The organism is Stenotrophomonas sp. CASM110 (assembly GCF_049384345.1).
Lineage (GTDB): Bacteria > Pseudomonadota > Gammaproteobacteria > Xanthomonadales > Xanthomonadaceae > Stenotrophomonas > Stenotrophomonas muris.
Genome location: NZ_JBMRGI010000013.1, coordinates 1 through 57,671, shown reverse-complemented (window position 1 = coordinate 57,671; position 57,671 = coordinate 1). Strand labels below are relative to the sequence as shown.

General features: G+C 63.9%; 51 protein-coding genes and 1 pseudogene (1 of these 52 running past the window's edge). 20 read left to right on the top strand and 32 right to left on the bottom strand.

Annotation, left to right across the window (positions count from 1 at the left end):
• The 6 genes from VG561_RS12930 to VG561_RS12905 form a co-directional block, all read right to left on the bottom strand.
• Positions 1–1,011 carry the 5' portion of a M20 aminoacylase family protein gene (locus tag VG561_RS12930; protein ID WP_423179652.1) on the bottom strand. The gene continues 210 nt to the left of window position 1, outside the view, so the window shows 1,011 of its 1,221 coding nt (coding positions 1–1,011); its start codon is at positions 1,009–1,011; its stop codon lies beyond the left edge, outside the window.
• Positions 1,012–1,015: 4 nt separating this feature from the next.
• On the bottom strand, positions 1,016–2,359 hold the full coding sequence (locus tag VG561_RS12925; RefSeq protein WP_423179651.1) for an LLM class flavin-dependent oxidoreductase: 1,344 nt from the start codon (positions 2,357–2,359) through the stop codon (positions 1,016–1,018).
• Between the two features lie 18 nt (positions 2,360–2,377).
• Positions 2,378–3,355, bottom strand: a complete 978-nt coding sequence (locus VG561_RS12920) for an MsnO8 family LLM class oxidoreductase (RefSeq protein ID WP_164232885.1) — start codon at positions 3,353–3,355, stop codon at positions 2,378–2,380.
• 14 nt (positions 3,356–3,369) lie between these two features.
• Complete coding sequence (locus tag VG561_RS12915; RefSeq protein ID WP_032960011.1) at positions 3,370–3,732, bottom strand: DUF3088 family protein; 363 nt, start codon at positions 3,730–3,732, stop codon at positions 3,370–3,372.
• Positions 3,733–3,888: 156 nt separating this feature from the next.
• Positions 3,889–4,470, bottom strand: a complete 582-nt coding sequence (gene msuE / locus VG561_RS12910) for an FMN reductase (protein ID WP_053494461.1) — start codon at positions 4,468–4,470, stop codon at positions 3,889–3,891.
• A gap of 117 nt (positions 4,471–4,587) precedes the next feature.
• On the bottom strand, positions 4,588–7,164 hold the full coding sequence (locus tag VG561_RS12905; protein ID WP_423179650.1) for a TonB-dependent receptor plug domain-containing protein: 2,577 nt from the start codon (positions 7,162–7,164) through the stop codon (positions 4,588–4,590).
• A 330-nt stretch (positions 7,165–7,494) separates the two neighbouring features.
• On the opposite strand from VG561_RS12905, the gene ftrA reads away from it, so the two are divergent.
• From ftrA to VG561_RS12890, 3 genes are all read left to right on the top strand, one after another.
• Positions 7,495–8,496 (top strand): transcriptional regulator FtrA, encoded by a 1,002-nt coding sequence (gene ftrA, locus VG561_RS12900; RefSeq protein WP_014646895.1) that lies wholly within the window; start codon positions 7,495–7,497, stop codon positions 8,494–8,496.
• Between the two features lie 94 nt (positions 8,497–8,590).
• Positions 8,591–9,025 carry a BLUF domain-containing protein gene (locus VG561_RS12895; protein ID WP_423179649.1) on the top strand — a complete coding sequence of 145 codons (435 nt, stop codon included), beginning with the start codon at positions 8,591–8,593 and terminating at the stop codon, positions 9,023–9,025.
• A gap of 107 nt (positions 9,026–9,132) precedes the next feature.
• Complete coding sequence (locus tag VG561_RS12890) at positions 9,133–9,600, top strand: chemotaxis protein CheW (RefSeq protein WP_049406464.1); 468 nt, start codon at positions 9,133–9,135, stop codon at positions 9,598–9,600.
• 11 nt (positions 9,601–9,611) lie between these two features.
• Here the strand turns inward: VG561_RS12890 and VG561_RS12885 are convergent, their stop codons facing one another.
• The 3 genes from VG561_RS12885 to VG561_RS12875 all read right to left on the bottom strand — a co-directional run bounded on the left by VG561_RS12885 (position 9,612) and on the right by VG561_RS12875 (position 11,859).
• On the bottom strand, positions 9,612–10,112 hold the full coding sequence (locus VG561_RS12885) for a hypothetical protein (RefSeq protein WP_180835540.1): 501 nt from the start codon (positions 10,110–10,112) through the stop codon (positions 9,612–9,614).
• Between the two features lie 92 nt (positions 10,113–10,204).
• Positions 10,205–10,792 carry a TetR/AcrR family transcriptional regulator gene (locus VG561_RS12880; RefSeq protein WP_049440761.1) on the bottom strand — a complete coding sequence of 196 codons (588 nt, stop codon included), beginning with the start codon at positions 10,790–10,792 and terminating at the stop codon, positions 10,205–10,207.
• A 122-nt stretch (positions 10,793–10,914) separates the two neighbouring features.
• Positions 10,915–11,859, bottom strand: coding sequence for an AraC family transcriptional regulator N-terminal domain-containing protein (locus VG561_RS12875; protein ID WP_164077632.1), 945 nt, complete (start codon positions 11,857–11,859; stop codon positions 10,915–10,917).
• A 102-nt stretch (positions 11,860–11,961) separates the two neighbouring features.
• Between VG561_RS12875 and VG561_RS12870 the strand changes: the two genes are divergently transcribed.
• Positions 11,962–12,801, top strand: coding sequence for an oxidoreductase (locus VG561_RS12870; protein WP_046430252.1), 840 nt, complete (start codon positions 11,962–11,964; stop codon positions 12,799–12,801).
• Positions 12,802–12,848: 47 nt separating this feature from the next.
• On the opposite strand, the gene VG561_RS12865 is transcribed toward VG561_RS12870, so the two are convergent.
• The 3 genes from VG561_RS12865 to VG561_RS12855 form a co-directional block, all read right to left on the bottom strand.
• Positions 12,849–14,618 (bottom strand): oleate hydratase, encoded by a 1,770-nt coding sequence (locus VG561_RS12865; RefSeq protein WP_423179648.1) that lies wholly within the window; start codon positions 14,616–14,618, stop codon positions 12,849–12,851.
• Positions 14,619–14,758: 140 nt separating this feature from the next.
• Positions 14,759–15,283: a GNAT family N-acetyltransferase gene (locus VG561_RS12860; RefSeq protein WP_014646887.1), complete on the bottom strand. Its 525-nt coding sequence runs from the start codon at positions 15,281–15,283 to the stop codon at positions 14,759–14,761.
• A gap of 200 nt (positions 15,284–15,483) precedes the next feature.
• Positions 15,484–16,578, bottom strand: a complete 1,095-nt coding sequence (locus tag VG561_RS12855) for an FAD-dependent oxidoreductase (protein ID WP_423179647.1) — start codon at positions 16,576–16,578, stop codon at positions 15,484–15,486.
• A gap of 80 nt (positions 16,579–16,658) precedes the next feature.
• Here VG561_RS12855 and VG561_RS12850 point away from each other — a divergent pair, with 80 nt between their 5' ends.
• From VG561_RS12850 to VG561_RS12830, 5 genes are all read left to right on the top strand, one after another.
• Complete coding sequence (locus VG561_RS12850; protein WP_014646885.1) at positions 16,659–17,114, top strand: MarR family winged helix-turn-helix transcriptional regulator; 456 nt, start codon at positions 16,659–16,661, stop codon at positions 17,112–17,114.
• A gap of 183 nt (positions 17,115–17,297) precedes the next feature.
• Positions 17,298–17,753 carry an SRPBCC family protein gene (locus VG561_RS12845; RefSeq protein ID WP_197561650.1) on the top strand — a complete coding sequence of 152 codons (456 nt, stop codon included), beginning with the start codon at positions 17,298–17,300 and terminating at the stop codon, positions 17,751–17,753.
• Between the two features lie 10 nt (positions 17,754–17,763).
• Positions 17,764–18,096, top strand: a complete 333-nt coding sequence (locus VG561_RS12840) for an ArsR/SmtB family transcription factor (protein WP_014646883.1) — start codon at positions 17,764–17,766, stop codon at positions 18,094–18,096.
• A gap of 2 nt (positions 18,097–18,098) precedes the next feature.
• Positions 18,099–18,557, top strand: coding sequence for an SRPBCC family protein (locus VG561_RS12835; protein WP_423179646.1), 459 nt, complete (start codon positions 18,099–18,101; stop codon positions 18,555–18,557).
• 50 nt (positions 18,558–18,607) lie between these two features.
• Complete coding sequence (locus VG561_RS12830; protein WP_164077637.1) at positions 18,608–19,624, top strand: DUF6896 domain-containing protein; 1,017 nt, start codon at positions 18,608–18,610, stop codon at positions 19,622–19,624.
• Between the two features lie 17 nt (positions 19,625–19,641).
• Here VG561_RS12830 and VG561_RS12825 read toward each other — a convergent pair whose 3' ends face one another.
• Positions 19,642–20,937, bottom strand: a complete 1,296-nt coding sequence (locus VG561_RS12825) for an alpha/beta hydrolase family protein (protein ID WP_423179645.1) — start codon at positions 20,935–20,937, stop codon at positions 19,642–19,644.
• Positions 20,938–21,082: 145 nt separating this feature from the next.
• On the opposite strand from VG561_RS12825, the gene VG561_RS12820 reads away from it, so the two are divergent.
• A complete protein-coding gene (locus VG561_RS12820) occupies positions 21,083–21,460 on the top strand; it encodes a DUF4180 domain-containing protein (protein ID WP_423179644.1) in 378 nt (125 codons plus the stop codon).
• 97 nt (positions 21,461–21,557) lie between these two features.
• Complete coding sequence (locus tag VG561_RS12815; protein ID WP_423179643.1) at positions 21,558–22,322, top strand: hypothetical protein; 765 nt, start codon at positions 21,558–21,560, stop codon at positions 22,320–22,322.
• Here VG561_RS12815 and VG561_RS12810 read toward each other — a convergent pair.
• The 5 genes from VG561_RS12810 to VG561_RS12790 all read right to left on the bottom strand — a co-directional run bounded on the left by VG561_RS12810 (position 22,319) and on the right by VG561_RS12790 (position 26,687).
• The gene (locus tag VG561_RS12810) at positions 22,319–23,101 is read right to left on the bottom strand and encodes a 3-hydroxybutyrate dehydrogenase (RefSeq protein ID WP_423179642.1); all 783 of its coding nucleotides are present in this window, start codon (positions 23,099–23,101) and stop codon (positions 22,319–22,321) included. The genes VG561_RS12815 and VG561_RS12810 overlap by 4 nt on opposite strands.
• Positions 23,102–23,602: 501 nt before the next feature.
• Positions 23,603–24,148, bottom strand: a complete 546-nt coding sequence (locus VG561_RS12805; RefSeq protein ID WP_041863344.1) for a hypothetical protein — start codon at positions 24,146–24,148, stop codon at positions 23,603–23,605.
• Positions 24,149–24,458: 310 nt separating this feature from the next.
• On the bottom strand, positions 24,459–24,938 hold the full coding sequence (locus VG561_RS12800) for a hypothetical protein (protein WP_423179641.1): 480 nt from the start codon (positions 24,936–24,938) through the stop codon (positions 24,459–24,461).
• 79 nt (positions 24,939–25,017) lie between these two features.
• The gene (locus VG561_RS12795; RefSeq protein ID WP_423179640.1) at positions 25,018–25,749 is read right to left on the bottom strand and encodes a hypothetical protein; all 732 of its coding nucleotides are present in this window, start codon (positions 25,747–25,749) and stop codon (positions 25,018–25,020) included.
• Between the two features lie 98 nt (positions 25,750–25,847).
• The gene (locus tag VG561_RS12790; RefSeq protein ID WP_423179639.1) at positions 25,848–26,687 is read right to left on the bottom strand and encodes a type 1 glutamine amidotransferase domain-containing protein; all 840 of its coding nucleotides are present in this window, start codon (positions 26,685–26,687) and stop codon (positions 25,848–25,850) included.
• 98 nt (positions 26,688–26,785) lie between these two features.
• On the opposite strand from VG561_RS12790, the gene VG561_RS12785 reads away from it, so the two are divergent.
• The 5 genes from VG561_RS12785 (at position 26,786) to VG561_RS12765 (ending at position 34,403) form a co-directional block, all read left to right on the top strand.
• Positions 26,786–27,703, top strand: a complete 918-nt coding sequence (locus VG561_RS12785; RefSeq protein ID WP_423179638.1) for a LysR family transcriptional regulator — start codon at positions 26,786–26,788, stop codon at positions 27,701–27,703.
• A 549-nt stretch (positions 27,704–28,252) separates the two neighbouring features.
• Positions 28,253–28,609, top strand: coding sequence for a hypothetical protein (locus tag VG561_RS12780; RefSeq protein WP_423179637.1), 357 nt, complete (start codon positions 28,253–28,255; stop codon positions 28,607–28,609).
• 717 nt (positions 28,610–29,326) lie between these two features.
• Complete coding sequence (locus tag VG561_RS12775) at positions 29,327–30,403, top strand: DNA-methyltransferase (RefSeq protein ID WP_423179636.1); 1,077 nt, start codon at positions 29,327–29,329, stop codon at positions 30,401–30,403.
• Between the two features lie 24 nt (positions 30,404–30,427).
• Complete coding sequence (locus VG561_RS12770) at positions 30,428–32,446, top strand: McrB family protein (protein WP_423179635.1); 2,019 nt, start codon at positions 30,428–30,430, stop codon at positions 32,444–32,446.
• Position 32,447: 1 nt separating this feature from the next.
• A complete protein-coding gene (locus VG561_RS12765; RefSeq protein WP_423179634.1) occupies positions 32,448–34,403 on the top strand; it encodes a DUF2357 domain-containing protein in 1,956 nt (651 codons plus the stop codon).
• 82 nt (positions 34,404–34,485) lie between these two features.
• Here the strand turns inward: VG561_RS12765 and VG561_RS12760 are convergent.
• A pseudogene (locus VG561_RS12760) lies at positions 34,486–35,064 on the bottom strand (hypothetical protein); the annotation flags it as partial.
• A 408-nt stretch (positions 35,065–35,472) separates the two neighbouring features.
• On the opposite strand from VG561_RS12760, the gene avs5 reads away from it, so the two are divergent.
• Entirely contained in the window at positions 35,473–37,803 is a 2,331-nt protein-coding gene (gene avs5 / locus VG561_RS12755; RefSeq protein ID WP_423179633.1) for an AVAST type 5 anti-phage protein Avs5, read from the top strand.
• Positions 37,804–37,916: 113 nt separating this feature from the next.
• Here the strand turns inward: avs5 and guaA are convergent, their stop codons facing one another.
• The 13 genes from guaA to ndk all read right to left on the bottom strand — a co-directional run bounded on the left by guaA (position 37,917) and on the right by ndk (position 52,895).
• On the bottom strand, positions 37,917–39,482 hold the full coding sequence (guaA, locus tag VG561_RS12750) for a glutamine-hydrolyzing GMP synthase (RefSeq protein WP_134808781.1): 1,566 nt from the start codon (positions 39,480–39,482) through the stop codon (positions 37,917–37,919).
• Entirely contained in the window at positions 39,479–39,958 is a 480-nt protein-coding gene (locus VG561_RS12745) for a hypothetical protein (RefSeq protein ID WP_423179670.1), read from the bottom strand. Before VG561_RS12745 ends, guaA begins: the two co-directional genes overlap by 4 nt.
• A 107-nt stretch (positions 39,959–40,065) precedes the next feature.
• Positions 40,066–41,523: an IMP dehydrogenase gene (gene guaB, locus VG561_RS12740; RefSeq protein WP_032958143.1), complete on the bottom strand. Its 1,458-nt coding sequence runs from the start codon at positions 41,521–41,523 to the stop codon at positions 40,066–40,068.
• 292 nt (positions 41,524–41,815) lie between these two features.
• A complete protein-coding gene (folD, locus tag VG561_RS12735; protein WP_005416247.1) occupies positions 41,816–42,694 on the bottom strand; it encodes a bifunctional methylenetetrahydrofolate dehydrogenase/methenyltetrahydrofolate cyclohydrolase FolD in 879 nt (292 codons plus the stop codon).
• 177 nt (positions 42,695–42,871) lie between these two features.
• Positions 42,872–44,704 carry a monovalent cation:proton antiporter-2 (CPA2) family protein gene (locus tag VG561_RS12730; RefSeq protein WP_069117135.1) on the bottom strand — a complete coding sequence of 611 codons (1,833 nt, stop codon included), beginning with the start codon at positions 44,702–44,704 and terminating at the stop codon, positions 42,872–42,874.
• Positions 44,705–44,919: 215 nt separating this feature from the next.
• Positions 44,920–46,062 (bottom strand): molybdopterin-synthase adenylyltransferase MoeB, encoded by a 1,143-nt coding sequence (gene moeB / locus VG561_RS12725; protein ID WP_423179632.1) that lies wholly within the window; start codon positions 46,060–46,062, stop codon positions 44,920–44,922.
• A gap of 202 nt (positions 46,063–46,264) precedes the next feature.
• Positions 46,265–47,662 (bottom strand): ribosome biogenesis GTPase Der, encoded by a 1,398-nt coding sequence (gene der, locus VG561_RS12720; RefSeq protein WP_014646861.1) that lies wholly within the window; start codon positions 47,660–47,662, stop codon positions 46,265–46,267.
• A gap of 17 nt (positions 47,663–47,679) precedes the next feature.
• A complete protein-coding gene (bamB, locus tag VG561_RS12715; RefSeq protein ID WP_046430197.1) occupies positions 47,680–48,888 on the bottom strand; it encodes an outer membrane protein assembly factor BamB in 1,209 nt (402 codons plus the stop codon).
• Positions 48,888–49,526: a YfgM family protein gene (locus VG561_RS12710; protein ID WP_032960761.1), complete on the bottom strand. Its 639-nt coding sequence runs from the start codon at positions 49,524–49,526 to the stop codon at positions 48,888–48,890. The genes bamB and VG561_RS12710 overlap by 1 nt, the downstream gene beginning before the upstream one ends.
• 64 nt (positions 49,527–49,590) lie before the next feature.
• A complete protein-coding gene (locus VG561_RS12705; protein ID WP_423179631.1) occupies positions 49,591–50,463 on the bottom strand; it encodes a helix-turn-helix domain-containing protein in 873 nt (290 codons plus the stop codon).
• 18 nt (positions 50,464–50,481) lie between these two features.
• A complete protein-coding gene (gene pilW, locus VG561_RS12700; RefSeq protein WP_041863329.1) occupies positions 50,482–51,267 on the bottom strand; it encodes a type IV pilus biogenesis/stability protein PilW in 786 nt (261 codons plus the stop codon).
• Positions 51,254–52,459, bottom strand: a complete 1,206-nt coding sequence (gene rlmN, locus VG561_RS12695; RefSeq protein WP_005409296.1) for a 23S rRNA (adenine(2503)-C(2))-methyltransferase RlmN — start codon at positions 52,457–52,459, stop codon at positions 51,254–51,256. The genes pilW and rlmN overlap by 14 nt, the downstream gene beginning before the upstream one ends.
• Positions 52,460–52,469: 10 nt before the next feature.
• A complete protein-coding gene (gene ndk / locus VG561_RS12690) occupies positions 52,470–52,895 on the bottom strand; it encodes a nucleoside-diphosphate kinase (RefSeq protein WP_005409295.1) in 426 nt (141 codons plus the stop codon).
• Between the two features lie 360 nt (positions 52,896–53,255).
• Between ndk and VG561_RS12685 the strand changes: the two genes are divergently transcribed.
• From VG561_RS12685 to VG561_RS12675, 3 genes are all read left to right on the top strand, one after another.
• A complete protein-coding gene (locus VG561_RS12685) occupies positions 53,256–53,909 on the top strand; it encodes a TetR/AcrR family transcriptional regulator (RefSeq protein ID WP_014646856.1) in 654 nt (217 codons plus the stop codon).
• Positions 53,910–53,948: 39 nt separating this feature from the next.
• Entirely contained in the window at positions 53,949–56,321 is a 2,373-nt protein-coding gene (locus tag VG561_RS12680) for a 3-hydroxyacyl-CoA dehydrogenase/enoyl-CoA hydratase family protein (RefSeq protein ID WP_133934445.1), read from the top strand.
• A 74-nt stretch (positions 56,322–56,395) separates the two neighbouring features.
• Positions 56,396–57,604: an acetyl-CoA C-acyltransferase gene (locus tag VG561_RS12675; RefSeq protein ID WP_019661304.1), complete on the top strand. Its 1,209-nt coding sequence runs from the start codon at positions 56,396–56,398 to the stop codon at positions 57,602–57,604.
• The last annotated feature ends 67 nt before the right edge of the window (positions 57,605–57,671 follow it).

Here is a 57,671-nt window from a genome sequence, read left to right as displayed (position 1 = left end):
TTCGTGGCCGAAGCCCTGCACGGCCACGTCGCGGATGTAGGCGGTCTGCTGCGGGTGGTTGATCACGCTGGGGAAGCCACGCGGGAACTCGATTTCGGCGCGTGCCCCGAAAGCGGCAGCGGTCTGCTCGGCAATCCCGGTCACCCGGCGGCGCAGCGTGTCGCGCACCTCGGGCAGGTAGGCGCGCACGGTCAGCTTCAGCTCGACCACGTCCGGAATCACATTGGCGGCCTGCCCACCGTGGATCGAACCGACGGTGACCACGCCCATCTGCCGCGGGTCGACATTGCGCGACACCACACTCTGCAATGAAGTGATGATGTGCGCGGCGACCAGGATCGGGTCCACGCTGCCCTGCGGCTCGGCACCGTGGCCGCCCTTGCCGATCACCTTCAGCCGCGCCCAGTCGACCGACGCCATCGCCGGGCCGTCGACGAAGCCGAAGTGGCCGACCGGTACGCCGGGCCAGTTGTGCAGCCCATAGATCGCATCCACCGGGAAGCGCTCGAACAGGCCGTCGGCAATCATCTTCGATGCACCCGAGCCGGTTTCCTCGGCTGGCTGGAACACCAGCTGCAAGGTGCCGTCGATAGTGCCGTGATGGGCCAGGTAATGCGCGGCGGACAACAGGATGGCGGTGTGACCATCATGGCCGCAGGCATGCATCAGGCCGTCGGTCTGGCTGGCGTAGGCCAGCCCCGAGTCTTCGTGGATCGGCAAGGCATCGATGTCCGCACGCAGCCCCAGCCGACGGCCGCCCTGCCCACGCTGCAACGTGCCGACCACGCCGGTGCCGCCAAGACCGGTGGTCACCTCATAGCCCCACTGCTGCAGCAACTCGGCCACACGGGCGCTGGTGCGGTGCTCCTCGAAGGCCAGCTCCGGGTGGCGGTGCAGGTCATGGCGGATCGCGATGGTGGCCTCGGCGCGTGCCGCGATCTCGGGCAATACGCCCGTCGTTTGGGAATCCCGCCGGGCATGGCCCGGTGCTACCGCAGTGTCTCCGCGCATTGCCCTACCCCGCCTTCCGCGCCGGCTCGGCATCGGTCGAATGACGGCTGGCCTTGTACGGCAGGCCCAGATGTTCGCGCAGGGTCTGCCCCTCCAGCTCGCGCTGGTGGTAGCCGCGCGCCTGCAGGATCGGCAGCACCTGGGTCACGAAATCGTCCAGGCCTTCGCGCTGTGCCGCAAAACCGAGGATGAAGCCGTCGCTGGCACCGGCATCGAACCAGCGGATCAGCTCATCGGCCACGCGCTCCGGCGTACCGATGAAGTTCGGTCGTGGGCTCACGGCTTCCAATGCCACCTGGCGCAGGCTCAGCCCCTTCTCCCGCGCATCCTGCTTGATGCGGTCGGTGGCGGAACGGAACGAGTTGCTGCCGATCTCACCCAGGTCCGGGAAGGGAGCATCCGGATCGTACTGGCTGAAATCGTGGTGGTCGAAGAAGCGTCCCAGGTAGGCCAGTGCATCCTCCAGCGTGGCCAGTGCGGCGATTGCCTGGTACTTGGCTTCGGCCTCTTCGACAGTACGGCCGACGATGGGGCCGATGCCCGGGAAGATCTTCACGTCGTTTCCGCTGCGGCCATGCGCGATCGCCGAGTTCTTCACCTTCTGGGTGAACGCGCGGGTTTCTTCCAGCGATGGCGAATGGGTGAACACCGCATCGGCGTACTTGCCGGCCAGCGCGATGCCATCGTCGGACGAACCGGCCTGGAAGATCACCGGCTGGCCCTGTGGCGAACGCTGGATGTTGAGCGGGCCTTCCACCTGGAAGAAGCGGCCCTTGTGGTCGAGGCGGCGGAACTTTTCCGGCGCGAAGAACGTACCGCTGTCGCGCTCGCGCACGAAGGCATCGTCATCCCAGGAATCCCACAGCCCCTGCACCACCTCCAGGTACTCGTCGGCGATCTGGTAGCGCAGTGCATGCTCGGGATGTGGGCGGCCATAATTGCGACCCGAGCCCTCCAACGGCGACGTCACCACGTTCCAGCCGGCGCGGCCGCCGCTGAGCAGATCCAGCGAGGCGAACTGGCGGGCGACGGTGAACGGATCGCTGTAGGACGTCGACAGCGTACCGGCCAGGCCGATCTTCTTCGTGGCCGTGGCCAGCGCCGACAGCAGCGAGATCGGCTCGAAGCGGTTGAGGAAATGCGGGATCGACTTCTCGTTGATGTACAGGCCGTCGGCCACGAAGCCGAAGGCGATGCCGTTGTCTTCGGCGGTGCGCGCGATGTCGATGTAGAACTGCAGGTTGACGCTGGCATCGGCCGGGTTGGACGGGTGCTTCCAGGCATGCATGTGGCTGCCGGGGCCCTGCAGCATGATGCCGAACGGAATGTGGCGCGGGGTCGTGCTCATGGGAAACGCTCCTGCAGGTCAGGCCACCGCCGCGCGCGGCGCGGGCGACAGCAGTTCAAGGGATGTCAGGCGTGCGTCGAGGTCGGCCACCGGCGCATCGAGGATGAACTCGCCCACGCCGAAGCGCCGGTGCAGCGCGTCCAGTTCGCCGCGCACGTGCTGCGCATCGCCGGACAGCACGCTGGGGCGCGTTTCCTCAATGCGGAAGTCGGCCACCCCCACCTGGCGCGCGTACTCGGCAGCTGCCTCGGCGCTGGGCAGGTTCACCGCCTGCCCGGGACCGAGGTGCAGCTTGTAGACGCGCAGCGCACCGATGTGACGCGCTGCGGCTTCCGCAGTCGGTGCGGCGAAGGCCACCGTGGCCAGCAGCGGTGGCTGCGAGGCGACGCTGCGATAGGCGTCGAACGCGGCCTCGATGTGCTTCGGGTCACCATCGAAGTGCGCGGCGTAGACGAAGCGCCAGCCCAGTTCGGCCGCCTGCTTTGCGCTCTGTGGACTTGCGCCGAGCAGGAAACGCTCCGGCGCCTGCTGCGGAACCGGCCGCGCCAGCGCCTCGCTTTCGGCGCCGGCCAGATAACCCTCCAGGTCGCGCAGTTGCTGGTCGAAATCAGCGAACGGCGGACGCCCGGCTGCCAGCGCGGCAGTCGAGGCCGGCAGGCCGCCGGGGGCCTTGCCCACGCCCAGATCCACGCGCCCCGGCGCCAGCGCCGCCAGCAGGTTGAAGTTCTCCGCCACCTTGTACGGCGCGTAGTGGCGCAGCATCACCCCGCCACTGCCGATGCGGATGCGCCGGGTCTGCGCCAGCACCCAGGCCGCCAGCACTTCCGGTGCAGGGCTGGCCAACGTCGGTGCGGCATGGTGCTCGGCAAACCAGTAGCGGTGATAGCCCAGCTGTTCGGCGCGCTGCGCCAGCTGCAGGCTGTTGCGCAGCGCCTGCTCCGGCGAAGCGCCCTCGGCTACCGGGCTCTTGTCCAGCACGCTGATCTGATAGCTCACGGTCGCGTCCTCGCTCAGGGGTGGGCCACGGGAATGCCGAGCAATCCGTTCAGTGCGGCCAGGATCGGTTCGGCACCGGAGATGTACTGCCGGTCCTGGTGCGCGCCACTGGCCAGGTCGCTGCGTACGCCCTGCGGCAGCACCAGCTTGGGCAACGACTGGTCCTGCTCGCCGATCTCGGCGATCACCTCGCGGCGCGGCCGCGCGAAGCCGATGCGACGTACGTCCAGCTGCGCATCAAGGCCGTCGATGCTCGACAGTGCACCTTCCAGCAACAGGCTGTGCCGGCAGAAGAAGCGCTGGCCGGGAATCTGTCCGTCCTCGAACTCACGGTCGAGCAGGAACAGGATGGGTTTGCTTGCTGCGTCGAGCGTCACTGGGGGGTCCTCATCTGGGCCGGCAATGCGATGCCGCGTCGATATCGATGCTAGAGATGCCGGCGGCTGCGGCAGCGACGCCTGGCGACAATCGGCGGTCAGATCCGGCCATGCAGATGCGGCGTGGCCATAAGCAAAGCGCCGCCGGTTATGGCGTCAGGCGATGCGTCGCAGCGGCGCCGCTACCGCCAGCGCCTGCGTCGCCAGGTGGCCGGCCGCACGTTCGGCTGCCAGCGCGATGCGTGCCTGCAAGGCAGCACTGTTGATGTGCTCGCCGTCGAAGTCGGCAGGCGTGGCATACACCCCGATCGGCAGCGTGTGCGCCTGCAGGAAACTGAACAACGGCCGCAACTGGTGGTCGATCACCAGCGCATGGCGCTCGCTGCCACCGGTCGCTGCCAGCAGCACCGGCGTATCCACCAGCGCCTCCAGCCCGACGAAGTCGACCAGGTGCTTGAACAACCCGGGATACGAGCCGCGATAGACCGGCGCGGCCACCACCAGCAGCTCTGCGGCCTCGATGCTCTGCAGCGCCTGCTCCACCTCCGGCCCCGCCTCATCGCGGGACAACGACTGGCCCAGCGAGCGCGCGATCGGCGCCAGCTCCACCAGCTCCACGCTGGCATGCACGCGTTGCTGCAGCGACGCCAGCAGATGCCGCACCAGCAGCAACGTGCGCGATGCCGCCGAACTGGTCGGCGACCCCACCAATGCAACCACCTTCAATGCAGAAGACATGAACTGCTCCTCGATAATGCCGAACTACCTCCGGCCGTCCTTCGTCTTTTGTAGAGCCGAGCCATGCTCGGCTGCTTCCCGCCTTTGTAGAGCCGAGCCATGCTCGGCTGCCCCAGATCAGAACCGGTAACTGATCCGCCCATACCAATACGCCCCGACGTTGCCCAACACGTCGCCGTTGTCCCAGGTCGTCTCGATGCTGGCCACATCGGTAGCACTGCGCGCGTACTCCGGCACCTTGCGCGTGCGCTTGTCGAACACATTGTTGATCCCCAGCGCCGCGCTCCAGCCCGCCCCCAGCTCCACGCCGCCGGACAGGTTGGTCACCAGCACCGGCGGCTGCTTGTACTCCACGCCGTTGTTCAGGCGCTTGATCGGGCCGTAGTAGGTGAAATCGACGTTCGAGCGCCAGCGCCCGTTCTGCCAGCCCAGCCCGGCTACCTGGGTGTAGCTGGGCGTGCGGAAGCGCAGCGCGTATTCGCTGCTCTTGGTCAGCAGGTTGATGTTCGGCAGCCCCTGCAGCGCCGCCGGAATGTCGCTCACCTTCTGGATGGTGGTACGGCCGACGTTGGCCGCGTAGCTCCAGCGCAGCTTGCCCCACGCAGTGTCCTGGTTGGCTTCCAGGGTCAGCTCGACACCGCGCGTGCGGGTATTGCCCACATTGGTGAAGTAGCTGGCGTAGAACGCATCACCCGGCAGGATGCTGATGCCGGCGGAACCCAGCAGCGCATCGATGGTGTTCTTCTGCGCCGCGCTCAGCACCGTACCGCTGTTGTCGGTGATGCGCGCCGGATCCTGCGCGTTGTAGCCGATCTGGCTGGACTGGCCCAGCTGGCCACGGATGTCGATCTGGTACGCATCCACGGCCAGATGGAATGCAGGGCTCGGGTCCCAGGTCACGCCCAGGCTGTAGTTGGTGGCTTTCTCGGGCTTCAGCGGCGTGGCACCCAGCGCAACCGCCGCCGGCGAAGACACCTGTGCCACCAGCGTGGTCCCGCACGGGCAGCTGCCCGTGGCCTGGTAGAACTGTGCGCCCAGGCTGGGCGCATGGAAGCCGTTGCTGACCGTCGCGCGTACACCCAACGCGTCGGTGAAGTCGAAGCGCGTGGTCAGGCGGCCAGTGGAGACACTGCCGAAGTCGGAATGGTCTTCCCAGCGCGCGGCCGCATCCAGATACCAGCGCGAGGTGATGTTGCTGGCCGCGCCCACATAGACCGCCTTGCTGTTGCGCGTCGCCTTCACCGCATCGGCGGTGGAGTAGCCCACGAACGCCGCGGCACCGAAGCCGGTGTACGACTCCCACTGCCCGGCCGCGCGTTCGTACTGTTCGTGCTGGTACTCGGCGCCTGCGCTCACTTCCAGCGGCGACGCAAAGGCGGCCACCTCGAAGCCACGGCGCAGGTCGAGGTTGGCGATCCCCTGCTGGTAGTCCAGCTTGCCGTCATAGAAGTCAGTGGGCGAACCGGGATACGGCAGCGAGTAGTTCACCGAATTGCGGGTATAGGTGCGCACCGTGCTGCGGTTGCCGGTCAGGCTGGCGTCGTAATCCCAGCCCGCGATCTGCCCCTTCACGCCCGCAGTGCCGGTGTACTGCTTTTCCTTGGTCTCCAGCACCGGCAGGAAGCCATCGGGAAACACGCTCAGCACGCCGGGTGCCTTGTAGGTGGTGAAGATGGTCGCCGGCAGGCGGAAGTTCTGGATCGCCTGCGCGGTGCGGTCACTGGCCGTGGCGTTGGCGTAGAACTGCGCGCTCTCGCCCAGGCCATGGCCGGCATTCACTGCGAAAGCCTTCAACGCGTACGACGGCGAACTGAGGATGGTGTTGGCCTCGGCATCGCGGTTGGCCTCGGCCGGGTTCGGCGATGCACCCGTCGGCAAGCGATTGTTCGGGCGCAGTGCGACCCGGTTGCCGTTGGCATCTACTGCCGGATAGCTCAGGTAGCCATCGATGTAGCGACGGGTGCGGATCGCGTGGTGCTGCCGCGTGTTCTCGCCGGACAGGTTGACGAAGCCATCCTGGCCCCACGGCAGCCCGACATTGGCGCGCACGCTGGTACGCGAACCATCACCATCGATGCTCTGCCCGCTCTCCACCGACACATCGCCACCGTGCGCCTGCGATTTCAGGATCACGTTGACCACGCCGGTGATCGCGTCCGAGCCATAGATGGCCGACGCACCATCGCGCAGCACCTCCACGTGGTCGATGGCCGAGACCGGAATCAACGCCAGGTCTGCCCAGGCGTGGCCCGGAAAGCCACCACCGTTTGCGCCACTCACGTAAGCGCTGGCATTGCGGCGCTTGCCGTTCACCAGCACCAGCGTGTAGCCCGGTGACAGGTTGCGCAGCTGGTAGCCACGGATCAGGCTCTCCTGGTCGCTCTGGTAGCCGCCGATCTGGCTCAGCGACGGCAGGCTGCGCTGCAGCGCTTCCAGCAGGTTGCCCTGCCCGGTGGCGGCGAGGTCCTCTGCAGAGATCACATCGATGGGCGTGGAACTGTTCTTCACCGTGCGCGTGCTGGTGCGTGAGCCGGTGACCACCACCGCATCCAGCGTGGACGCGGCCACGTTGGCCGTCGCGGCGGTGGCAGCAGGATCTGCGTCTGCTTCAGCCGCATGGCTGGGCGAGGCGGCAAGGATGGCTGTGATCAGAACAGCGAGAGTGCTCAGGACAGGGGCGTGGGCGGCAGGCATGGGGGCTCGTGGGGGTGGGCCGGAAACACGCTTCCATTCAAGGGCCTGTTCACCTGGTGCGACAGGCGCGATCGCGTCACCCAGCCGTAACATCCGGCCACCCACATGACCGCTGGTAATGACGTTAGGCGGCGCACACGCACGGGGTCCCCCACGGAGTCGGATCCCTTTCCATAGGAAAGGGCTCTGACCCCACGCACGCCTCCCCACCACGGGGTCAGAGCCCTTCCTGCGGAAGGGATCCGACCCCGGTTCCCATATGCCCGCCCGGCATCACCTCATGCCCGCGCATCACGCAACGCCACGCACCGCCACCCGTAGCATCAGGCCATGCCCAGCCCACCCGCCGATCCCACCGCGCCGCTCGTTGCCATCGTCGCCTGCCACGGCCAGGGGCTGTTCGAATTCGGCTGCGCGGTCGGCCTGTTCGCGCCGGTGCGGCCGGAACTCGGCGTGGCCTGGTACCGCACCCAGCTGTGCGCGGGCGAACCCGGTGCGCTGCGCATGCTCGGCAATGCGCAGGTGCAGCTTCCCTACGATCTCAGCGCGGTTGATGACGCCGACATCATCGTCATCCCCGGTTGGCGCGAACCCAGCGAGCGCCCACCGCAGGCACTGCTCGATGCACTGATCCGTGCCCACGCACGTGGCGCGCGCATCGCCTCGATCTGCTCCGGTGCCTTCGTGCTGGCCTGGGCCGGGCTGCTCGATGGCCGCCAGGCCACCACCCACTGGCGCCTCACTGAAGCGCTGGCACGCGAGTTCCCACGCATCGATGTGCGGGAAGATGCGCTGTACGTGGATACCGGCAGCATCATCACTTCGGCCGGCTCGGCCACCGGCATGGACATGATGCTGCACATGGTGCGCAAGGATTACGGCGCGCGCGTGGCCAACCTGGTGGCCGAACGGCTGGTCCTGGCACCATGGCGTGATGCCGGGCGCAGCCAGCGCGTCAGCCGCGCCATTCCCCACGGCGAGCCCACCCGCTTGGCAAAGCTGATGGAATGGATGCGCCGCAACCTGCGCGAGCCCCACTCACTGGGCAGCCTCGCCGAGCAGGCTGCGCTCAGCCAACGCACGCTGCAGCGGCAGTTCCTGGACGCCACCGGCCTGTCACCCATCGACTGGCTGATCCGCGAACGCGTGGCTTTCGCGCGCGAGCTGCTGGAAACCACCGACCGGCCGCTGCAGTGGATTGCAGAACAGGCCGGCTTTGGTTCGCAGGAATCGTTCCGTCGGCACTTCCGCGGTCAGGTTGACGCGAGCCCTACCGAGTACCGCAGCCAGCATCGCGGCGGTCTCGGTGCCGACCGGTTGGTGGGCTGTTGATCCAGTGCGCGGAGCCAATCGCGGCGTGAGCAAAGCCTCACGACGGTCCGGGCTTGCGTGCGTATAGTGACGTGCGTCACAAGAAGCCCCTTCCATGCTCCATGCATTTGCTTACTCCAGCCGCATGTCGGCTGAGCTGTCCAATCAAGCCCTCCACCAGATCGTCTCGCAATCTGCCACGTTCAATCGCCGGGTGGACGTTACCGGTGCGCTGATCGTCGACGGGCAGCGGTTTTTCCAGTACATCGAAGGCCCGCCCGACGCCCTGGAAGCAGTCAAGCGCCGCATCCATGACAGCCGCTCGCATGCTGCCGTCGTGCCGGTACTGGACATGGCCATCAGCGCGCGTGCCGTTCCGTACTGGGCAATGACCCACATCGAGACCGGGCAGATCGTGGTATCCGGCCTGGTGAATGCGCGCTGGGACGAGTTCGGCCACGCCATCCCGGGCATGGATCAGCTCGTCGGCCTGCTGCGTCCGCATTTTCCACGCGTCGGCACCGTCGGCGCGACACGCGCAGCCGCCTGATAGACACTGAACCGTCGCCTTGCACGCGCACGCCGACGCGGCCGCGCGTTGCGTTCAGGCGTCATCATCCAGATCCCCCTTCCCATCGTCTTCGCCACGCCCATCGCATGCCCGTACCCGCTCACCCTGCAACGGAAACACGCGCATCGCCTGCCGACCTGTTCGAGATCGTCGTCGTGCGTGCAGGCACCGTCCTGTTCGCCATCGACATCCAGGCAGCGGTCGAAATCCGCGGTCCGGAGGCATTCGGCCCTGCAGACCGCAACGGCAGGCCGACCCTGGAGGTCCGTGGGCAGCCATTACCCGTCGTCGACCTGCGCCGCATGAGCGGCCAACCGGCATTCGAGGGTGGCAGCCCGGCCATGCTGCTGATCAACGCCGGCACCGCAACCCTGGCGCTGGCCGTGGACGAAGTGCTGGAGATCGAGACGCCGGACGCGAGCGCGAACACCCCCGAGCCTGCAGCGGGCCAATCGTTCTGCTTCTGCAGCCGGCACATTCAACTCGATCCGGCGCGCTCGGCTGCACTGATCGAACCGGCGGCACTGCTGGGCGCACTTGCCGCGCAGGGGTGACCGGCGGCGTCTCAGGATCGTCCTGCAAAGGTACGGTTTCGCAGCCTCCAGCACTGCGCGGCAAAGCCGATCACGAACACCACCAGGCAGGCCAGCAGCGTGTGCAGCACCACCGGGGCCATCGGTGCCGCCGCAATCGGATGCGCTGCCGGCAAGCGGGTCAGCGTTTCGTTGACGCCGGGCACCAACGAGAGCAGGAAGCTGAACGACAGTGCGAAGGTCGACAGGTAACGCGCGGCGCGCCCCAGCCAGCGCAGCCGCGCGGCCAGCACGCCGCCGAATGCCACCAGCAGCACGATCACCCCGAATGCGTGGCCGGGGTTGATCCCGCCCGTGCTCGACACGGTGAAGGAAGTGGCCACCGACAGCACCAGCCCCACCAGGTACAGCTTGCCCGCGCGCGTGGCGGGATCGATTGCGCGATGGCGAATGAATGCATACAGGCCACTCAACACCGGGATCAGGCTGACAGCGGTATGGATCACGCCAAGTGTGGACAGAGGGTGGGACATGGGACATCTCCAGGGACAGAATGAACCTACTAGTAGGTAGGCATAGGACTCAAAAAGAAGGCCCGCGTCGCCGCAGGCCCACCACACATTTCTCAGGACGCCGCGCTCACCCGCGCGATCGCCAACCGCGCCAGTGCCGCGAAGGTCGCCGCATCACCGAAACCGCGCGCGGCCAGCATCGCGCCGTGCACCGATGACATGAACGCCTTGGCCTCATCGGCCGCCGAGCCCTGCAACTGCAGTTGGCCCATCGAAACGCCCTTCTCCAGCGTCACTGCCAGCCAACCGCTCAGGTCCTCGAAATGGCCGCGCACTTCCTCAGCGATCTCTGCCGGAATCATCGGCGCTTCGGCGGCCAGCATCGCGCAGATGCAGAACGAGGACGTACCCCCTGCAATGCAGCTGGACCAGTAATCCACATAGGCGTTGAGCTCCTGCAGCGGGTCGGCCAACTGCCGGTCCAGCAGCGCCAGGCCTTCGCGCGCCTCGGCCCGGTACAGCTCGACCACCGTGCGCACCAGATCCGCCTTGCTGGGGAAGTGGTGATGGATGCTGGCCTTGCTGATGTTCACCCGCGCCGACACGTCGGCGTAGCTGAAGCCGTTGTAGCCACCGGCTTCCAGCAGCGCACGGGCATGCGCCAGGATTTCCTGTGCCTTGGGCGAGAGCGACTCTTTCATGGCAATAAACCTACTAGTAGGTAGACCGCCTGTCAACCCCTCTCTGCTGCACCCGCCAGGCATCATTCCCGGCAGAGCCGGCCGCTGGCCGGCTTGCTGGCAACGTGACCTTCGATTGCCGCTCAATGCGAAGACACGTATACCGCATCGGCTGGCGGAGGTGGCAGCGCGAAACTGCGCCGCATCCGCGCGACCTCGGCCGCCGGCGGCAACGCGAACAGACGCTTGAACTCACGGTTGAACTGCGACGGGCTGGCATACCCCACCGCCAGCGATGCCGCTTCGGCAGTCATCCCCTGCCGCAGCATCAGCAACCGTGCCTGGTGCAGGCGGGTCGACTTCACGTACTGCATCGGCGACGTGCCGGTAATCGCGCGGAAGTGGTCGTGGAAGGTCGCCACACTCATGCCCGCTTCGGTGGCCAGTTGCCCCACGTCCAGGGCGGTGGCATATCCGGCATGGATCGTCCGCAGCACTCTGCCGATGCTGCCGAAGCGCCCGCGCATGGCCAGCGCCTCGCGCATTGCGCCGCCCTGTGCACCCGTCAGCACGCGGAAGTACACCTCACGCACCAACGCAGGGCCGAGCACGGCAGCCTCCAACGGTTCAGCCAGTGCCTCCAGCAGGCGCAGCACCGTGGCCTGCATCGGCGCCTGCATCGGGCTGGACATCATGCCCTGCGCCGGTGTCTCCGGGGTGCCCTCCTGTTCACCCAGTTCGATCAGCAGATCCGCCGCCAGCTGCAGATCCAGATGCAGGTAGATCGCCAGCAGCGGCGCCTGGGCCGACGCATCGGTTTCCATCGTGAACGGCACCGGCACCGACACTGCCAGATAGTGCTGCGCGTCGTACTGGTAGACCTGCCCGCCCAGATAGCCACGCTTCACCCCCTGGCAGACGATCACGATGCCGGGGTCGTACAACACCGGCGTGCGCGCCAGTGGCCGGTCCGATCGCAGCAACCGCACCCCCGGCAGGCGCGTGAGCGTGTAGCCCTCCTCCACCGCCAGCGTCTTCAGCAGGCCGACCATGCGCGCCTGCACCCGCCGTTGCAGGGAATCGACCACAGGCACTCCAGAGGAATAGGCAAGAATGGCCGAATCCTAGGCCTGTGACCCCGGTCGTTCAAGAACTAACGTGCAAGCCCTGCCCACCACGAACGCCCCCTCATGCCCCCTTCCCGCTTTCTCCTCATCACCGGTGTCAGCAGTGGATTCGGCCGCGCCCTTGCCCAGCAGGCCCTGCTGGCCGGCCACCGCGTGGTCGGCACCGTGCGCAACGAAACCGACCGCCAGGTACTCGAAGCGCTCGCTCCCGGCCGCGCATTCGGTCGCCTGCTGGACGTAACCGATACCGCCGCCATCAATGCGCTCGTCGCCGATATCGAAACCAACATCGGAAGCATCGACGTGCTGGTCAACAACGCTGGCTACGGCCACGAAGGCATCCTCGAGGAATCCACGCTCGCCGAGCTGCGGCAGCAATTCGAGGTGAACGTGTTCGCTCCGGCCGCGCTGATCAAGGCCGTGCTGCCGCACATGCGCGCCCGGCGCCGCGGCCATATCCTCAACATCACCTCCATGGGCGGTTTCATCACGATGCCGGGCATCGCGTGGTACTGCGGCAGCAAGTTCGCGCTGGAGGGCATCAGTGAAGTGCTTGGCAAGGAAGTCGCGCCGTTTGGTATCCACGTCACGGCCGTCGCGCCGGGTTCCTTCCGCACCGACTGGGCAGGCCGCTCGATGGTGCGGGCACCGCGCAGCATTGACGACTACGACGCATTGTTCGATCCCATCCGCAGCGCGCGTGAGGCGAAGAGTGGCCACCAGCCCGGTGATCCAGTGAAGGCTGCGCAGGCCATGCTGCAGGTCATCGACAGCGACGCTCCTCCCCGCCACTTGCTGCTGGGCAGTGATGCACTGCAGCTGGTGAGGGCAAAGCTGGCATCGATGGCCGGTAGCATCGACGCGTGGGAACAGCTGAGCCGTTCGACCGACGGCGTAGCGTGAGATCTTGAGGCCGCCGATGCCCTCACCGGCGGCCTCCCCCTGCCCGCTCAGTCTTCCTGCACCAGCTTGAACTCGCGCAGCAGACCACCGATCTGGGTCTTGTCCAGCTTGTTCATCAGCAGATTGCGCAGGAACGCAGGCCCGGGAACATCCAGTTCCTTGCCATCGCGCAGGCGACCGGTGGCGGCCAGCAGCGAGCGCACGTCATACGTGGAATTGAACACCTCCGGCACGCCGCGCTCGATCCCCAGCAGGGTGTACACCGCTTCCATCGGCGTGCGCACCGAATATTCGGTGGTGAAGATGCAGTCGCGCTGCTTCGATTCGGCAAACTGGCCGATGAAGGCGAAGTTCACCGCGCCGTCCGGCACCACGTCCGGGCGGTCACCGGCCTGGCGTGGCATGAAGAACGCCGTGATGTACGGCATCATCACCGGCACCGTCTTCGCACCGGTCGCGGCCAGCGCATCAATCTCTTCCACCGGCACGCCCAGGTGGTACAGCCACTCGCGGGTGATCTCCTCGCCGGTGCACTCCTGCATCGGCTTTTTCACGTAGTCGCCCGGCGTATCCACAAACAGCGAGTACACCCAGACCACGATCTGGTCCTTGGGCTGGTTCTTGAAATGCGGCTGGCGGTTCACCGTCCAGCTCATCAGCCAGCGCGAGTCGCGCACGCTGACGATGCCGCCGGTCACTACCTTGCCACTGAACGGGTCGCGCTTGGCGATCTTCTGGATGTAAGCCGGAATGCGCGCATCCAGCGTCGTCACTGTCGCCGATTCCCACTTGGTCTGCGGGATATGCGCGCCGAACACATCCGGGCGGCCAAAGGCCTCGTCCTTCGCGGCGATGCGGCGCCACAGGTCCCAGGCCGGCGCCGGTCCTTCGTTCAAACGCGCCGCGGTATGGTGATCGCCATTATCCGAGTTTTCGGTCAGCGAACCGATCGTCATGAAAACAAGATCATCGGCGCCCAGATCCACGCCATCGGCTACACCATCACGCATCCAGTGGATACGCGTGGCCTGCTTGCGGCCCGGCTGCAGATCGAAGTCGACGTCGGTCACCTCGGTGCCGTACTGGAACACCACGCCCTGCTCCTGCAACCACTTCACCAGCGGCAGCACCAGCGATTCATACTGGTTGTACCGGGTGAACTTCAATGCCGAGAAATCCGGCAGGCCGCCGATGTGGTGGATGAAGCGATGCAGGTACAGCTTCATCTCCAGCGCCGAATGCCATTCCTCGAACGCGAACATGGTGCGCCAGTACAGCCAGAAGTTGCTGTCCAGGAAGTCGCGGCCCAGCACCTCGTCGATCCGCTTGTTCTCCATCTCCTTCCGGGTGGCCAGGAACAGCGCGATGATGTCCTTCTGGGCCTGCTCGGTCAGCGTGAACAGGCCATCGGTGTGCGCATCTTCGCCGCGATTGATGGTGGCGCGCTGCAGCGAATAGTTCGGGTCGTCCTTGTTCAACCAGTAGAACTCGTCCAGCACGCTGGCATCTTCGATTTCCAGCGACGGAATCGAGCGGAACAGATCCCACAGGCACTCGAAGTGGTCTTCCATCTCGCGGCCGCCGCGGATCACGAAGCCCTTCTCTGGCACCTTCAGGCCATCCAGCGCGCCGCCGGGAATCTGCTGCTGCTCGAGAATGGTGATGCGCTCACCGGCCATGCGGCCGTCGCGCACCAGGAACGCGGCGCCGGCCAGCGAGGCCAGGCCCGAGCCCACAAACCAGGCGCGCTTGCCATCCACACCGGCCGGCTTGCGCGGGCGCGCGAAAGCTTCGTAGTTGCCACTGCTGTAATACATGCGTTGCACCTTCCTGGAGGGGTCATCAGGAACCGGCAGCGGAATGACACAGCCATCCGATGCAGGTCATGACCCTACTCTAGCGCCGAACCGGTGTATCGTTTCCTGCACGCAGGCTGCGACGGAATGACGCAGCCGTGTCAGAGCGTCCTTCCCAGCAGCATGCCTGGCCAGCCGTCCACGTTGAACGGCGCGATGCGCGTATACCCGCAGGATTCATAGAAGCGCACCAGGTCGCCGCTGCCTCCGGCGTAGCAGTCGACACGCAGATGGTCGACACCGGCAGCGCGCGCCTGCTCGTCGGCAAACGCCATCAGGCGGCGGCCGATGCCACGCACGCGCACATCACGCGAGGCCACCAGAACCCGCACATACAGCTCCGGCCCGGTGGGGGCCGGCACATAGGGCATCGACTCGCCCAGTGCCAGGAACGCCCGCACGTCGCCCTGCTCGTTCTGCGCCACCCATGCGCCTGGCAGCGCGCACGCCTCGGTGACCTGGGCAATCCGGCGCGGCATCGTCGACCACGGTTCGCTGCCCCATTGCTGCACATTGCCGATCGACACGAACCACTCGATCACCTCGTCAAAGAGCCCCAACACTGCGGGTGCATCGGCCGCGCTGGCGCGGCGGATGTTCAAGGCGTCCTTTCCGGTTTCAGTCATGCGTTCCGCTCCTGTCATACCACGCTCCCCAACCCTGGAAAACAGGGGGAGCATCGGCCGGTTCAACCAGTCTAGCGCGTGCCCCAGCGTGGCCACCTGTACCGGACCAAAGCAGTCGGAAGTCCATGTGACTTCCAGCGCGCCGCCAGGAATCTGCTGCTGTTCCCAGTGTCGCAGGTGCGTACAGACTCGATGCTTCATCAACCGCGTGGAGCATCCCCTCCGGTAGTGAACCAGCGCTGGAACCCCTCGATCGCATCCGGCATCAGGGCGCGGGCGCGTTCACGCACCAGCACTTCGGCGTCGCGCATCGCGCTGATCGCATCCGGCCGCGCGCACAACGCCATCGCCACATCCGACGCGTCCAGCATCGCCAGGTTCACGCCCACGCCCACCGGCGGCATCAGATGCGCCGCATCGCCGATCAAGGTCACGCCATCGCGCGGGGCCCAGCAAAAATCCGCTGGCAGGCTGTAGATCGGCCGCCGCACGAAGTCCGTGCAGGCCTCCAGCAGGCGCCGAAGGTTCGTGGCCCACCCGGTATAGCAGCCTGTCACCAGCGTCCGTATGCCGTGCTGCGCGATCTGTGCATCAAGCCATTCGGAAGAGCGCTTCAGCGCCGCATACACGCAGAGCCGATCGCGGCTGTTGCGTTGCACGAACAAGGCCTCCTCGCCGCCAAAGCAGAACAGGCTGCCCTGCCCGACCATCGCTGCGATGTCCGCAGCAGGCTGTGCGATCCAACCTTCGAAGAAGGTAATGCCGGTGGGCACCGGCTGGCACGTACTCAAGGCCGCGCGCACTTTCGACCACGCACCATCGGCACCGATCACGATGTCCGCCTCGCGCTGCACGCCGTTGGCGAATCGCAGGCCGTGGCCGTTCGCCTGTGCAGATACCAGCGCGGTCAGGCTGTGGCCCCACTGCACCGTGTCCGCCGGCAGCGCGTCCAGCAGCAGCTGGCGCAGGTCGCCGCGGTCGATCTCCGGCTTGTCCTTGCTCCCTTCCGGCCCGAACCCGCCGGTGGTGATCTCCCCGGACCACGGGTCGCCCATCCGCGCCTCCTGCCCCTCATGCCGCGCCACCGCACGGAAGGCCTCCAGCAGGCCCGCGCGCTGCAGCGCCACCTGCCCGGAATCGTCGTGCAGATCCAGCGTGCCGCCCTGTGTGCGCTGCTGCCCGGATGCTTCGCCCTCGTACACGCTCACGCGGTGACCGCCCCGATGCAGGATGAGCGCAGCGGTGAGGCCAGCGGGGCCTGCGCCGATGACGGCAATACGGGGAGGGTGCTGCATGGCGCGATCCAGGTTAGTTGATACGTCAACCGTATGCCGCAAGGGTTGACATGTCAACCATTGCCCGGCAACGTTCGTCCATGACCTCCCCCAGCATCACACCCGACGAATGGGCCACCTGGCGCGGCTTCCGGCGCATGGCAGAAATCACCTCCGGCCGCATCGTCCAGGACATCACCCGCAGCACCGGGCTCTCAAGGGCCGACTTCATCGTGCTGATGGAGCTGAACCAGTCCAAGGATCGCTGCCGCCGCCAGCGCGAACTGCTGGACTACCTGGAATGGGACAAGACGCGCCTCTCGCACCAGCTGACCCGCATGGCGGGCCGTGGCCTGATCGAACGCGATACCGACAGCGAAAACGTCGTAGTGATCCGCATGACCACAGAAGGTCACGCGCAGCTGCGCGCGGCACGGCCGGTACACGCTGCCGGTGTCCGCCGGTATTTTCTCGACCATCTCTCCGCGGATGATCGTGCCGCACTGCAGCGGATCACCGACAAACTGCATGCCGCCCTTCAGGACGCGGAGAACTGAGCCATCGCCCCGGTAGTGCCGGCCGCTGGCCGGCAACTGCACGCACCCAACGCCACCGGGATGCCGGCCAGCGGCCGGCACTACCACGCCCGGGCGTTCGTGGCGGGGTTTGACATGCAGGCATTTACCTGCATATAGTCAACTCAAGGGCGGCGCTTGCCAGCCCATCGCGAGGAACCTGCAATGGTGGATATCGCACACAGGGTCGGCATCAAGGCCCCCGCAAGCCAGGTGTATCAGGCGCTGGCCACCCCCGAAGGCGTGGCCGCCTGGTGGGCCGAAGACGCGCACGGCGACCGCGAAGCCGGTGGCACGGTCAAGGTCCGTTTCACCAACAACGGCCAGGAAATCGGCGCCATGGAGATGAAGCTTGAGCAGCTTGTTCCAGGCGAGCTCGTGCTGTGGCGGTTCCACGCCGGCCCCGCCGAATGGATCGGCACCCACGCGCGCTTCGCGCTGAAGCAGGAAGGCGACTACTGCATCGTGCTGTTCACCCACGAAGGCTGGAAGGAACGTGTCGAGTTCACCTCCCACTGCAGCACCAAGTGGGCGGTGTTCCTGATGAGCCTGAAGGCACTGCTGGAAACCGGCAAGGGCCAGCCCAACCCACACGACGTCAGGATCGACAACTGGAATTGAAGACCTCCCCATGGCGGTAGACCACCTGCGCGACGCAGACAAGGTGTTCAAGGCACTGGCCGATCCCACGCGCCGGACGCTGCTGGATCTGCTCTGCAAGGACAACGGGCAGACGCTGGGCCAGCTGTGCGAACACCTGGACATGGCCCGGCAATCGGTCACCCAGCACCTGGGCCTGCTGGAAGACGCCAACCTGATCAGTACCGTGCGCCGTGGCCGCGAGAAGCTGCACTTCATCAACCCGGTGCCCCTGCATGAAGTCTACGAACGCTGGGTACGCAAGTTCGAGCAGCAGCGCCTGAGCCTGCTGCATGACCTGAAACGCGAACTGGAAGGAGAATGACGATGTCTGCAGAGTCAACCCGCTTCATCCACGTGATCTATATCGCCTCCACCCCACAGAAGGTGTTCGAGGCCATCACCCGCCCCGAGATCGCCAGTCGCTATTGGGGTCACGAGAACGTCTCGGACTGGAAACCGGGCTCGCGCTGGCAGCACGTGCGTGCAAATGAAACGCGCTCGGTCGAGCTGGTCGGCGAAGTGGTGGAAAGCACCCCGCCCTCGCGGCTGGTCATCACCTGGGCCGCCGCCTCGCAGGCCGACAATCCCGCTGCCTACAGCCGCGTCACCTTCGACATCGTGCCCTACCAGGACATGGTGCGGCTGACGGTTACCCATGAGGAACTGGAACCCGGCAGCGGCATCGATACCGGCATCCGCCAGGGCTGGCCGATCGTGCTGTCGAGCCTGAAGTCGCTGCTGGAAACCGGCAAGGGGCTGGATGTGTTTGCGAAGCCGAGATGAGCAGAATAGATTCACCAGAATCAGACATCGCCAATCATTGACGACAGACCATGGAACTAGCCTTCGCGAATCTCATTCGCGACTATCAGAAGCAAGTATCGTACGCAGTAAAGATTCTGAGAGAATCTGGCATTGAAATGCCATATAGCAGCCACGAGTGGACCCTTCGGACCGATCCCCGAGAGGGAAAGCTCGTCGGAGGTGTGAGCTACCAAAGGCATGGCCGCGGAATCTGGCTGGATCTACCTGACGGACAAGTTGATTTTGACTTTGGAGATCAAGGAGAGACCACTGGATTTGACAGATGGCGTCTTGAATGCTTCTTGGACAGCAGGCGCGATGCCTACCCGACCTCGACTCGCCCCGAGCTCGGAGTATGGCTGAAAGATGGGATCATCAAAGGTGAACTAATTCAAGCCCCCTATGGCCTGTATTACGTTGCAGACATTGCAATCAGCAAGAACCAGGATGTAAATCGAATCCTGACGGATGGCTGTGGCCTGCCCCACCAGTCTCAGGACAGGATACTAACACTGTACTCTGAATGCTTTCTCTCGGCCGACGTGATGCTCGGACACTACAATTCAACCGTCCGTTACGCAGAGAAGCATAAGGGACTGAGCCGATTGAAGAGAATAGGACTCCGCGTCTACCTGCTGTCATGGCTGGGATATCTGCACTCAACAATGGAAGGCATTCAGTCGATCGGGGTAAGACTACTACTTCAGAGAAGGCGCCATCACTCTTTTCAGGAAGCGATTCCGCTGCTAGACGAACTGAACAGCCTATTCAAGAAGCACGCTAATTCCCTAAGAATTCTGCGAAACAATGTCTTCCATCTACTCACTGATGCCAAGGCTCTAGAAGCGTTTTTCTCGCAGGATGGTCAAAGATTGAGATGGGCAACGGAGCTACATCGTCAACTTGCAGAGTTCTTCTCAAATTACAGAATAACGGCCGAGGTGTACTACTTGGAAACCGGAAGAATGGCAGAGAGTGTAGTGAGGAGCGTGGCTCGGGAGCGAAAACGACGTAGATCAACTACCATGCCTACTTCAGAAAAATAGGTCGCAATCGAGGCTCCCTATTTTTTCATTTCGCTCAATCTGCGCGACCGCCCATAACTGCCATGCACATCCTGCTTGATCCAATCGGCCAGCAGGCGCAGGTAGCCGTCGGTGATCCGTGTCGACACCCGGTTGCCCTCGGCATCGGTGCGGAACTCGACCATGCCGTGGTCGGTATCCGGGAACAGGTAGGTGTCGATCGGTTGCCCCGACGCGCGCAGGCGCGACAGGATCGAACGCGTGGCGGCAATCGGCGCGGCCCGGTCCTGCTCGGCCAGCACCCACAGCAACGGCAGCTTCAGGCGACGCAGCGCGGCCTCGGCGTCGTAGTCCCAGATCAGCTCCAGGTTGTCGAAGCGCGCTCGGCCGATCCGGCGCAGGTCGGCGTCACTCATGCGCAGCATGTCGCCGCTGTATTCGCCGCTGATGTTCTTTGCCCACGGTGCGGCACCGATCTGCGTACGCACCTTCGCCAGCGCCTCGAACCCTTCATTGAAATGCGTGCGCATCAACTGCGCGGTCGCGTCTGAAAGCTGGCCGACCTGCTTCATCGCCGTTGCATCCAGCTGCATGCGGCGTGCCTCGTCGAACAGCTGCTCGCGGTCCTCCTCGATCGGCGACACCACCAGCCCGAAACCGATCGCCACGAAATCCGCCTGCGAGCGCGTCGCCGCAAGCGGTGCGATCCACCCGCCCTGGCTGCCACCGAAGTAGCCGGCCCGGCCGAAACGCCCCGCTGCCAGCTCACGTGCCTTAGCAAGCGCCGCCGCCGCATCGTCGGCCAGCAGTTCGAAGTTCTGCGTGTACTCCCCTTCCGAATCGCCGGTCCCACGCTTCTGGTAAGCGAAGGCCGAAATCCCCTGCGCCACCAGCATGCGCTGGTAGATGGCCGCCACCGCCATCGTGCGTTCCGAGCCGTGTACCAGCACCACCAACGGCCGTTTGGGGTCGGCCGGACCGACTGGTTCGATCAGCTGCCCGACCAGTTTTGTTCCGGCACTGCTGAAGGTCGTCTCGGTATCGCGGGTCGGCAGTCGTTGCCAGCGCTGCGTGGCTCCCGCAAGTGACCTGAAGCTGACCACATTGCCGCTGCAGCTCACCGGCGCGTTGGCATCACCGGTGGCGCCACGTCGCCCGTCCAGCATCAGATAGCGCTGGCCTGTGGCCGGCGCCGCAGCGGGTGCGCCCAGCACCACCAGGTTGCCCTGCCCGTCACCGTAGGCACTGACCGTGCACAGCTCGGCGGCTGCAACCGGCAGGCCAGAACACACCAGCACCGCCACCAACAACGAACGTCCTTTCCACCCTGCCATGCCCTTTCCCGGTATCGTGAACCCGCCTCGTGCGGGCGCCCGGCGCAGCCTAGCGCGTTCGTTCGCCAGATTCATGCTGCATCTGCTTACTGTTGGCCTCTCCCATGGCCATACTGGGCGGACGATACGAACTTCAGAGCGCACGATGCACACACATGTAGAACAGATCGGCAGCACCCGCGTCCTGCGCAGCGCCGATACAGGCCCGCTGCTGGATGGCAACGCCTTGCGCGACCTGGTCGGCGATGCCCTTGGGCACCAGGCCAAGTGGATCGCCGTTCCGGTGCAGCGCCTTTCGGCAGACTTCTTCGAGCTGCGCTCCGGCATGGCCGGGCAATGGCTGCAGATGCTGGTGAACTACCGCCTGCACTTCGCCGTCCTGGGCGATGTCAGCGGCTACCGCGCACGGAGCGAATCGATGGACGCGTGGATCACCGAATGCAACCGCGGCCGCGACGGCTGCTTCGTGGCCGACTGGGGCGCCCTGCTGGCGCGCCTTTCGGCCCCCGCCAGCGCCGGCTGAACGCCGCCCCCACGCTCACCCTCGCCAAACCTGGTTCCGACTGCACTCCGACGCCGCCCGCCACAGCATCACCCGCGGGCTCCCCAGGCGACGTTCGATGCGCGCTTCAGACGCAGATTCCCTGCACAGCAAAGTGGCGGCGGTCACCCTCGGTTTCTGGGTGATGAAGATCGCCGCCACCACCCTCGGCGAGACTGCGGGCGATCTGCTGTCGATGACGCTCAACCTGGGCTACGTGGCCAGCTCGGCCATCCTGCTGGCGATCTTCGCCGGCCTGCTGGGCCTGCAACTGTCGGCGCGGCGCTTCCATCCGGTGCTGTTCTGGTCGGTGGTGCTGGCGACCAGCACTGCCGGCACCACCCTGTCCGACCTGATCGACCGCACGCTCGGCCTGGGCTACGCCACCGGCGCCAGTCTGCTGACCGGCTGCCTGGCGCTGGTGCTGCTGGCTTGGCGGGTGTCGGAAAAGTCGATCTCGGTCAGCAACATCGCATCGCGCCGCGCCGAAGGCTTCTACTGGACCGCCGTGCTGTTCTCCAACACGCTCGGCACCGCGTTGGGTGATTTCCTCGCCGACGATTCCGGGCTGGGCTTCACCGGCGGCGCACTGCTGATCGGCAGCCTCATCGCGCTTACCGCACTGGCCAGCCGCATCAAGGGCATCAACCGGGTCATCCTGTTCTGGAGCGCCTTCGTGCTCACCCGCCCGTTCGGCGCCACATTCGGCGACCTGCTCACCAAGCCGCTGGAAAAGGGCGGGCTGGGCTTCGGCACGGTCGGCTCGTCGCTGGTGCTGTTCACCATTCTGGTAACGCTGGTGGCGCTGCCGATGCTGCAGCGTAAGGCACAGCCAGCCAGCTAGCGCGCCGTCCAGCCCCCATCCACGGGCAGTGCCGTGCCGGTGATCTGCGCTGCTGCGTCCGAGGCCAGGAACACCACCATCTCGCCCAGCTGCTCGGGCGTCACGAACTGCAACGAGGGCTGCTTCTCGGCCAGCAGCGCGCGGGCGGCGGTCTCCTGATCTGTGCCCTCGCGGTCGGCCAGCGCAGTGATCTGCTGCTCGACCAGCGCCGTTCGCACCCAGCCCGGGCAGATGGCATTGGCGGTGATGCCGCTGCCCGCATTCTCCAGCGCGGTCACCTTGGTGAACCCCACCACGCCATGCTTGGCCGCCACATATGCGGACTTGTTCACCGAGCCGACCAGGCCGTGAACCGACGCGATGTTGATGATGCGGCCGGCGCCCTGCTGCTTCATGTGCGGCAAGGCCGCCGCCGTTGCATGGAACACCGCCGAGAGATTCAGCGCCAGAATCGCATCCCACTTTTCGACCGGGAATTCCTCGATCGACGCGGTGTGCTGGATGCCCGCGTTGTTTACCAGGATGTCGATGCGCCCCATCGTCGCAACGGCGCGATCGATCATCCCGCGCACCGCCTCGCCCTTGGACAGGTCGGCACCGTCATGCACCACCCGTACGCCGAACTCGGCTTCCAGGCGGGCACGGGCGCGTTCGATGGCCGCCGCATCGCCGAAGCCATTCAGCACGATATCGGCACCTTGCCGCGCCAGGGCGGTGGCAATGCCAAGACCGATACCGCTGGTGGAGCCGGTGACCACCGCGACCTTTCCACTGAGCATGGGCGAGCTTCCATTGGGCGTAGGTGGTCAGTGTAGCTTTGCCGGCGCCCCGCTTCAGCGACGCTACATTGGTCAATTAACGGCTAGAACGCGTTGGGTAGCCGCCGAGGGAAGTGTCCAGCGTTCTTTCAAAACGGACGGTACACCTCAGAGGGGGCGCAGCCGTGGCCTGCTGGCGATACTGTCCGACTCCCACAAGGGCAATGCATCCATGCTTTGCCCAGCGGATCGAACACGTCCGAAAATAGCTTCTGCGGCCGTTCTACTCCCCCCACCGCCAACCGGGCGGGGCGCCTTTCATCCAGCAGATAAGGACAAGCACCAACACCACGGCCCACGTGTAGAGCTGAAACGCGATGGGCTCGCGAAATGGAGAGAACAGAAACGGACCCGCCAGTAGCAAGCCGAATGCGACTGCGTACACAAGCCAGCCTTGCCACGCGCACGGCATCCCCCAGCCCCATCCGTACTTCTTCCTGGTAAACCAGTACTTCCTGCTGATCATTGCAGTGTTCCTCGATGGCCGCCGGTCTCACTCACCTGATCCAAGCATGCTTTGAGCTGTTCGTAAAGACGCCGGTCCAGAATCAAGTCAATATCCCCTCTGGCTGTGACGAGAACAGAGCTACGATCCGTGCGCAGCACGAAGACGTTGCGACCGTTCTGCATGCCGAACTTGCCAAGTTCAACGCCCCCGGTGCTGGTCCCAAGTTGCCGGTGAGGCAGCGTGATCCTTGAAGCATCGGAAGCGTCCTGCCACGCGACACTGGAAAGCGGGAGCTGCAGTCGGACAAACGCTGCTGACCCAATCAGCTGGCCATCTGTAATGGCGATGTACGCTGTCCGCGCTTGATATACGAGGCCAAAGGCAACTACGACAACAACGGCCAGCGCCGAGCCGAGCGCAATATTCCTGGCTGGCACCCCGCCAGAGCGGGGTGCCAGCCATACTGCGATCAGAACCACGGCTGCTGCCACGCATATGCCGAGAGGAAGCGCATAGGCATGAATCAGGGAGACGTCCAGCGTGGATCGGCACATCATCATGAACTACTCCGCAGAGATTGACCGCATGCCGTAAACGTAAGTCGTCTCGACAATTATCTCAAATGCGTCTTCGTCACAGGTACCAAGGCCCACGCTTTGCGTCGCGCGCAGGAACGAGCGGACCTCGTTCCATGTTACGGGCTTTGCGTGTTCATCGCAGATCATGCTTGCACTGCCACGCATGAGAATGCTTCGGTATCAGATACCGCGCAACAAACGCCCATTTCTCATCGATTACATCGGTTACACAGGGGCTGCGCGCTGTGATGCCATTGCAGTAACACTGTTCATACCGAACTTCAAACACGCTCTAGAAGAGGATGCCCACCCGATCAACGGTCGCCAGTGGATTGGCCTTCCGCACCGCCTCCAGGAACAGCAGGAAATCGCGATTGAACAGCGTCAGGTTGTTGGTGAACGTCACGCACTTTCTGCCCGATGCTTTGCTGAAGCACACCCGCCAGAAATAGCGCCCGTAGATCTTGTCGGACGTTCGTGTGACTGAGGTGATCTGCGAGAGCGGAACCGCCGTAGGCACCGGCCCACGTCGCAGGTAAAAGGACGCCGCATCAAAGAAGTAGTGCTCCCGATCCTCTTTTCCATCCACCATCACCAAGGTCATGGACCTGCCGGAAATCCGGCGCGGGGCATGCAAATGCAGCCCCGATTTCACGGACGAGCGAGCAGTTGCTGACATCCGCCGAAGGGTGAACCAGAGGATCACCAGCGGAAGGGCTGCGAGGACAATGAAACCTACAGTCTTCAAAACAGTTTCCAGCGTGCTAGGCACACAGATCTCCAGGATGAACTTTCAGGCGATACCCAAGTAGATCCACGCCACGCGTGGATGACTCTCCCTCAACGCCTTTTCACTTCCAATGATCCGGCCCCAGGAACGGCAGGCTCAACACAAACACCGGAACGGCCACTGGAATCAGCGCCGCGCCGAGCACCTTGCCCGCCGCCGAACCCACACCCGGCTTGTCCTCCCTCTCCGGCAGGATCCGTTGCGCGCGCGCATTGATCGGCTGTGCCAGCTTCCCCTTCTCCGCCAGTGCCGCAGCATCCGGCAACTGCACCTGCTCGCCATCGCCCTCGAACAGTGCGCTGTAATAGCTGCCGCCCTTCCTTGAAAGATTGCAGGCCCGGTCAAACGCCAGCGCGTAGCGGGTCCGGTCCATCGGCAGGTAGTAGCGCGCCCGCTCCTCCACGGCCTTGGCCTCGCGCGGGGGGACCTCAATCCGCTCCAGCTTGAACTGCGCGGCCTGCTCCGCCGTTACCTGCTCAGGCCGCAGCAGCAGCGCATAGCTGCCGTGCACCTTGGACTTGTTGGCCGGGTCGCGCCAGTCTTCATGGAAGTACATCTGCGCGCAGGCCACCGCCTCGCGCAGCGGGCTGTCCATCAGCGCCCGGTACTCGCGGAACGGCGCGGCATTGAAGCGCATCGGCTCGTCATAGCGCGGCAGCAGGTACAGCTGGCCGTCGTCGGCCACGAACGCACTGGTGATCTCGCGGCTTGAGGCGTGCTCCTCCGGGCCACTGGCACAGCCAGGCAGCAGGCCAAGGCACAGGGCGGAGAGAATGAAGAAGGACGTTCGCATGTTGTGTTCTAGAGCTTCCGTGGAAAACCGGCCCCGCCCGGAAGGACGAGGCCAGCCGACCATGTTGCCACGGCACCGCATGCGATGCAGAACCCGCCCTACTTCAACCGCTCCACCAACCGCTGCCCCACCTCCAGCGCAGAAGCCGGGTTCTGCCCGGTAATCAGCTCGCGGTCCACCACCACATGCCCGGTCCACGGCGTGGCATTGCTGCTGAACGTCGCCCCCGCCCGCTGCAACGCCGTCTGCGGGTAGAACTTCATCTCACCGCCGCCCAGCAGCGGCTTGGCCTGCTCTTCTTCCTGGTTGCTGATCACCGTCATCTGGTAGCCGCTGTAGATCCACTTCGGCGTGACCGGCGTCGCACCCGCCTCCAGCTTTGCCACGAACCCCGCCGCATCCGGCAGCGTGGACAGCAGCGCGATCGGCCCATGGCAGACCAGCGCGGTGGTCTTGTTGCGCTGGTGGAAGTCGGCCAGCAGCCGGCCCAGCGTCGGGCTCTTCAGCAGGTCCTGCATGGGCGCGTGGCCACCAGGGATATAGACCGCGTCGAAACGCGCGTAGCCCTGCTGCTCCACGCGCGCCAGGCTGACCACCGGCGAGGCCGTCGGCGAGGTCAGCGCCAGCTTCTCCAGCAGCTCCTTGTGCACCGTCAGCTGCGCGGCATCGTTGCCGAAGTACGCCGCCATCACCGAGGACGCATCCACCGTCGGCGCCCGCCCCTGCGGCGTGGCGAAGGTCACCTCGTGGCCCGCGTCCAGCAGCAGCTTGACCGGCTGCATCAGCTCGTTGAGATAGAAGCCGGTGGACAGCACCTTGCCGTCCTTCAGATCCAGGTGGTTTTCGTCGGACAGCACCACCAGCACGTTGGCGGCATGCGCGCCGGTGGCGGCCAGGGTCAGGGCCAGCGCTGCGGCCAGTCGGGTCTTCAGGTTCATGGGGTAGCTCCTATCGGGGGAATGGCGGCCACTTTATTCATCGCCCCAGCGGCGATAAATTGGCCCCATCGCAAAACATCTGTTCGCCGGAGAGCCAAATGAGCCGCAAGTTCGACTACCTGGGCGATGTGGAGGTGTTCCTGGCGGTGGTCGAGCACGGCTCGTTCACGGCCGGCGCGGTGGCGCTGTCCACCACGCCCTCGGTGCTGAGCCGCGCGGTCACCCGCCTGGAAGCGCGGCTGGGCCGGCAGCTGCTGCAGCGGACCACCCGCCGCGTGGGCCTGACCGACGCCGGGCGGCTCTATCTGGAACAGGTGCGCACCGCCTTCGGCCTGCTGGACGACGCCGAGCGCGACGTACTGGCGCAGGACGGTGCGCTGGCCGGCCGCGTGCGCCTGAGCGTGCCCACCACCTATGGCCACTACCGGCTGCCGCCCGTGCTGGCGCGCTTTGCGCAGCAGTACCCGCAGGTGCAGGTGGAACTGAACATCACCAACCGCAACGTGGACCTGGTGGCTGAGGGCTTCGATCTGGCCATCCGCCTGGGCCAGCTGCCGGACAGCGGGCTGGTAGCGCGAAAGCTGGAGGACGCACCGCTGCTGCTGGTGGCCGCGCCGGACTATCTGCAGCGCCGTGGCACGCCGCAGACGCTGGACGACCTGCAGCAGCACCTGTGCCTGCCCTTCGTGATGCCGCGCACCGGGCGGCTGGCGCCGTGGATCTTCCGCGACGGCGGGCGCGACGTGGACTGGCTGCCGCGTTCGTCCATCGAGACTTCCGACGATGTGCTGGGCGTGGTGTCGCTGGCCGAACAGGGCATCGGCATCTGCCAGAGCTATGCGTTCATCGTGCGTGAGCGGCTGCGGCGTGGGCAGCTGGTGGAAGTGCTGCCGCAGCTGCGAGGGCGGTCGAGGCCGTTCTCGGTGATCTATGCGCCGCACAGGCGGCAGTCGGCGGCGGCGCGGGCGATGATTGAGTTGCTGGTGGGGAATGCGGGTGAGGATCGCGCTGGTTGAAGCCGCAAGGCTCGCTGGCGGTGTCGGGTTTGAACCGATTTTCGTGGTGTGCGGTCTGTCGGGTGCCACTGCCTGCCGAAGCAGACTAAGAACTGTTGCAAAGAAGACCGTCGCGCTATTCGCTTGTGGCGTGGGCGATTGCGCCAGTTTGATTCGCCATCAGCAGAGCAGCTGCGCGAATGCGTCCGGCGGTGTCGCGTGCCGCACGAATGGTGCGTGCGACAATAGTTCTTCGCTCTCGGATTCCGCGATTCCTTCGCGAATTTCTATTGGCATTCGAAGCGACTGCGTAAACACCATGGCGTGCCACCGACAACGGGTGGCTCCGGGTCTGCAAACCCGCGATGAGCAACGACTGTTGTTTACGCTTGCCCGTCGGCACCGTCCTTAACCGGTGCCGGCGGGCAATCCGTCGGCCTATCTGGCGGGCGGTGCGTGGGGGTCTTCGGACCCACCGGTCATTCGTTGCTTCGTCCCGGTTTGCAGCCACGCATCGTCCGCCACCTCTTCACGGTGGCGCTGTTAAGCACAGCCACGGAAGCCGACGCCATGAACGAATCCGACACCTTCTCTTCGTACACCGTTGTTGAGCCCATCAACGACGACACTCCCCTGCCCGACCTGAACTCCCTGCTCGGCATCCTCAAGCGCATGCGCGGCTGCGAGGGGGCTGATGGGCATCCTTGGCCGGAGAACGACGTATCACCCGGCCGCCGCGTAAGCCTGGCGAGAACCGAGCGCGCGTTGGTGGGGCTGCTGACGGTGCTGGAGGTGCTGCACGCGGCGGACCGCTGCCGTGTGGCAGCGGAGCCGGAGCGGCATCTGGATGAGGGGGTTGTTGATGGGTTGTTTCTGGCTTGCCGGGGGTTGGCTGAGTGGGCTTGCCGGGAGGTTAGGCCGGAGTGAGACCTAAGGCGCTGCTCGATCACGGCCCGCCACGGCACCAGGCGGCCCCCCAGGCTACTTCGAGCATCGCGCAACGACCACTGGAGAGCATGATCAAGCGCGGGTACATGCCTGCCAAGCGCTGAACGTCAGCGATTAGCCAATTCGCCGGTCCGGTGCACACCTTGACGGCACACGGAGCGGGCCATGGTCCCGGGTAACACGAAGAAGTCAGGGGAGAGGTCCGGACAAGGCAACGTCCATCCCTGTGTGCCGACCGCCAGCAAGCGAAGCATGCAGGCCCGAATCTAGGAATTCGGGCCGCAGCATCAGTAACCTAGGAGGCTGGCGAGTGCCAGCCCCATTAGGGATGAGCGAATAGCGAACCCTGAGCAGCGCGATCCCCGAAGCGGAGACGCACGAAACCTCTGTAGATCGACCGCAATCGGCCAGCAGCGGATGGTTAAGGCGAGCAAGCTGTACTACACTACGTCAACTGCACAGGCAATTGCGGGGCGCCATGAAGTTTGACGACATCAAGAATGACACCCTCAATTTAAGGGTGGCGCCCTCTTTCAAGCGAGCTCTAAAAGCCGCCGCAGACCATGAGCAACGGAGCATGGTAAACATGCTCGAAGTCTTGGTCGCCAACTACTGCGAAAGCAACCACATATCGATTCCCTCTAAGTCCGAGTGCGAAGTTCATGCTACCGGCAAGGGCCAAAGTAGCGCTACCGCGTGAGTAGCCACAATATGGATATGCGAAGAGACACCCTTTGCGCGGACAAATCGTCCGCTGCGTCAACCGAGATCGCCCAGACGAGCTCCAAGTCATCCACCAAACAAAGTTCTTCACCATTGCCACAGCGCAAAATAGCAAAAAAAAATAAACCGAAGCCCACTAAGGCGAGCCAGGCACTTATCCCCAAAGTGGCCAGCACTGAAGCGTTCACCAATGAAGCACTACGCAAGGTGGCTTATTACGCCGACGACAACGTCCTGATCTTCAACATGGACGTACGCGAAGCGCTGAAGCACTTGGCCGAAGCTGGTGTTTTAGTGAACTGCATGGTGACTTCACCTCCGTTCTATGGGCAGCGCGACTATGGAGCCAAAGGGCAGATCGGGCTTGAGGAACATCCCCGCGAGTTCATCGCTCAACTCGTTTCATGCTTTGATGCCGCCAAGCCCGTCCTTGCCGAAAACGGCAGCCTTTGGGTAAACCTTGGCGACACATATTGGAGCGGCAAGGGAGAGCATAAGAGTGGCGAATCGAAGCAGAGTGCAAGGCGCTTTGGTCTTCGGCCTCAAGACCGCTCCGGCGACGGCCTTCTTTGCAAACCAAAGCAGCTCCTCCTGATTCCACATCGCTTCGCCATAGCCATGCAGGACAAGGATTGGATCGTTCGAAACGATAATGTGTGGGTGAAGCCCAACCCAATTCCTGACCAAGTGCGGGACAGATGCTCGATGTCGCACGAATACATGTTTCACTTGGTTAAGTCGCGCTGGTACTACTTCGACAAGGAGGCGGTCGGCCGTAAATCTGAAAGCGGGAGCATCCTGCCCCCCCAGGACACTTGGGAGATTCCTCCAGCCCGCCGAGGCCATGCCCACAAGGCCCGTTTTTCGGAAGAGCTCGTTCGCATTCCGATCCTATCAACCACGCCGACCGGAGGGGTGGTTCTGGATCCGTTTGGAGGCAGCGGAACCAGCTTATTTTTCGCGCGCAAACATGGATTCAGGGCAATCGGCATCGACATCAAGAAAGAGTTTTGTCAGGCGATGGTTGATCGTTTGGCAGAGCTGAGCTAACGCTAAAGAACAATAGGGAATGTTATGGCAAAGTATCTTACGGCGGCTCGCATCCAGGCAAGCATCGCAGCGCTTGCTGAGACGCGCGCAAAAGCTGCACTGATGGATTTTTTGATCCTGAAACGCACACTTGCCCTTGCCGGAATTCCGCATGTTGCCATCACGCAAAACCAAGCCCCCTATCTTCAGGCCACACAGGAACTCGCCGGGGTCAATTTAGACAATAGAATAACGATCGGCGCTGAAAAGCAGATCTTCAACGTGTTCGTTTCCCGGGAAGCGAGCCGTGCCGGATTTCGCGGCGGAAAGTACATCTCCAACGGAACGGGGTCCACCATCGGCGGCAATCCTTGGCAGAACGTGGTGGAACTCACTACCGATGATCCACGCCGAGCAGGGCTGAGAGCCGGACATGAAGCACATCTAGAGGCACTGCTATTGAAGGCGGTGCGAGTTGACCGGCCCAGCCTGGGCGAAACTGCTGTCTGGAACTACCGTAAGGTAGATTTGGACCCGCTCATCAGCACAGCAACGACACCGGCCTCCCGCTTCCAGGCCTTGCGTGATCGATTTATCTCTGACTATCAACTGAAACCAGGAGAGCTCGCGGCCCTTTTTGTTGATTCTGTTGGTGAGATCACTGACATCGACCTTCAAGACGAGCCTGCAGCGCCAGAGACATACTTGATAGGACTAGACCCGGTTCCAATGGAGGCGGCGGAGGCAGCCGAACCGACTGGAAAGCTGAGCTCTTTAGACTTAGTGGCTGCTCTCGCAGCCAAGCCTTTCGTAATCCTCACTGGGGCATCGGGTACCGGGAAATCGCGCTCCACACTGCGTTTGGCTGAACAGCTACAAGAGCACTACGACGTACAGGTGCAAGGTCAGATTTTCCAGTTGGTGCCGGTTGGGCCTGATTGGACATCACCGAAAAAACTCCTGGGGTATAGAACGCCCTTCGGCCAGCTGAGGATCCGTGAAGGCGGAACAGAGACCAATGAGAGCTACGAGATTACGGAGACCTTGCGGATCATCTTGCGCGCGTGCCATCCGAATGCGACGAGTATTCCTCACTTTCTAGTATTCGACGAAATGAACCTGTCGCACGTCGAACGCTACTTCGCGCCGTTCCTATCGCTTATGGAGGCCTCCTCGATCCTGGAAGATGGCGAGAGCGCACCAATCATCGACAAACACTCAGTTGCCGTTATCAGCGAGCTACTGGAGATTGAGGACGCGACCACTGCAGAAGCGGAATCCGCAAAACTCCTCGTAACCAACGATCAGCCGCTGAAGCTACCTCACAACCTGTTCTACGTGGGTACCGTGAATATCGACGAAACGACTTATATGTTCTCGCCGAAGGTGCTGGATCGCGCTCATGTCCTGGAAATAAAGGCACTGACGCCCAGCCAATACGTACAAGGTGAAGCTGTCGACACCCAGATCGACCTGATCCATGCCGATCAGCTCCTTAGGGAAGCAATAGACGAACGTGAGGAAGGCGAGCTACGAAGCTCGAACCCCGCTGATTTATTGAATTCGCTGGCTATTAAGCATGGCGTGCCACAGGCCGATGTGGATGCTGCTAAATCGCTGACACTGCGCGTACTGGATGGATGCTTCAAGCTACTAGCGCCTACAGGCTTTGAGTTCGGCTATCGGGTGGTCAAGGAAGTACATGCCTACATGCATGTTTGGATCAAGGCACAGATTGCGAACGGAGCAACGCCTTCTGTCGCGATGGAAAGCTGGGTGGAAGGCTTGGATCGAGCCTTGTTCCAGAAGGTACTTCCGAAGATCCACGGAAATCGTTCGGCACTAGGCGACAGTTTGAAGGCATTGCACTCGTTTCTAGGGGGCGCTCATGCGGATTCGAATCCGCCCGCCAAATACGCGATCGGTGCAGAACCCGCTACTCGCATCGAGACTGATGAGGCTTTGACGCTCCCCACGGGCAAGGAGTTTTCCCGGTGCAGGCAGAAGCTCCAGGAAATGCACTCGCGGCTTCTGTCGCGGAATTACGTCTCCTTCGTGAGGTAAAATGAGCTACGTTACTCTACACCGCGCACGCTTTGATCTGGGTGCAGGTTGCTGGATCGACGTCGAAGCTGCGCTTGGAGCGGCGGGGCCTCTTGCGCCTGTGATCGAAGCTGAGTCTCTGTTGTCTGGTGAAGGTGAGCTCCAAGAAGACCAGGTGCTCTCGGGCGGAATTCCGCCCATGTGTTGGCGCGATGCAGGGCACCTCTTCGAGAAATTTCAACTTCGCGAAGATACCGACTACTACGTAGATGTGCTCACACCATTTGCGCTCGATGAAGCGTGCCAGCGACTTGCAGAAAACCCTGCGTGGCCCTTTGCGCAACGACTTTCAAACGCCTACAGATCTGATCCACCTCGACGCTGGAAGGAAGTGGATGGCCGGACTGTAGTAACGGGACAGTTGCGCCTTCGGTCGCACGCAGGGGTACTCGATCTAAGTCCTGTTTTTGGCGGTGAGCTTCGCGCCGAGGTTGCGTGCCGTAAGTTGCGTTACTTCGACGAATTCAAGGAATTGCTCGACAGCCTATCCGAAAAAGCGGCAGAACTTCTGCTTTCCTACGATAGTCCGGTGTCACTTTCATTCGACCAAGCAGAGGATCTAGCGACGAACGAGGCGGCCCTGCACTTCCTAATGCGACACGTAATGGGTTCTACCAAGTTGCCCGCATCCCTTGAGGAAATCCTATCGGATCCGCACGGAAGCATGCGCGAGCGTGTTGAGACCGTAGCGATTGGCGAGATAGTAGAGGCGGATCCCGAACTCTTAGCGGACGACGTCGAATACTCGGATCTTTGCCGCGGAGGCCCTCTGGCAAGACTGTTGCGCGGCTTTACCCCGTCGATGCTTCCGCAGCGGGAGAGCTTCGAGTCACATGACACCCCTGAGAACCGCTATGCCAAGGCATTCTTAGAGCATTGCAGCCTATTAGCGCGTCGCGTTGAGGGCGGCATGCTACGCCGAAGTCGAAGGGCGTCAGCACGGGAGGCAAATGCTTGGTCCACCGCTCTCGATGATGTATTGCAGCACTCCATGTGGCGCGAGGTGGGGCCACTCACACAGATCCCAACCAACTCGCAAACGCTTCTTCGCAAACGCGGCTACAAAGATCTTCTGCGATACGACCTTTCGCTTCGGATGTCACTGGGTTTAGCCTGGAGGGAAGGGGCGGAAATTGCCGACGGCCTAGTGGGGGATATTCGTCCGGTCAACGAGATCTACGAGTATTGGTGCTTCTTCACGCTTCGTGAGCTCCTACTTGAAGTTTGCTCAGAGATTGGAGGGGGGAACTTTCTCATAGTCTCAGCCGACGGCTTGCGGGTTCAGCTTTCCAAGGGACGACGCAGCGAGTGTCGCTTTGAATTCACTACCGCAGATGGCCAGAAGGCTCGTGCCTCCCTATTCTACAACCGCCGTTTTGTGAGACCCAAGACGCCGAAGTTGACTTGGGATGGCAGCTATACCTCATCGTTTGCACCTGATTTCAGCCTAAGAATTGCACAAGTCCGGCCGGATTCAGTTACTCACTGGCTGCACTTTGATGCGAAGTATCGACTTCAACAGCAACAGACGGATGAACTATTCGATGACGCCGAGGATGAAGACCAAGATGCCCCGAGCGGCAACTACCAAGCCGAGCTGAGTCGTGTGCACAAGCAGGAGGATCTCTTCAAGATGCATACGTATCGCGACGGAATTCTGGGATCTCGTGGTGCATATGTTTTGTTCCCCGGAAATGGCATCGGTGGTGTTGATGCACCTCCCAACCCAAATTTTTTCGTGCGGCATCCAAGTGCGCTCGGCGGAGGTTCCGTTCACCGCCTCCCTAGCGTAGGAGCCTTCGCCTTGTCTCCTAGTGGCGGCAATGCCCAATTGGAAGCAGTTCGTTCTCTACTGCTCGCTGCACTCTCTACCGTCGCATGCGGACGACCTTACACCGAAGAGCAAGCCTTTTTCTGATTGATTAAATCAGTTCTACATCCGACGCCCCCCCCCCCTCCCCGCCCCGCTTTCAGTGGCGGGACACTTTGGAGTCCAGATTTCACGTAGCGGCTTTGGCCGCCGACTGTTGGGCATAGGTGGCAGATGTGAGACCATCCAGGATCTTCTTCGATCGCTCCTGATTGTATTCTCGCCGCCCGGTTTCGATCTCGGTGCGGGCTTGCGGCAGGCCTCGCGTCAGTGCCAGCCGGTCTAGCACCCGTGCCGCGCCGTAGCCGGAGATAGCTCGCTCCACCTCAATCGCCACCGCCTCGTGCGTGGCATCGTCGACGATGGTCAGCGCCCTATTTACACGCCCCTCGGCACTGCGATCGAAACACGAAGTCCATCGACCAGGCCTGATTGGCTGCTTCCGGCCGCAGTAACGGTTGGCGCTCGCCCGGCAGCGCTTTCTTCCCTTTGCATCGGCGCACCTGCAACTTGGCGTCCTGATACAGGCGCTCCACCCATTGCAATTCACAGGCTACTGCTCCCGACGCACCTTCAGGCAGATCATCACCACGCCGTAGCGCTTGTGTCGCCGTGCCAGCTCCACGATCCGCTCGCGCAATTCGACATCGCGATCGGGACGCGGAACATAGCGCAGTGCGCTGACGCTCATCCATACCACGGCTCGCGCTCCATCGAAGTGCTTCTTCACGTCCAATCTTTGTCTCGTTGGGGATTGAACTCCAAATCGCCGTGCTAATGAGAACCTGAGGCTGGGGCCTCGCCAGTGGCCGCAGAGCATGATCTCGCCCTCAAAGGCTAAGCACCCCTAGATCCAATCGAATCCTCAAGACCAAATCCAGACTACCGGGCTGCTGAGATGCTCGATTGGCATACAGAGACAAGGGCAAGGGCTAACAACAGGCAGCACAGTCGATGTTGGAAGAGGGAGAGCCGGACCTTGGAAAGTCCCCCCAGGGCCCTAGAGGAGCCATAGTTCCGCGGTGATCACTACACAGGTCGTTGATCTTTCCCAAAGAAATTTGTAAGTGGTTCCAGCGCAAGATAGGATTGGCGCGTCTTCATGGAGCGCTAAGCAATGGAACAACTTCACTTTAAAGACCCTAAGTCGGCTGAGAAGATTAGACGAATCTACGCCAGCTCGAGGCTCATACCCTTCTTCGGCAGCGGGTTTACGAAGGGGGAGCGCGCACGCAAAGGAAGGGTACCGGACGCCAAGGGTTTGACAGAGCAAATTGTCAACATGGCAAGCCAGAAATGCCAAGACCCAAAGGCCGCCGCTGAAATACTGCAGATTTCCGATCTCAAGACGGCCTTCAACCTTCTATTCATGAAGGATTATATCGAACCAGCTAGCACGAGAACATATTTGAGGAACATGTTCTCTGAAGTCGATATATCCAAAACAATTAAGGGAAAACTCATCCAACTCAAATGGCCTCACATTTTCACCTTCAACATCGATGACGCCATCGAGAGCTGCCCAGTAAGACTTACAAAGATATTACCCAACAGAGATGTTGCGCGCGAGTATATTTCATCCAGCCGCTGCCTCTTCAAAATCCACGGTGACGTAGAGGATCTATGCGCCTATACTGACGGCAGCTCGACCTTCACCTGGGCGCAATATGCAAAGGCCATCGAGTCAAACCGAAGCATGCTGTCATTTATACAAGAGCACGCGGAGGCATCCTCTTTTCTATTCATTGGATGCTCACTGGACAGCGAGATTGATATCCTAAGCCTGGCCCAAAAAACCCCATTCACCAAGTCCATTTTTTTAAAGAAGGGCGAACCAACGCTTGCGGAGAAAATCAAACTCGCTGACTATGGAATAGAGCAGGTAATATTCTTCGATAACTATGAGCAGATAGCTCAATGGCTGGTTGAAACACTCGAAGACGTTGCCGTTTCGACTCCAGATCGATCGCTACAGATCGATGATTTTTCAGAAATCAACGCGAATCAAACGATCAATCTTATTGCAAATGGCGGACCGCTCCTTTTGACAATGGGCGATCAAAGGGCAGCCCTATGCCCTCGCCTCTTCCCAGTCAGAGAGCAGGTAAAGGCAATAGTCCGCCAAGTGCAGAACTCACCAGTTGTATTGGTTTCAGGAAGAAGGTTCAGTGGAAAGACCACTCTCCTACTTCAATGCATAGAGTCAATAAATGACTACACTACTTCTTACTTCGCGACAAGCGACTCCTTCTCACCATCGGTTGCAAATTTACTTTCAACCAAGAATAATCACATATTCTTCTTTGACTCAAATTATCTCGACACAGCATCTCTCGATGCAGTATTAAATGCAAAGACCAACCCAAGCAACAGAATTGTAATCTGCGCAACAAAGGGAGACGCCGATTTATTCAGACTCAAAATTTCAAATAGACTTGGCGACGTAACCGAGACGACAATTGAAAACAAACTGTCGCGACAGGAGGAAATTGAATTTAACTCAGGCCTTAATAATCTAGGCCTTGCAAAATACAACAGGGAAAATAATTTACTTAACTTCGCATATCATTATTTTACGAATTACCGCTCACAAATAGGAACCAGCGCGCTCTTCGAAAGAAAATTCAATGACAACGAACTTAAAGTGCTCGTCCTGATAGCAGCCTTTGGAAAAGCAGAGCGAGGCAGAATCAAAGCGATTTGCGAGAACTTCGATATAATTGAATTCATTAGTAATAATGATCGTCTCCTGGAGAGCATTCCAGGAGAAACAACAACATCGAGTGGCGCCATAGTTTGCAATTCAGCCTCCTGGATAATTAAGATCGTCACTGATTCGTTCAAGGACCAAGCGGTAGGGAAGAGAATCGGCGACATGATTATCGCGCTAGCCAATCAAGGCTATATTGACGCCGCGAGAAATCTAATTAGCTTTGACAAACTGAATGAAATATCTGGAGGCAGCGTCAACTCATTTGTCCGCGACCTTTACAACAGAATCCAAAAACCATTTGAGAACGACAATCACTATTGGATTCAACGCGCAAAGAGTGAGCTAATTTCAGGCCGCACGATCGAAGACTTCTCCAACGGCATGAAATGGACAAGCAAGGTACGAGGCGATAACTCGATTACCAAGAATGCGACCTACTTCAGCGCGACGTTCGTTAGCGCGCAGCTGTACGCACGAGCATTTGGAGTGAGCAAGAATCAGGAGCATTTGAGAATGTTCTTTGAGCACATGCATGAATCAACCAGCAACTATCTTCACAACAAGATTCACATTGATAAAATGCTGAGAAGCGTCAAACCGGACATCAAACAGGCGGTAGCCGCCCTCGAGTCCACGAAGGACGCGTTCTTTCTCGAGAGAAGAGAGGATGTTCGCGAGCTAGTCGCCATGTTCCATAACGGCAAGCCAGACAGCGCAGGGCGGATCGGCGGGTAACTTGCAGGCGGCATGGATCAGAGCAGTTTCTGGACTAGATAACAGTTAAGATTGATGCCAAGTCTGAATTTATAAAGAACAAGGGCGCCTCTGGGCGCCCTCGTTCTTTCAACTCATTCCCACTCAATGGTCGCCGGCGGCTTCCCAGAGATGTCATAGACAACCCGCGACACCCCCCGCAACTCATTGATGATCCGGTTGCTAACCGTCCCCAGGAACTCATACGGCAGATGCGCCCAGTGCGCGGTCATGAAGTCAATCGTCTCCACGGCCCGCAGCGCAATCACCCACTCATAAGCGCGCGCGTCACCCACCACACCCACCGACTTCACCGGCAGGAACACGCCAAACGCCTGGCTGGTCTTGTCGTACAGGTCCGCTTTGCGCAGCTCATCAATGAAGATGGCATCGGCCTTGGCCAGCAGCTCGGCGTATTCGCGCTTCACTTCGCCCAGGATACGCACGCCCAGGCCCGGGCCCGGGAACGGATGGCGGTAGACCATGGTGCGCGGCAGGCCCAGCTCAACACCCAGGCGGCGCACTTCGTCCTTGAACAGCTCGCGCAGCGGCTCCACCAGGCCCAGCTTCATGTGCTCCGGCAGGCCGCCCACGTTGTGGTGGCTCTTGATCACATGCGCCTTGCCGGTCTTGCTGCCGGCCGACTCGATCACGTCCGGGTAGATGGTGCCCTGCGCCAGCCACTTGGCGTTCTTCAGCTTGTTCGACTCTTCGTCGAAGATCTCAACGAACAGGTTGCCGATGATCTTGCGCTTGGCTTCCGGGTCGCTCACGCCTTCCAGCGCGGCGAAGTAACGGTCGGCGGCATTCACACGCACGACCTTCACGCCCATGTGCTCGGCAAACATCGCCATCACCTGGTCGCCTTCCTGCCAGCGCAGCAGGCCGGTATCCACGAACACGCAGGTCAGCTTCTCGCCGATGGCCTTGTGCAGCAGCGCGGCCACCACGGACGAATCGACGCCACCGGACAGGCCCAGGATCACTTCGTCATCGCCCACCTGTTCGCGCACGCGGGCGATCTGGTCGTCGATGATGTTGGCGGCCGTCCACAGGGTCTGGCAGCCGCACACGTCCACCACGAAGCGGCGCAGCAGCGCCTGGCCCTGCAGGGTGTGGGTCACTTCCGGGTGGAACTGCACGCCGTACCAGCGCTTTTCTTCGTTGGCCATGGCGGCCACCGGAATGCGGTCGGTGGTGGCGGTGATGGTGAAGCCCGGCGGTGCCACGGAGACGTGGTCGCCGTGGCTCATCCAGACATTCAGCTTCGGCTCGCCGCCGTGGTCGCTCAGGCCCTTGAACAGCGCATCCGGGTTGATCACGTTCACTTCGGCGTGGCCGAATTCGCGCTGGTCCGCCGCTTCGGTAGCACCGCCCAGCTGCGCGGCCAGCGTCTGCATGCCGTAGCAGATGCCGAAGATCGGCAGGCCGCTGTCGAACACTTCCTGCGGCGCGGCCGGCGCACCCGGCAGCGTGGTCGATTCCGGGCCACCGGACAGGATGATGCCCTTGGCGCCGAACGCGGCGATCTCGGCCGGGTTGTGGTCCCACGCCCAGATTTCGCAGTAGACGCCCAGCTCGCGGATGCGGCGGGCGATCAGCTGCGTGTACTGCGCGCCGAAATCGAGGATGAGGATCTTGTCGTTATGGATGTTGGTCATGGTGCCGTTCCAGTGGTGTTTTTCGCAGCGCCCGGCGCTTCAAGGCTCTGCGTCAGCGTGGCGATGAACGCCTCGCGTTGTTGAATATGTGAGGGGTCTTCCTCGTCCCAGCGCAGCATCAGCAGGCCGTGCGGTGCGTTGGGGTTGGAGCGGTCGGCGCGCGGCAGTTCGGCGATTTCCTGCACTTCGGTGCCAGGCACGATGCGCCGTTGAAAGGCGTGCATCGGGTAACCGGAATCCACGGCGTTGCCCCAGAACGCGGACTGCGCGCTCATCCGTTTCGGCTCCAAGGGCCCCAGCTCGGCGGTGACCACAGGATCTTCAAGCCTGTCACCCAGATCGGTAACGCACCGCAGGATGACCTGCAGCGGGCGCTCGCCGGTGCCTTTCAGCAGCCAGCGCTGCTCGCCGGCGGCCTGCACCTGCCAGCCTGTCGGCAGCGAGAACGCGTTCTGGCACGCCTGTACGTCCTGCAATTGCGAAACCGCCGCGCCCGGAGACCCGGAGCGCGGCGGCGGTTCGGACAACGAACAGCCTGCCATCAGCAGGCTGCCCGTAATCGCAAGAGCAGTTCGCAAGCGCATCAGGCGCGGTAGTTCGGCGGCTCTTTGGTGATGGTCACGTCGTGGACGTGGCTCTCACGCTGGCCGGCGCCGCTGATCTTCACGAACTTGGGCTTGCTGCGCATCTCGTCGATGGTGGCGCAGCCCACGTAGCCCATGGTGGCACGCAGGCCGCCCATCAGCTGGTGGATGATCCCGCCCACCGGGCCGCGGTACGGCACGCGGCCTTCGATGCCTTCCGGCACCAGCTTGTCGGCGGTGGCGGCGTCCTGGAAGTAGCGGTCCTTCGACCCCTTCTCCATGGCAGCCAGCGAGCCCATGCCGCGGTAGCTCTTGTACGAACGGCCCTGGTACAGCTCGGTCTCGCCCGGCGATTCTTCGGTACCGGCCAGCAGGCCGCCGACCATGATGGTCGAGGCACCGGCGGCCAGCGCCTTGCCGATGTCGCCCGAGTAGCGGATGCCACCGTCGGCGATCAGCGGGATGCGGTCCTGCAGCGCTTCGGCCACCAGATCGATCGCGGTGACCTGCGGCACGCCGACGCCGGCGACGACGCGGGTGGTGCAGATCGAGCCCGGGCCGATGCCGACCTTCACTGCGTCCGCGCCGCTGTCCAGCAGCGCCAGTGCGGCTTCGCCGGTGCAGATGTTGCCACCGATGACCTGCACGTTCGGGAAGTTCTTCTTGACCCAGCTGACGCGGTCCAGCACGCCCTGCGAGTGGCCGTGCGCGGTATCGACCACGATCACGTCCACGCCGGCGGCGACCAGCGCTTCCACGCGGCGATCGGTATCGCCACCCACGCCGACGGCAGCGCCGACCAGCAGGCGGGTCGACAGATCCTTGGCAGCGTTGGGGAAGTCGGTGTTCTTCTGGATGTCCTTGACGGTGATCAGGCCACGCAGTTCGAACGAATCATTGACCACCAGCACCTTTTCGATGCGGTTGCGATGCAGCAGCTGCAGCACTTCATCAGACGCGGCGCCTTCCTTGACCGTGATCAGGCGATCCTTCTTGGTCATGATGTGGCGGACCGGGTCGTCCAGCTCGGTCTCGAAGCGCATGTCGCGGTGGGTCACGATGCCGGCCAGCTGGCCGTCGCTGCCCACCACCGGCACGCCGGAGATGTTGTGCGCCTGGGTCAGGGCCAGCACGTCGCGGATGGTGGTTTCCGGGCCGACGGTGATCGGGTCGCGGATGACACCGGCCTCGAACTTCTTGACCTTGGCCACTTCCGCGGCCTGCTGTTCCAGGCTGAGATTCTTGTGGATGATGCCCATGCCACCGAGCTGGGCCATGGCGATGGCCAGGCGGGCTTCGGTGACGGTGTCCATCGCGGCGGACAGGATCGGAAGCTTCAGCTTCAGGTCTCGGGTCAACCGCGTTTCGAGGTTGACGTCCTTGGGCAGGATGGTCGAGTGGGCGGGGACGAGCGAGACGTCGTCGTAAGTGAGTGCTTCAGCCTGGATGCGCAGCATCGGCATACCCGAGATGTGGGGAAGCGCGACATTTTACCCTGTTTTCGCGTCGCGTGGCAGGGGGTAGATGCGACGCAGTGTCGCGCCGGCGGCGATCGGTTCAGGGCGACGGACCGGGGCCACGCGCCTCTTGGGAACCCCCACGGAACCGCCTTTGGTAGGTGCCGACCTTGGTTGGCACGATCCGTCCGGCACCGGCACCCCAGATGGGCCGATGGCCCCGATGAATGTGTGCCAACCAAGGTTGGCACCTACCAGGAGCGGGTCAACGGTCGGCACCCACCCAAAATGGTCAGCTCAGCGCTTCCGCCGCTTCCAGGGTGTTCTGCATCAACGTGGCCACGGTCATCGGGCCCACGCCACCCGGCACCGGGGTGATCCAGCTCGCCCGCTGGGCGGCGGCCTCAAACCCGACGTCGCCCACCAGGCGGCCGTCGTCCAACCGGTTGATGCCGACGTCGATCACCACCGCGCCCGGCTTCACCCACTCGCCCGGCACGATGCCCGGGCGGCCCACCGCCACCACCAGGATGTCGGCGTTGCGCACGGCCTGTTCCAGCACGTCCTTGGGGGTGAACTTGTGGCAGCTGGTCACGGTGCAGCCGGCAATCAGCAGTTCCAGGCCCATCGGGCGGCCGACGTGGTTGCTCACGCCCACGATGGTGGCGTTGCGGCCGCGTACCGGCTGGTCGGTGTGGCCCAGCAGCGTGGTGATGCCACGCGGGGTGCACGGGCGCAGGCCGAACTCGCGCAGGGCCAGGTGGCCGACGTTTTCCGGGTGGAAGCCGTCCACGTCCTTGCGCGGGTCGATGCGCTGGATCAGCCGGCGCGCATCGGGGATGCCCGGCAGCGGCAGCTGGATCAGGATGCCGTTGATCTTCGGATCGGCGTTGAGCTGGTCGATCAGGTCGAGCAGCTCGGCCTCGGTGGTACCGGCCGGCAGATCGTAGTCATGCGCTTCGATGCCGACCTTCTCGGCGGCGCGGCGCTTGTTGCGCACGTACACGGTCGAGGCCGGGTCGCCACCGACCAGCACCACGGCCAGACCCGGGCGGCTGCCACCGGCGGCCACGCGGGCGTCGACGCGCACCTTCAGGCTGTCGAGCAGGTCCTCGGCGATGCGGCGGCCATCAAGGATGCGGGCAGGATGCGGGGCGGCGGAATCAGTCATCGGGGGCAGGCGTGGGGCGGCGGGGACGCTATTGTCCCTGATTCAGGCCCCCTCGCCCACCGCAGGATGGGGTCCTGACGGGGTCGGATCCCTTTGCCACGGGCAAAGGGCTCTGACCCCAGCACGACGTAGCGGGTCAGAGCCCTTTCCGCTGGAAAGGGATCCGACCCGCAAACGTTATTCTTCCTCTTCCGGCACGTCCTGCGGGTTCAACGTCTTGCTTGCCCGCTTCGGCGCGGTGAACGGCGTCGGCGTCGGCACGCCCTGGGCTGAATTGCCGAACACCATCTTGGCGCCGGCATTCAAGCCACCACCGGCAATCTCCAGCTCGAAACGCTCGGCATCGCGGCGACGGATCTGCTCGGCAATCTCCACCGCGTCGTCTTCATCCGCACCCAGTTCCACCAGCGCGGCCTGGCCGAACAACACCGCCGATTCAAACGTCTCGCGGATCTGGAAATCGACGCCGGCATGGATCAGCCGCAGCGAATGTTCGCGGTCGAACGAGCGCACCATCAGCTTGGCCTGCGGGAACTCGTGCGACACCAGTTCGACGATGCGGTCGGCGGCCTCGGCCTTGTCCACGCACACCGCAATCGCACGCGCGGTGGCCGCGCCCGAGGCATGAAGCACGTCCAGTCGCGTACCGTCGCCGTAATAGATCTTGAAACCGAAACGCGCGGCGCTCTGGATCATCTCCACGTCGTTGTCGATGATGGTCACGTCCACGTCGCGCGCCAGCAGCGACTGGCTGGCGACCTGGCCGAAGCGGCCGAAGCCGATCAGCAGCACACTGCCGGACAGACCCTCGGCCTCGTCCACGCCGTCCATGTTCACCGTCGGCTTCGGCGCGATGCGCTTGTAGACCAGCACCACCAGCGGGGTCAGCGCCATCGACAACACCACCACGGCGGTGAAGTTGGCATTGATCTCCAGGTTGATCACGCCGGCTGAGGCGGCAGCGGAGAACAGCACGAAGGCGAACTCGCCACCCTGCGCCATCAGCACGCCGCGATCCAGCGCCTGCGCGTGGTCACTGCCCATGATGCGCGCGACCACGTAGATGCACAGCGCCTTGGCCACCATCAGCGCCAGCACCAGGCCGAGGATCAGCTGCCAGTTGCCAGCCACCACGCCCAGGTCCAGCGCCATGCCCACGCTGAGGAAGAACAGGCCCAGCAGGATGCCGCGGAACGGTTCGATGTCCGCCTCGATCTGGTGGCGGAAGGTCGACTCGCTCAGCAGCACGCCCGCGAGGAACGCGCCCATCGCCATCGACAGGCCGGACAGCTGCATCAGCAGCGCCGCGCCCAGCACCACCAGCAGCGCGGCAGCGGTCATCACCTCGCGCGCCTTCGATTCGGCCAGCACGCGGAACAGCGGATTGAGCAGGAAGCGGCCGACCAGCACCAGGCCGACGATGGCGCCGACGCCGATCGCTACCGACAGCCAGCGCGAACCCTCGCCATCGGCACTGCCGGCGCTCGGGCCCATCCACGCCACCAGCGCCAGCAGCGGCACGATCAGCAGGTCTTCGAACAGCAGGATGGAGACGATCTTCTGCCCCGACGGCAGCGCGATGTCACCGCGCTCGGCCAGCAGCTGCATCACCACTGCGGTGGATGTGAGCACAAAGCCGGTGGCACCGATGAAGGCCACCTGCCACGGCAACCCGAACAGCTTGGCGATGCTGGTCAGCACCAGCGCACAGGTGACGATCTGCAGCGTGCCCAGCCCGAAGATTTCCTTGCGCAGGCTCCACAGGTGCGAGGGCCGCATCTCCAGGCCGATCACGAACAGGAACATCACCACGCCGAGCTCGGCGGTATGCAGGATCGCCTGCGGGTCGGAGAACCAGCCCAGCCCGAACGGTCCGATCGCCAGGCCAGCGGCGAAGTAGCCCAGTACCGAGCCCAGGCCGGCCCGACGGAACAAAGGCACCATCACCACCGCCGCGCCCAACAGGGCGACGACCTTGACCAGCTCGCTGGTCGCTGCTTCTACCGCCATGCGGTGTGTTCCCCAAGATCCAGAATCGCGTTCAACAATAGAGCAATGCCGATGACGGCAATAGCACGCATGTTGCGCCGGATTGTCTTGGAAGTAGAACGATGCCAGGAGAAACCCCGCGCACCATCCCGAAACCATTGCACGTCGCTGTAGAGCCGAGCCCACGCTCGGCTGCTTCTGCTGTATGCGGGAAGCAGCCGAGCACGGGCTCGGCTCTACAGAGAGCCCCCCCGGCAAAACGCGGCGTAATCGATATATCCCGGGAACGGCACACCCCGCGCGCACACCGGGCAGTGCGGGTCCGGCCGGATGCCGGTCTCTCGGAAGCGCATGCCCAGCGCATCGAAGCGCAGCAGGCGGCCAACCAGCGGCTCACCGATGCCCAGCAGCAGCTTCAGCACCTCGGTCGCCTGCAGCACGCCGGCCAGGCCGGGCAGCACGCCCAGCACACCCGCCTCGGAACAGTTCGGCGCGAACTCCGGCGGCGGTGGCTCCGGGAACAGGCAGCGGTAGCACGGCGCCACGCCGCGCTGGCGGCCAGCGTCAAACACGCTTACCTGGCCGTCAAAGCGCTCGATGGCGGCATACACCAGCGGCGTGGCGTGCTTGATGCAGGCGTCGTTGAGCAGGTAGCGCAGCGGGAAGTTGTCCGAGCCATCCAGCACCACATCCACCCCGGCCAGCAGCGCATCCAGGTTCTCGGACGTGACCCGCTCAGGCACCGCCTCGACGTCGATCGACGGGTTCAACGCCAGCAGCCGCTCGCGCGCCGAATCGACCTTGAACTGGCCGACGCTGGCTTCGGTATGCACGATCTGCCGGTGCAGGTTGCTGCGCTCCACGCGGTCATGGTCGGCGAAGCGCAGGTGCCCTACCCCGGCGGCGGCCAGGTAGAAACCAGCCGGCGCGCCCAGCCCACCCGCGCCCAGCACCAGCACGCGTGATTGCTGCAGCCGGCGCTGGCCGGCCTCGCCCACCTGTGGCAGCAGCAGGTGGCGCGAATAGCGATCGTAGAAGTCGCGGTCGGCGGCGCTGGCCAGCGGCTGCACCAGCGGCAGCCACTGCTCGCGCCAGGCCACGGTGCCGCCCGTCACGGAAGCCACGTGGGTGTAGCCGGCCTCCAGCAGGAACTGCGCGGCATCGGCCGAGCGCTTGCCACTCTGGCAGATCAGCAGGATTTCCTGGTCGTGCCGCGGCAGATGCGCGGCCGGGTCGGCCTGCAGCTCGCCCTTGGCCACGCCGCGCGCGCCCTCGGCCATGCCGCCGGCCCGTTCGTGCGCCTCGCGCACATCGATCAGCACCGCGCCATGGGCCAGGCGCTCGCGTGCCTGCGCGGGGGAAAGCTCTTGGATGCTCATGGCCGCATTATCGCGCACGTGGCGGCAGGCCGCCTTGACCAGCATCTGTAGAGCCGAGCCTATGCTCGGCTCTACGGGTCCACCGCAGGCCTGCGGTAGCGCCCGCCCTGCACCCGGGGTCAGATCCCTTTTCCGGAGGAAATGGGATCTGACCCCATTCTCCGCAACGAAAAAGGCGGCCCTGCGGCCGCCTTCTCGTGAATCACTTGCCCTTGACGTGCTTCATCAAGCGCCGCTTGGCCTTGACCTGCCGCTCGGTGAGGACGTTCTTCTTGCCCTCGTACGGGTTGGTACCCTCGCGGAAGATGAAGCTCACCGGCGTGCCGATCAGCTTGAAGCGCTTGCGGAAGAAGTTCTCCAGGTAGCGCTTGTACGACTCCTGCAGCTCCTTCAGGCGCGTGCCGTGCACGATGAAGGTCGGCGGGTTGGAACCGGCCGGGTGCACGTAACGCAGCTTGGAGACATGGCCGCGGATGGTCGGCGGCGGATTGGTCTCGTAGGCCACTTCCAGCGCCTTGTTCACTTCGCTGGTGGTGAAGGTCTTGTTCGCCGATTCGTGCGCGCGGTGCACCGCGCGGAACAGCTCACGCAGGCCCGAACCATGCTTGGCCGATATGCGCACGGACTCGGCCCACGGCACGAAGCCCAGCTTCAGCGACAGCATGGTTTCGGCCTGCTCGCGCTGGTACTCGGTCAGGCCATCCCACTTGTTGATGGCGATCACCAGCGCGCGGCCGGCATCGAGCACGGCACCGAGCACGGTGGCGTCCTGGTCGGTCACGCCTTCGGTGGCGTCGAGCATCAGCACGGCCACCTGGCACTGCTCGATCGACTGCATGGTCTTGACCACCGAGAACTTCTCGACGACCTCGTCCACGCGCGACCGACGGCGCAGGCCGGCGGTATCGATCAGGCGGTACTCGCGGCCATCACGCTCCAGGTCCACCGCGATCGAGTCGCGGGTGGTGCCCGGCACGTCGGAGGCGATCATGCGCTCCTCGCCGAGGATGCGGTTGACCAGGGTCGACTTGCCCACGTTCGGGCGGCCGACGAAGGCGATGCGGATGCGGTTCGGATCGTTGTCCAGCTCTTCGCCGCTGCCTTCTTCCGGCAGGCGCTGGATCACTTCGTCCAGCAGGTCGTCCAGGCCCTGGCGATGCGCGGCCGACACGGTCAGCATCTCGCCGAAGCCGTAACGGGCGAACTCCGAACGCACGGTGTCCTCGTCGGTGCCGTCGATCTTGTTGATCAGCAGCAGCGTCGGGCGCGACAGCTTGCGCAGCCAGGCCAGGATCTCGTCGTCCATCGCCGAGGTACCCTCACGGGCGTCGACCACGAACAGGATCAGGTCGGCTTCCGCCGCAGCGGCGCGGGCCTGGCGGGTGGTAGCCCCTGCCAGACCCTCTTCCTCTTCCGCGATACCGCCGGTGTCGACGACAAGGAAATGATTGTCCTCGTCCAGCCGGCAGACACCGTAGTTGCGGTCGCGGGTGACGCCGGGCTGGTCATGGACCAGCGCGTCACGGGTGCGGGTAAGCGCATTGAAAATAGTCGACTTGCCGACATTCGGCCGTCCAACCAGGGCGACCAAAGGCAGCATCGCGATTACTCCAATTTTTAATTTGCCAACCGGAAGGCGGTCAGCTTGCCATCAACGTTCTGCACCAGCAGCACCCCGTCTGCGACGACCGGCTGGGCCAGCAGGGCGTCGCCGCCACTTTTTGCCCGTGCCGCCATCGCACCATCGGACGCCTGCAACCAGTGCACGTATCCCTTGTAGTCGCCGACCACCACGTAGTCGCCGTGCAGCGCCGGGCCGGTCAGCGATCGACGGGCCAGCGCGGTCTGCGACCACATGGCCGCGCCGCTGGCCTTGTCCAGGCCGAACACGCCGCCCTTGTTGTCGGTGACGAACACATTGCCCGACGACACCGCCACGCCACCGGCACCGCCATGGTCGCGCGCCCACAGCGGGCGACCGGTCGGGCCTTCGATGGCCATGGTCTGGTTCTTGAAGCTGCTCACATAGAGGGTGTTGCCCTCCAGCACCGGAGCGCCGTCGACGTCGGCCATGCGCTCCAGCTCGGTGCGGCCTTCGCCGTTGCCGAGGTTCTGTTCCCACAGCGTGCGGCCATCCTGCTGGGCCAGGGCCGCAACCGCGCCCTCGTCCTTGCCGATGAACAGCACGCCCGGGCCGGTCACCACCGGCGCGTTGCCACGCACGGTCAGCGCCGGCAGCTCGCTCGGGTTGAACCACTTCTGGGTGCCGTTGCCGGCATCGAAGCCGGTAACGCGGCCGTCGTTGCTGCGCACGTAGACCATGCCCTGGGCCACGGCCGGCGCGGCGATGACTTCACCCGGAACACGGGCGCGCCACTTCTCGCTGCCATCGTTGATATCCAGCGCGATGACCTGGCCATCCAGCGTGCCGATCACGACCAGGTTCTCACCGACACCCGGGCCGCCGGACAGGCGCAGCTTCGCCTTCTTCTTTTCCTTCTTCGGCTCCCAGGTCCAGACCTTCTTGCCGGTCTGCAGGTCGATGGCGTGCACGCCACCGGTGATCGCGGCAGCAAACACGTGGCCGTTGGCGACCGCCGGGCCCTGGCGCACGCCGATGCGGCGCTCGCCCTTGCCGAGGTTGACCGACCAGGCCTTGCTGACCTTCACGGTCGGCTCGAACTTGACCAGCTCAGCCGGTTCCTGTGCCTTCTTCGCGGCCGCGTCCTTGCCGGCGAACCAGCCCTTCATGGTGCTGCAGCCGGTCAGGGCCATGCCCATCAGGAGCACGGTGGCGACGCGGGTGATCATGACCTTCTGACTCATCAAACCGACTCCGCAGGGGCGGCGACGGTGCCGCCGGCGTCCATAACCTTGGTTTCCAGCAGGCGCCGCTGCGGCGCTGCCACGTCCAGCGTCTTCAGCGCCTTCTCGTACTGTGCACGGGCGTCATCGCGCTTGCCCTGCGCCATCAGCGCATCGCCATGGATTTCCAGGCTGCTGCTGTCGGTCGCGCTGCCCAGCAGCTTGATGGCCTCGTCGCTCTTGCCGGTGGCCACCAGCAGGCGGGCCACACGCTGGTCGACCACGCGCTGCAGGTCACCTTCGACCTTCACATTGCGCAGGGTCGCCAGTGCCTCTTCATTCTTGCCGGCGTCGACCTGGGCCTTGGCCAGCTGCAGCGCCGCGAGGTCGCCGTAGATGCTGGACGGGCCGGCTTCGAGCGCCTTGACCGCCTTGGCGGCGTCGTCAAGCTTGTTCTGCTGCAGGCCCTGCAGGGCCTTCTGGTACTCGACATTGGCCGAGGCCAGCTTGCCGCCCTGATCCTTCTGGTACCACTGCCAGCCAGCAATGGCACCGATGGCGATGACTACGCCACCGAGGATGCTGGCGCCATTCTTCCGCAGCCAGCTGCGGACGCGTTCACTTTGTTCGTGCTCGTCGAGCAGATCGTCGATCGCCATGCGTACTCTCGCCCCGCCCGTCGGGAGGGACCATTGGGATTATCGAAGGTGGTGAAACCGCGCCTCAGTGCGAAACCGGGACAACGGAGCCTTCAGAGGATACCTGAAAGCGTGCCACGTTGGCTCGCTGGTAGGGGGTCAGATCGACGATAGCGCCGTTCTGCTGAACCTGGACCGCCGAGGCGTTGCCCAGGGTCACCCGGGTCACCTGGCCCGGCGTGAAGCTGCGGGTCTCGCCGGACCTGATCAGCGCCTTCTCGACGGTGCTGCCGTCCGGGCCGCCGATGTCGACCCAGCTGTCGCCGCTGAACTGCATTTCCAGCGCGTTGCCGGCAGCCGCCGGAGCCGGCGCCGGGCGCGGCACCGGGGCCAGCGAGGCCACGTACGGGGTGGCCGCCGGCTTGCTGGCCGGGGCGGTGGCCGCTTCGGCCGGCGCGACAGCCTCGGCACCGGCCGTGGACGGGGTAACCGGCACGGCGGCCGGGATCACATCCAGCGAGGCGGTGCTCGGCGACGGGGTCGCGCTGCCGTCGAAGTGGCCACGGGTGGCGAACCACACCGGCACCGCCAGCACCGCGGTGATGCCGACATACAGCACGCGGCGACCGAGGTTCTCGGCGATGCGGCGCGCACGCGGGGTATGGGTATGGCTGACCAGGGTGGGCGGAACCACCGGGCCGACCTGGGCCTGTTCCAGCAGCTGGCCGACATCCACGTCGAGCAGGCGCGCATAGCTGCGCAGCTGGCCACGCACGAACACCGGCGCCCCCAGCTTCTGCCATTGTTCCTCTTCCAGCGACTTGACCACCTGGACCGGCATGCGCAGGCGCGAGCCGACATCTTCGAGGGTCAGTCCGGTCGCTTCGCGGGCCTGGCGCAGGCGGGTGCCGCAGCCGGCCGCAGTCTCGAGAGCGCTCACAGTCTGGTCATCAATCACAATGCATCAACCCTGGAGTTAGGAGCCCGCGTCCTGCGGAAATTCCTGTCGAATCCGCTGCAGATAACGATCAGATGCCGCCCGATCGCCCAGCTTCACTTCGATTTGAGACGCAAGTTGTAACACGGAACGCGTTGCGGGTGCAGCCGCAATCCTACGTTCGGCGAAGGCCCGGGCCTCCATGTAGCGGCCCTGGCGGTAGCTCAGCTGGGCCATCGACTCCAGCGCGACCGGGTTGGCCGGGGCCGCCACGAGCGCCGCACGCAGGTCGCGTTCGGCGCGTTCAAGCTGGCCCGCGTCCAGTGCGCAGCTGCCGGCATTGGCCTGGGCTTCTCCCGGGGTGGCATAACCCGGCGCCTGCAACGCGCGGTCGAACCAGACCAGCGATTCGGCCGGCTGGCCCTGCTGGCACAGCCAGGCACCGTAATTGTTGAGCACGTCGCCGCGCTGCGGCGCCAGTTCGGCGGCCTTGCGGAAGTTCTCACCGGCCTGGCGGGTGCGGCCACGACGGTCATCGATGCCGGCCTGCAGCACCAGCGCATCGGGCGCCTCGGGCGCCAGCTTCAGTGCTTCGCGCACCTTGCGCTCGGCGGCATCGAGATTGCCGACCTGCATGTCGCGGGTCGCCAGCGTCAACAGGTCGCGCCAGCGCACTTCGCGCCGCACGCTTTCCGGGTCACCCACCGAATAGACCGGCGCCTGGCTCGGGCCGAGCTTGGCCTTGGGATGGGATTTGCAGCCGCCGACCGCAACGGCCAGCACGCCTGCGAGAAGCGCCAGCCAGAGGCGGTCAGGCCGCGGCATCGCTCCCCTTCCCCGCCTGCAGCGTCTTGTTGAACTCCGCCTGGCGGCGGGTGCGGTCCATCACCTGGCCCTTGAGCTGGCCACAGGCGGCGTCGATGTCGTCGCCACGGGTGCGGCGGACCATGGTCAGCACGTTGCTGTCGAGCAGGATCTTCTGGAAGGCGCGGATGTGCGCTTCTTCCGAACGCTCGTAGCGGGTGCCCGGGAACGGATTGAAGGGAATCAGGTTGACCTTGCCCGAATCCTTGGCCTGCACCGCGTTGTCGAACTGACGCATCAGGCGGGCCAATTCGCGGGCATGCTCGGGCTTGTCGTTGATGCCCTTCATCAGGGTGTATTCGAAGGTGACCGATTCGCGGCGCTTGTTGGCGCGTAGGTAGCGTGCGCACGAGGCCATCAGCTCGGCGATCGGGTACTTCTTGTTGAGCGGCACCAGGGTCTCGCGCAGCGCATCGTTCGGCGCATGCAGCGACACTGCCAGCGACACGTCGCTCTCGGCGGACAAGCGGTCGATCTGCGGCACCAGGCCGGAGGTCGACAGGGTCACGCGCTTGTTGGCCAGGCCGTAGCCCAGATCGTCGCGCATCACGCTCATGGCGCGCACGACGTTGTCGAAATTCATCAGCGGCTCGCCCATGCCCATCATCACCACATTGGTGAGGCGGCGCATCTGGTGCGGCACGTTGCCCAGGTGGCGCGCGGCAACCCACACCTGGCCGATGATCTCGGCAGTGGTCAGGTTGCGGTTGAAGCCCTGGGTGGCGGTGGAGCAGAACGTGCAGTTCAGGCCGCAACCGACCTGCGAGGACACGCACAGCGTGCCGCGGGTCTTGTCCGGGATGTACACGGTCTCGATGGCGTTCTTGCCATCCACGCCCATCGCCAGCAGCCACTTGTGGGTGCCGTCGGCGGAGGGCTTGTCGAACACGATGTTCGGAACCAGCACCTCGGCATGGGCCTGCAGCTTGGCGCGCAGGACCTTGCCGAGGTCGGTCATTTCATCGAAATCGGTGACGTAGCGATGGTGGATCCACTTCATCACCTGATGGGCACGGAACTTCTTCTCGCCGAGAACCTCGACGAAGAACTTCTCCAGGCCCGCGCGATCGAGGTCGAGCAGGTTCTGCTTGCCAGCCGTGGGTGCCGACTTCGGCAGCGGCTGGATGGCGGGGGACTGTACGACCTCGTTCACGGCATTACTCTCAGCGCGAAACGACTTCGGTGGCGGCGAAGAAGTAGGCGATTTCAATCGCGGCATTCTCGACCGAGTCCGAGCCGTGGGCGGCGTTGGCATCGATGGATTCGGCGAAGTCGGCGCGGATGGTGCCCGGCGCGGCTTCCTTCGGGTTGGTGGCGCCCAGCAGGTCGCGGTGGGCCAGGACGGCGTTCTCGCCTTCCAGGGCCTGGATCATCACCGGGCCGGAGATCATGAACTCGACCAGCGCGTTGAAGAACGGACGCTCGCGGTGCACGGCGTAGAAGCCTTCGGCTTCACGGCGCGACAGCTGCTTGTACTTGGCGGCCACGACCTTCAGGCCGGCCTTCTCGAAGCGGGCGTAGATTTCGCCGATGACGTTCTTGGCAACGGCGTCCGGCTTGATGATCGAAAGGGTGCGCTCCAGCGCCATGGGATGTCTCCAATGGAATCGGGCCGCTGATGGCCCGAAGGGTAACATGAAAAAAACCCGCGTCGGGACGCGGGCTTAGCCTGATAAACGTAGGCGAATTGTAAAAGATAAAGCGCTGGCGTGGTAGTGCCGGTCGCCGGCCGGCAAACCCTCATGGCAGGGGTCAGATCCCCACAGGGACTCTGACCCCATTCCGGCCCAGTGTCGGGGTCGGAGCCCCTGCGGGGATCCGACCCCTACCCCATTCACCCAGCTGAGTGGATTCTGACCGTCCGGGCCATTTTTGCTGCACTGCAAAATGCCATACGCTACCGTCTGGTCCTAGTATCAAACAATCGTTTGATTAAGGTCCGCCCGCCGATGGCCAAACCCGCCCACTTCTCGACCAAGGACCGCATTCTCGGCGCGGCCGAGGAGCTGTTCGCACAGCACGGCTTCGCCGGCACTTCGCTGCGCCAGGTGACCAGCCAGGCCGACGTCAACATCGCAGCGGTCAACTACCACTTCGGCTCCAAGGAAAACCTGGTCAACGAGGTGTTCCGCCGCCGCATGGACGAGATGACCGGCGCCCGCCTGTCGCAGCTCGAACGCGCCCGCAGCGAACATCCCGGGCAGCTGCGCCCGGTGCTGGCCGCGTTCGTCGAGCCGGCATTGGCGCTGGCCCAGGACCGCCAGAACGGCGGTGCCTTCGTGCGCGTGATCGCCCGCGCCTACGCCGAGAAGAACGACAACCTGCGCAAGTTCCTGTCCGACCACTACGGCCACGTGCTGCGTGCGTTCGGCAAGGCCATCGGCGAGTGCGTACCCGACCTGAGCAAGGAAGAGCTGTACTGGCGCCTGGATTTCCTGGCCGGCTCGCTCACCTATGCCATGGCCGACTTCGGGCTGATCAAGCGTCCCGCCGGTGTCACTGAAGCGGCGCATCGTGCCCATGCCGCCCACGAACTGATCCATTTCGCCGAAGCCGGGTTCCGCGCCGCCGCTCGCGCCAGCGCCCTGCCCGCTTCCCTTTGATTCCACCCAGTAACTGCTGACCAACAAAGGCCCTACACCATGTCCAATTCCCTGCTAGTCCGCCGCGCCGCCGTGCTGGGTGCCGGCGTCATGGGTGCCCAGATCGCTGCCCACCTCACCAACGCTGGCGTCGACACCGTGCTGTTCGACCTGCCCGCCAAGGAGGGTCCGGCCGACGGCATCGTGCTGAAGGCGATCGCCAACCTGGGCAAGCTGAGCCCGGCACCGCTGGCCAGCAAGTCGCTGGCCGAAGCCATCACTCCGGCCAACTACGAGTCCGGCCTGGAGCAGCTGAAGGACTGCGACCTGATCATCGAGGCCATCGCCGAGCGCATGGACTGGAAGCAGGACCTGTACAAGAAGATCGCGCCGTTCGTGGCCGACCACGCGGTGCTGGCCTCCAACACCTCGGGCCTGGGCATCAACAAGCTGGCCGACGTGCTGCCCGAGCAGCTGCGCCACCGCTTCTGCGGCGTGCACTTCTTCAACCCGCCGCGCTACATGCACCTGGCCGAGCTGATCCCGGCCACCACCACCGACGCCGCCGTGCTGGAAGGCCTGGAAGAGTTCCTGGTCACCACCCTGGGCAAGGGCGTGGTGTACGCCAAGGACACCCCGAACTTCATCGGCAACCGCATCGGCGTGTTCTCGATCCTGTCCACCATCCACCACACCCAGCAGTTCGGCCTGGGCTTCGATGAAGTGGACGGCCTGACCGGTCCGCTGGTCGGCCGCCCGAAGTCGGCCACCTACCGCACCTCCGACGTGGTCGGCCTGGACACCATGGCCCACGTCATCAAGACCATGGGCGACACCCTGCCGAATGACCCGTGGCATGAATTCTTCAAGTCGCCGAAGTGGCTGGACGCGCTGATCGCCAAGGGCGCACTGGGCCAGAAGACCGGTGCCGGCATCTTCCGCAAGGTCGGCAAGGACATCGTGGTGCTGGACCTGGAGAAGCAGGACTACCGTCCGGCCGATCGCGCTGCCGCGCCGGAAGTGGTCGAGATCCTGAAGATCAGGAACCCGGCCGAGAAGTTCGCCAAGCTGCGCGAGAGCCAGCACCCGCAGGCGCAGTTCCTGTGGGCGACCTTCCGCGACCTGTTCCACTACAGCGCCTACCACCTGGCCGACATCGCCGAGACCGCGCGCGACGTCGACCTGGCCATCCGCTGGGGCTACGGCTGGTCGCTGGGCCCGTTCGAGACCTGGCAGGCCGCCGGCTGGAAGCAGGTGGCGCAGTGGATCGCCGATGACATCGTCGCCGGCAAGAGCATGAGCAACGCGCCGCTGCCGGACTGGGTGTTCGATGGCCGCGACGGCGTGCATGCCGCCGAAGGCAGCTACAGCCCGTCGCGCAACGCCAAGCTGCCGCGCTCGTCGCTGCCGGTGTACCAGCGCCAGCGCTTCCCCGATCCGCTGCTGGGCGAGACGTTCGCGCCGGGCGAGACCGTGTTCGAGAACGATGGCCTGCGCATGTGGCACGACGGTGATGGCATCGCCGTGGTCAGCTTCAAGACCAAGATGAACACCGTGTCCGACCAGGTGCTGGACGGCCTGCAGGAATGCGTGAGCCGCGCCGAGAAGGACTTCCAGGGCCTGGTGATCTGGCAGCAGAAGGAACCCTTCTCCGCCGGTGCCGACCTGGCCGGCGCGCTGGGCCTGCTGCAGGCCGGCAAGGTCGACCAGTTCGAAGAAATGGTTGCCAACTTCCAGCGCACCAGCCAGCGCATCAAGTACTCGCTGGTGCCAGTGGTGGCTGCCGTGCGCGGCCTGGCCCTGGGTGGCGGCTGCGAGTTCCAGATGCACAGCGCCAAGACCGTGGCCTTCCTGGAAAGCTACATCGGCCTGGTCGAGGCCGGCGTCGGCCTGCTGCCGGCCGGTGGTGGCCTGAAGGAACTGGCCGTGCGCGCCTCGCAGGCCGCGGGCCCGGGCGGCGACGTGTTCGCCGAACTGAAGAAGACCTTCGAGACCGTGGCGATGGCCAAGGTGTCCAACTCGGCGGTCAACGCCAAGGAACTGGGCCTGCTGCGCAGCACCGACAAGGTGGTGTTCAACAGCTACGAGGCCCTGCACATCGCCAAGGCCGAAGCACGCGCCCTGGCCGAAGCGGGTTACCGCCCGCCGCTGCCGGCACGCCGCATCCAGGTGGCCGGTGACGTGGGTATCGCCACCTTCAAGATGATGCTGGTCAACATGCTGGAAGGCCGCTTCATCAGCCCGTACGACTACGAGATCGCCGAGCGCATCGCTACCGTGCTGTGCGGTGGCAAGGTCGACCGCGGCACCCTGGTCGACGAAGAGTGGCTGCTGACCCTGGAGCGCAAGCACTTCGTCGAACTGGCCCAGCAGGAAAAGACCCAGGCCCGCATCGCGCACATGCTGAAGACCGGCAAGCCGCTGCGTAACTGATCGCCCATCCCTGCTTCCGGTGGGTGCCGACCGTTGGTCGGCACTCCGGCTAAAAAATTCAAGAGATCACTGCAATGACCAAGCAAATCCAGGACGCCTACATCGTCGCCGCCACCCGTACCCCGGTTGGCAAGGCGCCCAAGGGCATGTTCCGCAACACCCGCCCCGACGACATGCTTGCGCACGTGCTGCGCAGCGTCGTCGCCCAGGCCCCGGGCGTGGACGTCAACCGCATCGATGACGCCATCATCGGTTGCGCCATGCCGGAAGCCGAGCAGGGCATGAACGTGGCCCGCATCGGCGTGCTGCTGGCCGGCCTGCCGAACACCATCGCCGCACAGACCGTGAACCGCTTCTGCTCCTCCGGCCTGCAGGCCGTGGCGCAGGCCGCCGACGCGATCCGCCTGGGCAACGCCGACCTGATGCTGGCCGGCGGCACCGAGTCGATGTCGATGGTGCCGATGATGGGCAACAAGATCGCCATGGCGCCGAGCGTGTTCGACAACGACCACGTTGCCATCGCCTACGGCATGGGCATCACCGCCGAGAAGGTCGCCGAAGAGTGGAAGGTCTCGCGCGAAGACCAGGATGCCTTTGCCCTGGCCTCGCACCAGAAGGCCATGGCCGCGATCCAGAACGGCGAGTTCAAGGACGAGATCAGCCCGTACGAGATCGTCTCGCACCTGCCGGACCTGGCCGACGGCCAGCGCATCATCACCCGCAACAAGATCGCCGACACCGACGAAGGCCCCCGCCCGGACTCCTCGGCCGAAGGCCTGGCCAAGCTGCGCCCGGTGTTCCGCAACGGCCAGTTCGGCGGCACCGTCACCGCCGGCAACTCGTCGCAGATGAGCGACGGCGCCGGCGCCGTGCTGCTGGCCTCGGAGCAGGCGATCAAGGATTACGGCCTGACCCCGCTGGCCCGTTTCGTCAGCTTCTCGGTGGCCGGCGTGCGTCCGGAAGTGATGGGCATCGGCCCGATCGCCGCGATCCCGAAGGCACTGAAGCAGGCCGGCCTGACCCAGGACCAGCTGGACTGGATCGAGCTCAACGAAGCCTTCGCCGCGCAGTCGCTGGCGGTGATCCGTGACTGCGGCCTGGACCCGGCCAAGGTCAACCCGCTGGGCGGCGCGATTGCCCTGGGCCACCCGCTGGGTGCGACCGGCGCGATCCGTACCGCAACCCTGCTGCACGGCCTGCGTCGTCGCCAGCAGAAGTACGGCATGGTGACGATGTGCATCGGCACCGGCATGGGTGCGGCGGGTATTTTCGAGGCGCTGTAAGGTTCAAGGCGTTGCCTCGTTGGGCTTCATGGCGTGGGTCGGGTTGGCAGGGCTGCCCGGGACACGC

Coding starts and splice junctions, on each gene's coding strand:
- VG561_RS12925 (WP_423179651.1), bottom strand. CDS start 2,359: ATGAGCACGACCCCGCGCCACATTCCGTTCGGCATCATGCTGCAGGGC.
- msuE (WP_053494461.1), bottom strand. CDS start 4,470: ATGTCTTCTGCATTGAAGGTGGTTGCATTGGTGGGGTCGCCGACCAGT.
- VG561_RS12905 (WP_423179650.1), bottom strand. CDS start 7,164: ATGCCTGCCGCCCACGCCCCTGTCCTGAGCACTCTCGCTGTTCTGATC.
- ftrA (WP_014646895.1), top strand. CDS start 7,495: ATGCCCAGCCCACCCGCCGATCCCACCGCGCCGCTCGTTGCCATCGTC.
- VG561_RS12895 (WP_423179649.1), top strand. CDS start 8,591: ATGCTCCATGCATTTGCTTACTCCAGCCGCATGTCGGCTGAGCTGTCC.
- VG561_RS12890 (WP_049406464.1), top strand. CDS start 9,133: ATGCCCGTACCCGCTCACCCTGCAACGGAAACACGCGCATCGCCTGCC.
- VG561_RS12885 (WP_180835540.1), bottom strand. CDS start 10,112: ATGTCCCACCCTCTGTCCACACTTGGCGTGATCCATACCGCTGTCAGC.
- VG561_RS12880 (WP_049440761.1), bottom strand. CDS start 10,792: ATGAAAGAGTCGCTCTCGCCCAAGGCACAGGAAATCCTGGCGCATGCC.
- VG561_RS12870 (WP_046430252.1), top strand. CDS start 11,962: ATGCCCCCTTCCCGCTTTCTCCTCATCACCGGTGTCAGCAGTGGATTC.
- VG561_RS12865 (WP_423179648.1), bottom strand. CDS start 14,618: ATGTATTACAGCAGTGGCAACTACGAAGCTTTCGCGCGCCCGCGCAAG.
- VG561_RS12860 (WP_014646887.1), bottom strand. CDS start 15,283: ATGACTGAAACCGGAAAGGACGCCTTGAACATCCGCCGCGCCAGCGCG.
- VG561_RS12855 (WP_423179647.1), bottom strand. CDS start 16,578: ATGCAGCACCCTCCCCGTATTGCCGTCATCGGCGCAGGCCCCGCTGGC.
- VG561_RS12850 (WP_014646885.1), top strand. CDS start 16,659: ATGACCTCCCCCAGCATCACACCCGACGAATGGGCCACCTGGCGCGGC.
- VG561_RS12845 (WP_197561650.1), top strand. CDS start 17,298: ATGGTGGATATCGCACACAGGGTCGGCATCAAGGCCCCCGCAAGCCAG.
- VG561_RS12840 (WP_014646883.1), top strand. CDS start 17,764: ATGGCGGTAGACCACCTGCGCGACGCAGACAAGGTGTTCAAGGCACTG.
- VG561_RS12835 (WP_423179646.1), top strand. CDS start 18,099: ATGTCTGCAGAGTCAACCCGCTTCATCCACGTGATCTATATCGCCTCC.
- VG561_RS12830 (WP_164077637.1), top strand. CDS start 18,608: ATGGAACTAGCCTTCGCGAATCTCATTCGCGACTATCAGAAGCAAGTA.
- VG561_RS12825 (WP_423179645.1), bottom strand. CDS start 20,937: ATGGCAGGGTGGAAAGGACGTTCGTTGTTGGTGGCGGTGCTGGTGTGT.
- VG561_RS12820 (WP_423179644.1), top strand. CDS start 21,083: ATGCACACACATGTAGAACAGATCGGCAGCACCCGCGTCCTGCGCAGC.
- VG561_RS12815 (WP_423179643.1), top strand. CDS start 21,558: ATGCGCGCTTCAGACGCAGATTCCCTGCACAGCAAAGTGGCGGCGGTC.
- VG561_RS12810 (WP_423179642.1), bottom strand. CDS start 23,101: ATGCTCAGTGGAAAGGTCGCGGTGGTCACCGGCTCCACCAGCGGTATC.
- VG561_RS12805 (WP_041863344.1), bottom strand. CDS start 24,148: ATGATGATGTGCCGATCCACGCTGGACGTCTCCCTGATTCATGCCTAT.
- VG561_RS12795 (WP_423179640.1), bottom strand. CDS start 25,749: ATGCGAACGTCCTTCTTCATTCTCTCCGCCCTGTGCCTTGGCCTGCTG.
- VG561_RS12790 (WP_423179639.1), bottom strand. CDS start 26,687: ATGAACCTGAAGACCCGACTGGCCGCAGCGCTGGCCCTGACCCTGGCC.
- VG561_RS12785 (WP_423179638.1), top strand. CDS start 26,786: ATGAGCCGCAAGTTCGACTACCTGGGCGATGTGGAGGTGTTCCTGGCG.
- VG561_RS12780 (WP_423179637.1), top strand. CDS start 28,253: ATGAACGAATCCGACACCTTCTCTTCGTACACCGTTGTTGAGCCCATC.
- VG561_RS12770 (WP_423179635.1), top strand. CDS start 30,428: ATGGCAAAGTATCTTACGGCGGCTCGCATCCAGGCAAGCATCGCAGCG.
- VG561_RS12765 (WP_423179634.1), top strand. CDS start 32,448: ATGAGCTACGTTACTCTACACCGCGCACGCTTTGATCTGGGTGCAGGT.
- avs5 (WP_423179633.1), top strand. CDS start 35,473: ATGGAACAACTTCACTTTAAAGACCCTAAGTCGGCTGAGAAGATTAGA.
- guaA (WP_134808781.1), bottom strand. CDS start 39,482: ATGACCAACATCCATAACGACAAGATCCTCATCCTCGATTTCGGCGCG.
- guaB (WP_032958143.1), bottom strand. CDS start 41,523: ATGCTGCGCATCCAGGCTGAAGCACTCACTTACGACGACGTCTCGCTC.
- folD (WP_005416247.1), bottom strand. CDS start 42,694: ATGACTGATTCCGCCGCCCCGCATCCTGCCCGCATCCTTGATGGCCGC.
- VG561_RS12730 (WP_069117135.1), bottom strand. CDS start 44,704: ATGGCGGTAGAAGCAGCGACCAGCGAGCTGGTCAAGGTCGTCGCCCTG.
- moeB (WP_423179632.1), bottom strand. CDS start 46,062: ATGAGCATCCAAGAGCTTTCCCCCGCGCAGGCACGCGAGCGCCTGGCC.
- der (WP_014646861.1), bottom strand. CDS start 47,662: ATGCTGCCTTTGGTCGCCCTGGTTGGACGGCCGAATGTCGGCAAGTCG.
- bamB (WP_046430197.1), bottom strand. CDS start 48,888: ATGAGTCAGAAGGTCATGATCACCCGCGTCGCCACCGTGCTCCTGATG.
- VG561_RS12710 (WP_032960761.1), bottom strand. CDS start 49,526: ATGGCGATCGACGATCTGCTCGACGAGCACGAACAAAGTGAACGCGTC.
- pilW (WP_041863329.1), bottom strand. CDS start 51,267: ATGCCGCGGCCTGACCGCCTCTGGCTGGCGCTTCTCGCAGGCGTGCTG.
- ndk (WP_005409295.1), bottom strand. CDS start 52,895: ATGGCGCTGGAGCGCACCCTTTCGATCATCAAGCCGGACGCCGTTGCC.
- VG561_RS12685 (WP_014646856.1), top strand. CDS start 53,256: ATGGCCAAACCCGCCCACTTCTCGACCAAGGACCGCATTCTCGGCGCG.
- VG561_RS12680 (WP_133934445.1), top strand. CDS start 53,949: ATGTCCAATTCCCTGCTAGTCCGCCGCGCCGCCGTGCTGGGTGCCGGC.
- VG561_RS12675 (WP_019661304.1), top strand. CDS start 56,396: ATGACCAAGCAAATCCAGGACGCCTACATCGTCGCCGCCACCCGTACC.